Source organism: Bacillus sp. BD48, assembly GCF_046566805.1.
Classification (GTDB): domain Bacteria; phylum Bacillota; class Bacilli; order Bacillales; family Bacillaceae; genus Bacillus; species Bacillus safensis.
Map to the genome: position 1 here is coordinate 230,686 of NZ_JANGFM010000005.1, position 57,671 is coordinate 288,356.

Consider the following 57,671-nt stretch of genomic DNA (forward strand, 5'->3'; position numbering starts at 1 on the left):
TCAGGAATCAAAATAGATTCTGCTCCGCCCGCAAGACCTGACCAAAGAGCAATATCACCAGCATGTCTTCCCATTACTTCCACTACGTATGTACGTTCATGAGATGTGGCTGTATCACGAATTTTATCAATGGCATCAATGACAGTATTCAGTGCTGTATCAAAGCCAATAGTGAAATCAGTACCTGGAATATCGTTGTCAATCGTGCCAGGGACACCTACACATGGAAAGCCGAGCTCAGTTAATTTCTTCGCTCCCATAAATGACCCGTCTCCACCAATGACAACAAGTCCTTCAATACCGAATTTTTTTAAGTTTTCAATTCCTTTTTCACGACCTTCAACTGTCTTGAATTCAGGACATCTTGCCGTGTAAAGTTTTGTTCCTCCACGATGAATGATATCGCCTACTGAACCTATTTCGAGTTTCTCAATTTTACCGTTAATTAGACCTGAGTATCCATTATAAATACCGTAAACTTCAACATTATGGTAAATCGCTTTTCTTACAACTGCGCGCACAGCTGCATTCATTCCTGGGGAATCCCCACCGCTTGTTAAAACTCCTATACGCTTCATCTTTTTCACCTCAGAGACCATATATGATTTAAACATACCATTTCCACTGCATGAAAACAATCGTGAGCAAATTTGGATGTTTTCAATACGAATTTCTAAAACCGTACTCATTATACAATTAAATAAACCGTTTTTAAACAAAAGTTAAGAACGTCATGAAAGCAAATCTCTCTGAAATCGACAGAGACAAGTGCGATAAACCTTATCATATCAAGGTTTTCAGACGTTTCAAATTTTATGAAAACAAAAGAAAATTATTTTCAAATAGCGCTTACATGAGGTCGATTTTCATGAAAAAAGATGAAAAAAAATAAACGCCAGCCAAAAAGGCTGTACGTTTATTTAGTTTACCCCAATATATTGATTTTCAATCGATACTTTCCCGATTGCTTTGTATTTTTGATATCTTTGTTCTACTAGTTCTTCAGGCGTTAGTTTGAGCAAAGATGTAAGTGATTGTTTTAATGTTTTTTCCATGTAAGCTGCTTGTTGTTTCACGTCTCGATGTGCTCCACCTTGCACTTCTTTAATAACATCATCAATAATATCTAATTCTTTTAGGTCAGGAGCGGTAATTTTCATTGATTCTGCAGCTTTTTTCGCTAGTGATGAGTCCTTCCAGAGCAGTGCTGCTGCACCTTCAGGTGAAATCACTGAATACGTTGAGTTTTCTAGCATGAATAGGTGGTTTCCTACGCCTAAGCCTAGTGCACCGCCACTTCCGCCTTCTCCAATGACAATACAGACAACTGGTACACGAAGTCCTGCCATTTCGAATAGGTTTTTCGCAATTGCTTCACTTTGTCCGCGCTCTTCAGCTGCCTTACCAGGATAAGCTCCTTTTGTATCAATAAAGCAAATGATCGGACGGTTAAATTTATCTGCTTGTTTCATCAAGCGCAGCGCTTTACGGTAGCCTTCTGGATGAGGCATTCCGAAATTACGGCGCAAGTTTTCTTTTGTGTCTTTTCCGCGCTGATGGCCAATAACTGTGACAGGAAGCCCTTTAAACGTGGCAATTCCTCCAACGATCGCTTCATCATCACCATAAAAACGGTCACCGTGACATTCGAAAAAGTTGTCAAACAGCTCTTGAATGTAATCGAGAGTTGTTGGGCGCATGGCATGCCGAGCAATCTGCACTCTGTCCCACGGCTTTAAATTTGTATAAATGTCTGCTTCAAGTTTGCTCAGACGTGTTTCAAGGCGCTCAATTTCTGCACTTAAATCCATTTCTGAGTTTTGTGTGAACTTTTTCAGTTCATCAATTTTCGCTCGAAGTTCAATGACAGGTTTTTCAAATTCTAGTTCTCCAGCCACTCTCGTTCACCTCCTGTGCTGTGTAACGCTAAGATTCGGCCTAGTGTTTCTTTCATTTCTGCACGATGGATCACAGCATCAAGCTGTCCATGCTTCATTAAAAACTCAGCCGTTTGGAAGTCCTCTGGCAGGTCTTCACGAATCGTTTGTTCAATGATTCTGCGGCCTGCAAAACCAATTAAAGCACCAGGTTCTGCAAAATTGTAATCACCGAGAGACGCAAAACTAGCTGATACACCGCCAGTTGTTGGGTTCGTCATCACAGAGATAATCAAACCTTGATCCTCGCTGAACAGTTTTAATGCTGAACTTGTTTTTGCCATCTGCATCAGACTAAGAATTCCCTCTTGCATTCTCGCTCCGCCAGATGCAGTAAAGATAATAAAAGGCACCTTGTCCGCTTTTGCTTTCTCGATCGCTAGTGTGATCTTTTCACCAACAACGGATCCCATGCTGCCCATACGGAACGTGGCATCCATGACAGCAATCACAGCACTTTGGCCTTCAATTTCACCTTTACCTGTGACAATGGCTTCATTCAAAGATGTTTTTTCTCTGTCTTTCTCAAGCTTTTCTTCGTAGCCTGGGAAACCGAGCGGATTTGCTGAAATGAGGTGCCCGTTAAATTCTTCAAATGTGCCTTCATCTACAAGGCTTTCAATACGCTGTTTTGCATTCATTTGCAAATGTCTGCCGCAATTCATACAAACACGTAAATTTTTATCTAGTTCTTTGGTGAGCATTATTTTTTTACATTGCGGACATTTGGTCATGATGCCTTCAGGCACATCTTGACTTGCCTGTTCAGAGGGTACAGATGCATATTTTTTCTTTTTACTGAAAATATTCTTGATTGACAAATGACTACCTCCCTTTTTGAAGGGTTTTTTCTTTACACGCACATCCACTATTATAGGACATGTCATAACTGTACCGAAACTATTGTACTTTTTTTGTCAAACGCTGTCATCCTTCATTCAATTTTTTCAGTGGGGAATTGATGAGAAATGAGTATGTGTTTGGGGCGCTGAGCAGTTGATATGTTTGAATTGTGAACGTCTACAAAAAAATCTCATTCCGGATGAAAAAATTTTCGCGTAAGAGAGGAAATGGTGCACGTTTTTCCTCCAATTTCAGAAAGAACGTGCACACTTTTCCAGTTGATTATTCGCCGATAATCGTTAATTTTCTTGTTTTTTCAGCGACAGCTTCTGGGTCGACTTTGATTCTTGCAACGCCAGTTTCCATTGCTGCTTTTGCCACCGCTTTTGCTACCGCTGGTGCAACGCGTGCATCAAATGGTGCAGGGATGACATATTCAGCTGACAATTCTTCCTCTGAAACAAGAGAAGCAATCGCTTCAACAGCTGCGATTTTCATTTCTTCGTTAATGTGAGTTGCACGTACATCTAATGCTCCGCGGAAAATTCCTGGGAATGCCAGTACGTTATTCACTTGGTTCGGGAAGTCAGAACGGCCAGTTCCTACAACACTTGCACCTGCTGCATGTGCATCTTCTGGCATGATCTCTGGATTTGGATTAGCCATAGCAAAGATGACAGGGTCTTTTGCCATTTTTCCAACCATTTCTTTTGTTAAAGCGCCTGCTACTGAAACCCCGATAAAGACGTCTGCGCCTTCAATGACTTCTTCTAATGAACCTTCTTTACGGTCTTGGTTCGTGAATTTAGCCACTTCGTTTTTCACTGCATTCATACCGTTCGGGCGGCCTTCGTAAATTGCGCCTTTCGTATCACACATAATGATATCACGTACACCGAAATGATAAAGAAGCTTGATAATCGCAATTCCTGCTGCCCCGGCGCCGTTTGCCACTACTTTGATTGAAGACATGGATTTTCCAGATAGCTTCAGTGCATTCACAAGTCCTGCTACTGTCACAATCGCTGTTCCGTGCTGATCATCGTGGAAAACTGGAATGTTTGTCTCTTTTTTCAAGCGCTCTTCGATGATAAAGCAGTTAGGAGCTGCAATATCTTCAAGGTTCACACCGCCAAAAGTCGGCTCAAGAAGCTTCACTGTTTCAACGATTTTGTCTACATCGTTCGTTGCAAGCGCGATTGGGAAGGCATCTACGCCTGCAAAGCTTTTGAATAATACAGCTTTCCCTTCCATTACTGGAAGTGATGCTTCTGCACCAATATTTCCAAGCCCTAAAACAGCGCTTCCGTCTGTAACAACAGCGACCATATTGCCTTTCATTGTATAATCATACACTTTGCTTGTGTCGTCATAAATATCTTTACATGGTTCTGCAACACCAGGTGAATAAGCCAAGCTCAAGTCTTTCGCATTTTTCACTTCTACTTTTGATTTTGATTCGAGTTTGCCTTGATTCTCTTTGTGCATATGTAATGCTTCTTCTCTTAATGACATGTGATGAACACTCCTTCAAGTGGAAAATGATTTAATGATTTGCTAAGTTGATAAGCACATACTGGCAGTTTTAAATACACAGAATCTTTAAAATGATAACACAATAGGTGAATTTGTAAAACATATTCAGGCGATTTGTCATCATTTAATCACAACGTTTTGTTCACCGAGCAGCTCTTTTAACTGGAAAATCACAGCATGATCTGCATGAACTTTGTATGCATCTGGAAGTCTCATCGTCTTTTTTTGCTTCTCATAATACAAATAGACATCTGCTTCTCCGCTGTGCATCGAGAGGACTCGTTTTACTTGTTCTAACAGCTCCTGTGTATGATTCTCTTCTTTCACCCGAATGTAGACAGACTCTTTTCTTTTTGCGTCCATCTCTTCCAGCAAAGCAGCTTCTTGCACGATGATTTGACTGCTGTCATTTCTGTCCTCTACTCTGCCTTCAACATAAAGCATGGTGCCCTCCTCAAGTAAGGGGGACAGCTTTCTAAATTGCTCTGGAAAGACGACGCCTTCCATTTCTCCCGTTTCATCCCCAAATGTAACAAATGCCATCGATTGTCCATTTTTTGTCCGAATCGATTTCACTTTTGTCAAAAGACCACCCATTGAGATTTTACGCTTTACATAGGAAGAAAGTCTGATGATTTCCACTGCACCATTCTCTCTTAAGCGGTCTCGGTACGCTTGTACTGGGTGATTTGATAAATATAACCCGAGTGCCTCTTTTTCAAATTGCAGGAGGTCAACAAGCGGCATTTCTTCTATCTCCGCATATTTTGGCTTAATGGAGAAGGTTGTATCCCCAAGAAAGTCCAGCTGATCCTCTGGATTTAAAAATGACACGTGATCTAACGCAATATCTATCGATGCTAATAACGAAGCACGATTGGGATAAAATTCATCCATCGCCCCTGAAAAAATGAGCGCTTCAATCGTTTTTCGGTTGACACTCTTTGGTGATACTCTTGCGCAAAAATCAAATAAATCTTCAAACGGCTTTTCCTGTCTTGCTCTGTATATATCCTTTACAGCTGACACTCCGACATTTTTGATCGCTCTTAAGCTGTAGCGGATCTCCCCTTTTTCAACCGTAAATGGAAATTCACTCTTATTAATAGAAGGCTTCAACACAGATATCCCTTTTTCCTTCGCCTCATAGAAATATTGAGCAATTTTGTCTTCATTTCCAATTACACTCGTTAAAAGACCGCACATAAAATATAACGGATAATGCGCTTTTAAATAAGCAAGCTGAAAGCCAATCATGCTATATGCAACAGCATGGCTTCTATTAAAACCATAGTTTGCAAATTTGACGATTAAGTCATAAACGTCATTTGCAATGTTAACAGGATACTCCTTTTTTAGGCATCCTTCAACAAAATGGCTTCGCTCTTCATCAAGGACTTTTTTATCCTTCTTCGAAACAGCTCTTCTTAATAGATCTGCCTCGCCCAGCTGAAATCCAGCCATCTTCGCTGCAATCAGCATGATTTGCTCCTGGTAGACGATGACCCCATATGTATCCTTTAATATGTCATACAAATCAGGATGAGGATAAGAGACCTTGACTCTGCCATGCTTTCGGTCGATAAAAAGCGGGATATTTTCCATTGGACCTGGACGATAGAGGGCATTGACCGCCACGATATCTTCTAAACTAGACGGCTTCAGGCGTCTCAGCACCTGACGCATCCCCTGTGATTCAAGCTGGAATATTCCAGTTGTATCTCCCGCGGATAACAATTCAAACGTTTTCTGATCCTCATATGAAATGTCACTAAAGTTAATGTGGACGTTTTCCTGTCTTTCAATCTGGTTTTTAATGGATTCAATTAATGTTAAGTTTCTAAGCCCTAAGAAATCCATCTTTAAAAGTCCAAGATCTTCTAAATAATTCATGGCATACTGCGTTAAATACACACCTTCATGGCCGTCTTGAATTGGAACGACCTCTGTCAGCGGCTCCTCGCTCAGCACAACGCCAGCTGCATGTGTCGAGGTGTGTCTTGGCAAGCCTTCTACCTTTAAAGCAGTTTGGAAGACCTTTCGGAGCTCTTCGGATTGCTGAAGCATCGTTTTTAATTCAGAAGATGCAGTCACCGCTTCTTTCAGCGTTGTTCCTGGCTTTGATGGAATCAGCTTGGCAAGACGGTCCGCTGCCTTTGAATCAATTCCCATCACACGTCCAACATCCCTTAAAGCAGCCTTTGCTGCAAGTGTTCCAAACGTGACAATTTGCGCCACATGCATGTCTCCGTATTTGTCTTTTACATAAGAAATGATTTCATCTCTTCTCGTGTCGGGGAAATCAATATCAATATCTGGCATACTGATTCGCTCTGGATTTAAGAAGCGTTCAAATAAAAGACCGTGACGGATCGGATCGACATCCGTAATAAACAGAACATACGCAACAAGTGAACCCGCTGCTGATCCACGTCCAGGGCCAGTGACAATTCCTTTGTCATGCGCATATTTCATAAAATCCCACACAATGAGAAAATAATCACTGAAATTCATTTTTTGGATAATGCTCAGTTCATATTCAAGCCTTTTGACATACATATCATTTGAAGCAATCTTTCTTTGCTTCATCCCTTCTGCGCACACTCTGCGTAAAAACTGATCTGCTGTTGATTGATCAGGAGTTGGATAGGATGGGAGTTTTGTCTGCCCAAGATTTAAATCAACTTCACAGCGGTCTGCAATCTCCACCGTTCTTGTCAGTAGCTCTCGATCCTCTCTATACCATTCCAACATTTCTTCAAAGGATCGGAAATGCTTTTCTCCTCGGTCTTCCTCTATCTCTGAAAGCTGTTCTCCCGCTTTAATGGCCTTTAAACACGTATAAGCCATTTTGTCTTCTCGATTGATGTAGTGAACATCCCCCGTCGCAACAAGAGGAATGTCCGTACTTTGTGAGACGTCCCGCAGTTTGCCGGCAAGCGATTCGTCCTGCTGAAATGGCTGAAGTGCGATATACACATGTCCCTCGCCGAATATATGCTTCAATTGTTTGGCGGCTTCACGTGCTTCTTCTAACTGATCATGCTGCAAAAGCGTTTCAATATACCCAGATGCGCCTGGTGTGATGGCAATGAGCCCGCGGTGATAGCTTTTGAGCCATTTTTCTTTCAGTCCGGCTTTTGATTTTGATTTCAGCACACTGCTGATTTTGATCAGGTTTTGATAGCCTTCATTGTTTTTTGCAAGGAGTACCAAGGGATAAGCCTCTGTCTCTTGTTCATCTATGAAGACAGAAGCTGTTAAACCGATAACCGGCTTGATGCCATGTTTTTTACATTCCTTATAAAATTCAACCGTTCCATACATAACATGGTCATCGGTAAGAGCGAGCGCCTTGCAGCCAAGTTCTTTTGCTTTCAGCACAAGCTCCTTTACTTTAGCTGCACTGCTTAACAAGCTGTATCCACTGTGGACCTGAAGATGAACATAAGACATGCTTAATCCACTCCTTTCGTCTAAAGTCATTCTTTCATTATAAAACGCGATGCGATGAGAAACAAATGTTCTTTCTTTTCTGTCCGTTCATACTTGTCCAGCACACGCCATATATTGAATAGAGTGAGGTGGACAAAATGGATGTGAAGGAAGCTTTTATTCCGAATTTTATCAGCTGTTATTTTATCGCCCTTGGGGTCATTTTGGGTGGTGCTATCATAGGCGGTGTTGGTGCGTATTTATCTGGTCAGCCGCCTTTATCCATTATTACTAGTCTTGCCAATCGTTTAAAAATTTGGGCGCTTGTCGCCGCTATCGGCGGAACATTTGATGCTGTTTATAGCTTTGAACGAGGCATTTTCGAAGGTAACACGCGTGATATTTTCAAGCAGATTTTATTAATTATCTCTGCCATGGGCGGTGCACAAACGGGGTATCTCATTATTACGTGGCTCACCCAGGAGCATGTGTCATCATGAGGGTGCCGGAGCTGTATAAACGCCCAGGCTGGCAGCGTTTTTTTGCGGGAATGATGTTTGGTGCGATTGTAAGCTGGCTTATTTTTCTCTTTACATACGGAACCTTTCAGGAAAAGCAAGTGACACTGCTGAGAAGCCAGCAGCATCATATGGACAGTCTGAAAGAACAAATCACACTCTATCGGGAAGATTTGCATAAGTTAAATGAGGATAATAAGAAGCGGCTGCTGATTCAAAGCGTAGATGTTCATCTCGTGAATCGTGAGCAATATAAAATCCCAGAGCCAGATACGCTAAAGTTTGAAGATCAGGTCAAGGAGGATATCTCAGAAGTCATTACAAAGGATATTGAAAGTGTCTATAAAACAAAAGAATTACTAAAACGGACAGTGGAAAATAAAGAATATACCATTCGGGAAAAGGCATACCGCGCCAAAGTGACAGAGCTGACAATTTATACGAAGCTTTCACTAGAAGTACGTATTTCATTTGCTGAATAAACAGGTTGTGGAATTTTTATGAATTTCTGCCCTCAATGATCGCTTTTCACGCTTCATTTTTATACACTAAAAGTAGAACGAGATCAAAATAGAAAGAGGTGAGGACAATGGAGGTTTACAGCTATCGTCAAATGGCACGAGACAAAGCAAGCCGGATCAAAGACGGCATGTGTGCTTATGCTGAGACAGAAATGATGGCTCATTTAATTAAAAAAGAATTAAAGCATCAAAATCTCCAAGCCTATGAAGATTCAACAGACATCGGCTGCTGGTTTATCCCTGTATGCAAGTAACCCTTTTCTCCATGACAAAAAAGAGAGAAGGGACTTAAGTATCCCTCCTCTCTTATGATGATGATTTACATACTTCCTCTAAATCACGCAAAATCTCATCTGCTACGGCCCAATCATAAATGGACGCACCGGCTGCAAGCGGGTGGCCGCCTCCATGATATTTTTTCGCAATGGTGTTAATGACGACTCCTTTAGAGCGGAATCTGACACGAATCTGATCGTTTTCTTCCACAAAAAAGACCCATGCCTTAATGCCTGCAATATTTCCTAGTGTCCCAACAAGCTGTGAGGCTTGCTGCGCTGTTGTTTGGAACGATTCCAGAATTTCACGCTTAATGAAAACAGATGCAACCCCGTTCTCTGACAAAGAAATATGTTGAAAAATATAGCCATTTAATTTCACGACATTCAAATCTGTCTCATACAATTGATTGAAAAGATCTGAAGATGAAAATGGATATTCGATGAGTTCCCCTGCATATTTAAGTGTCTTTTTCGTTGTGTTTGGGAAAAGGAAGCGGCCTGTGTCTCCTACAATGCCGGCATAGATCAATTCAGCCGCCTTTGTATTCAGCTGATATCCTTCTTCTTTCCCCTCTAAGTACAATTCATAAATCATCTCGCTCACAGAGCTTGCCTCTGTATCCACCCAAAGCAAATCACCATAAGGATCTTCATTCGGGTGATGGTCGATTTTCATCAGCTTATCGCCCATTAAATAACGCTGATCATCGATTCTTGCTTGATTGGCCGTATCACAGACAATGACAAGGGCCCCTTTATACACGTCGTCTGGTACCTCATCGAGTTCATATAAAAATGAAAGGGATGGTTCAGGCGTTCCAGTCGCATAAATATTTTTTTCTGGATAGGTGGCACGCAAGATTTCCGTAAGGCCGCACTGCGATCCATACGCGTCAGGATCTGGTCTTACATGTCTATGGATGATGATGGTGTCATATAATGATATGGTTCTAATCAGTTCTTTTTTCATAAAAACTCCTTCTCATGCGATACTCTTTTTATTATTAAATCATAATCTATCGTCACGGAAAAGTGAGGAATAGACAATTTATTCTAGTAAGCAAGCCTATTTACGTTTAAAATAGGGTTGTAACCACTTACAATGGAGGCTTGGCACATGCTTGTTTTGATTGTGTTTATTATTTGTTCTGCCATGTTTTATTTATACTACAAAGCAAAAAATGTCCGTACGAACCGGCCAGTTGAGAAAAAATTCTGGTCGGCGAAATCCAGTATGGCCCTTGGCTGCTTTGTCCTGCTCTTCGGTGTGAATCAATTATTTTTAAACCGCTCGTCACTCGCATTTGTCATTGGATTTATTTTTGTTGCCGTTGGTATCGGCAGTACGTGGGCTGGGTATAAAGCCTACAAGCATTACCTTCCGCTCTTCTTAAAGGAAGGCGAAAAAGATCACGCGTAATAAGGAAAGGGGCGACATGAGTTCGCCCTTTTTATCATTATCCCCTCTCCATCAGCTGCACCATCAGCATCGCTTTGCCTACGATATTCGATTGGTGATAAACCTCTACTTCCAGCTTTCCAAATTTGCGTCCTACTTCTAAAATATTCGGCTTGATCTGGATTGTGGATTCCATTTGGACCGGTTTTAAGAAGTAGACAGAGAGACTCTCGACGATCAGCTCGCCCTTTTTATGAGATTTTAAGAAGCGGTTGGCTGATTCGATTAAAATTTGTGTGAACACCCCATATGAAATGTTTCCAAGCTGATTCGTCATTTGCGGAGTGACCTCGTATTGATAAACCGCATCTGCTTTTGGTTTTTCTGTATCTGTTTCTTTAAACCCTCTTGAGACAACATCATCCAGCTTTTCTCCGACCTGCGGCTGCTTTTGAATCATTTGGAGCGCCTTGAGCACATCCTGACGGCTGATCATACCAATCAGCTTCGCAAAATCATCCACAACTGGCAGCACCTCAATGCCTTCCCACACCATCATTTGTGCAGCTGAGGCGACAGATGTCTTGCCAATGACCGTCAGCGGATTTTTCGTCATCACTTTTTCAATCGGTGTGGAGCGGTCATGCCCCGCAATATCCTTTGAGGTGAGGATTCCGTGAATCTTCATTTGATCATCTGCGACCGGGAAACGGCCGTGGCCAGTTTCATAATTCTTTTCATACCATTTTTCAAGCTTATCCTCTGGTGATAAATACACGGTGCGTTCTATCGGCGTTAAAATATCTTCTACAAGCACAATCTCTTTTTTAATTAATTGGTCATAAATGGCTCTGTTTATGAGGGCCGCTACGGTAAATGTATCGTAGCTTGTCGATAAAATCGGCAGCTCTAGCTCATCTGCGAGCTGAATGATTTCATCATCTGTTGAGAATCCGCCTGTGACCAGCACAGCCGCCCCTGCCTCTAATGCCTGTCTGTGGGCATTGATTCGGTTTCCGACGATGAGCAGGTTGCCAGCTGCCGTATAGCGCATCATTGCATCCAGCTCCATCGCTCCGATAACAAATTTATTTAACGTTTTATGTAAGCCGGCGCGTCCTCCAAGGACCTGACCATCAATGACATTGACCACTTCTGCATATGTGAGTTTTTCAATATTTTCTTTTTTCTTTTGTTCAATTCGAATGGTGCCGACTCGTTCAATGGTACTGACGAATCCTTTATTTTCAGCATCTTTGATGGCCCGGTAAGCGGTGCCTTCACTCACTTTCATTTCTTTCGCTATGCGCCGGACAGAGATTTTCTCTCCGACATCTAATGAATCAATATACGATAAAATTTGCTCATGCTTTGTCGCCAATCCCGTTCACCCTTTTTGTTTTCAGCGTTTTCATCTATGTTTCATTATAAGGGCAGGAGGCTTTTAATAGCAATTTGTCTTTTCTTTCGGCAGATGAAGGCAAATAAAAAAAGCCGGCATTTGTGTGCCAGCTTTTTTCATATGAGGATTAAATTTCAATTGATTCCCCGCTGTTTAACACATGACCGACGCCGCCATGCAGGCTGTCTGCAAATGCATGCGGATCCTGTTCAATTGGCGGGAATGTGCTGTAGTGAATCGGAACGACCTGTTTTGCCCGCAGCCATTCTGCTGCGATTCTTGCATCCTCCGGTCCCATCGTGAAGTTATCACCAATTGGAAGGAATGCGAGCTCAATATGATTCAGCTCACCAATCAGTTTCATATCTGAAAAGAGTGCAGTGTCTCCTGCATGATAAATGGTTTTGCCCTCTGCGGTAAATAAAATACCTGATGGCATGCCTGTATACGTAATCGTCTGTGCCTCTTCATCAATGACCGCTGAACCGTGGAACGCTTGCGTGAGCTTCACTTTACCAAATTCAAACTCACGTCCGCCTCCAATAGAAAGCGGGTGCGTTTTCACCCCTTGCCAGCCTAAATACGTGGCAAGTTCGAAAGGCGCGACAACAAGTGCATCATTGTTTTTAGCGATTTCAATGGTGTCGCCGATGTGATCTCCATGCCCATGTGTCAGTAAAATGACATCCGCTTTCACATCTTGCGGTTTGATATCTGTGTGCTTATTTCCATTTAAAAATGGATCAATCCAAATATGGTATCCGTTTGTTTCAATGTGTACAACTGAATGTCCATGATATGTAGCTTTCATGTAAGTATATCCACCTTTCAAATTTTGATCTCATATCATTTATTCCCTCTATAAAAAGCTGAAAAACTTAATGCCTGTGAATCACGTTAAGACCACCTGTTGCTTCAATGACGGTCCCTGTAATAAGATCTGAACGGTCATCGCATAGAAATGAGATGATACGTCCTATATCCTCTCCAGTGCCAGACCTGCCTATCGGCGTTTCATCGTCTTTGATTTGACGGGCTTCCTCTATTGTCGATTCTTTCATGTCTCCAACGATTTTGCCTGGACACACCATATTGGCCGTGATGCCGTTTTCGGCTTCTTCAATCGCAATGGTTTTCGTCAATGACGCAAGGCCCACTTTTGCCGCTCCAAAGGCTGATCTGTGCATCCAGCCTGGCGCATGGTCTGCACCTTGGAAGCCATAAGTGATAATGCGGCCAAAGCCTTGTTTTCTCATCATTGGGATGACCATTCGGAACAAATGAAACACTGCTGATAGGTTGCCTTCCATCATTTGATACCATTCATCCTCAGAATAATCCGCCAGTTTTTTTCGTTCAAAAATATAAGGGCCAGCATTGTTAATCAGGGCATCAATCCGCCCAAATCGCTCTGCTGCCAGCTCTACCATGTTTTTTAAATCTTCTTTTTTTGTCACATCACCTTGGACAAATTGAAGCTTATCTTCGTACTGCTGTAATTCTTCTTTCATCTGCCGGACAGCTTCATCATCACTTCGATAATTCACTGTCACAGAATACCCCATATTCAGTAAAGACTCGGTGACTTTCCGGCCAAGTCCTTTAGAACCCGCTGTTATTAATGCGTGTCGCACACAATCTCCTCCTAAAGCAAAGGTTGCAAGTTCACGTGTTTCTTTTGTTATCTTTACTTTACTATAAACCGGCATCTGGCGCACTTATGAACCCTTTATCAATACGGGTAAAACAATATAGGGTGATTCATCCACTTTTTCAGATCCCATGAGCCATGGATATCGAGAAGCAGCGAAACAAAACGATAGCATTCTCTCACCTCATGAAGCTCGCGAGGAAGCGGGCAAATCTCTTCATAGCCTAATTGAACATTGCGGGCAGCTTCTTTCGTCAAAAGGTATTCCAATGCAATAAAATCAAACGCAGCTGGTCCATATACGACATATTCCGTATCAACTAGACTCGTCACTTGATCATCTTTTTCAATATATTGAGACGGATCTAAATCAATTAAAATGAGACTGGCTGAATCAGGAGGCTTTAGCTTTTCAATCTTTTGCAGCACAATTTCTGCATAACAGTGAAATTCAGGCTGATCCGCGTAATAGCAGTCTATGAGTTTGGAAACAGCGTTTTTTAACACAGCATGGAATTCACTCAATTGCTTCTTTTCAGCTCCGTATACTGCACCAAAAAAGTCAGTTTGATATGAATGAAGGTGTGCTAGTTTCTTCCCATAATCCTTATAGAAGTCTGATGAACGTCCCTCAAAAGATGTGAAAGGTGTCCCTTCTATTTTTTCCATTACATAAAAATGTCTCCCTGCCTTCTTCACTTTACGAACAACTTTTGGAATAAGAAAGGAATTCGTCTGAGACAGCTTTTGATTGATTTGATCGATATGACTTTGTACAGTATGGGCATCTATTCCATAGATCATATTGATCCCAGACACAAATTCACTTTCTTCTCTTGTAGTTTTAGGAGATTTGATTACATATTCGGTTTTATCTTGTAAGGAGATCAGCCACACATCATTAGCTCGTCCGTCATATTGTTCTCCTAACGTTTTCACTGATACGATCGGTTGATGAAACAAAGCCTCAAGCGTTTTCTTCATGATCTGCTGTCACTCCCTCTTCTGCTTGACGACGGTATGCTTTCATTTTCTCCAATGATCATCAATCTCCTTTTCCCATGACAAAAAACCATCCGTATAAACGAATGGTTTTTGAAATGTTACGCCAGGCAGGCTTTTGCCTTTTCTAAAGCGAGCTGAATTTGTTTGAATCCAGTTCCGCCTGCACTTGTTCTTTTTTCAACAGCAACATATGGATCAAGAACAGTGTAAATGTCTTGTTCAAAAAGATCGCTTGCTTCTGTAAATGTTTCAAAAGGAAGGTCACTTAGATAGATACCTTTTTGAATACATGTATACACAAGCTTGCCAACGATTTCGTGTGCTTCACGGAATGGCATGCCTTTTTTCGCAAGGTAGTCAGCCACTTCGGTCGCGTTTGAGAAATCTTCTTTTGTTGCCTTTTTCATGACATCTTCGTTCACTGTCATCGTTTGAATCATGCCTGTGAAGATTTGAAGGCTGCCAGCGATGGTTTTTACTGTATCAAACATACCTTCCTTATCTTCTTGCAGGTCTTTGTTATACGTAAGCGGCAAGCCTTTCATAATCGTGAGAAGCCCCATCAAGTTGCCATACACGCGGCCTGTTTTCCCGCGGATTAATTCAGCCATATCCGGGTTTTTCTTCTGCGGCATCATGCTGCTGCCTGTTGCATACGTGTCATCGAGTTCAATGAATTTGAATTCTTGCGAGCACCATAAAATGATTTCCTCACAAAAACGTGAGAGATGCATCATCACAAGGCTGCTATTAGACAAAAACTCTAAAATGAAGTCCCGGTCACTCACACCATCGAGGCTGTTTTCGTAAATGTGGTCAAAGCCTAGTTGCTCTGCTGTATATTCACGATCAATCGGGAATGTCGTTCCTGCTAACGCTCCGCATCCAAGTGGAGACACGTTAATTCGCTTCAATGAATCTTGAAAGCGCGCTTTGTCACGCTCAAGCATCCAGAAATAGGCGAGCATATGATGAGCAAAGGAGATAGGCTGTGCACGCTGTAAGTGCGTATATCCTGGAAAAATCGTTTCAACGTGCTGTTCAGCTTTTTCTACAAGCACTGTTTGAAAAGAAGAGATCAGCTCAATGATATGTTCTACTTGGTTATTCAAATATAAATGCATATCGGTTGCGACCTGATCATTCCGGCTTCTCGCTGTGTGCAATTTGCCGCCAAGCGGACCAATCTCATCAATGAGCATTTTTTCAAGGTTTAAATGAATGTCCTCATAATCTACTGAGAAATCGAGTTCATCCGCCTCTGCCTTTTTCATGAGCGTATTCAGTCCGTCTTTGATTGCAGCGGCCTCCTCATCACCGATGATACCGCATTTATTCAGCATACTTGCATGGGCAAGGGAGCCGGTCAGATCTTCTTTGACTAATTGTTTGTCGAAATGAATGGATGCACCAAACTCATCGACCCATTTTTCTGGTGTTTTTTGAAATCGGCCTCCCCAAAGCTTTTTCATGCTTTAACCTGCTCCTTTTTGTTCACGATGCTGTTTACTTTTGTTGGTAAACCCCAAAGGTTAATAAATCCTACAGCTGCATCATGATCGAATTCATCTGCTTTTGTATAAGTTGCTAGATTTTCATCATAAAGTGAATATGGTGATTTACGTCCTTCTACAATGGCATGGCCTTTAAATAGTTTCACACGTACAACACCTGTTACGTTCTGCTGTGTTTCTTGTAAGAATGCATCTAGTGCTGATTTAAGTGGTGAGAACCATAAGCCGTTGTATATTAATTCAGCCATTTTTTGTTCAACGATTGGTTTAAAGTGTGCGACTTCTTTGACAAGCGTTAAGTCTTCAAGCTCTTTATGTGCTTTTAATAGGGTAACTGCACCTGGGCACTCATACACTTCACGAGATTTGATACCAACAAGACGGTTTTCAACGTGATCGATTCTGCCTACACCATGCTGACCAGCGACTTCATTTAAATGAAGGATGAGATCAGATAATGAATATTGGATACCGTCAATCGCTGTCGGTTTTCCTTTTTCAAACGTGATTTCAATGATTTCTGGCGTGTCAGGTGTTTTTTCAAGTGGATTTGTCAGATCATATGCACCTTCTGGCGGCGCAGCCCAAGGATCTTCTAAAATGCCACATTCGTTACTTCTGCCCCAAAGGTTTTGGTCGATTGAATATGGGCTGTCTAAGTTAATCGGAATTGGAATACCGTGTTTTTGTGCATATTCGATTTCTTCATCACGAGACCATTTCCATTCACGCACTGGTGCAAGAACCTCTAGGTCTGGATTTAATGCTTTAATGGATACTTCAAACCGAACTTGGTCGTTCCCTTTTCCAGTACATCCATGAGCGACGGCTACTGCATTTTCTTTCTCTGCCACTTCCACTAATTTTTTTGCAATAAGCGGACGGGATAGGGCAGATACTAGTGGATATTTTCCTTCATACATTGTGTGTGCTTGTAATGCAGTGAGTGCGAATTCTTCAGCAAATTCTTCTTTTGCGTCAATCATGTATGATTGAACGGCTCCAACTTGAAGTGCTTTTTGTTGAACGAATGCCAGGTCTTTTCCTTCACCTACGTCAAGGCAGCAAGCAACGACTTCGTATCCTTGCTCTTGTAACCATTTAACTGCAACAGAGGTATCAAGACCTCCGGAATATGCTAATACAACTTTTTTATTTTGTGACATGATTGAAAAGCTCCTCTCGCTTGTTTTGATTCTGTGAATGTTTTTTGCATAAAAATAAGTTTTAATTTATAAACATGCATTTAGTATGTATACACTGTAACAAGGAAAAATAGTTTTTTCAACCCCTTTATGAAAAAAACTCTGCCAAATTTTCTTGGCAGAGTCATTTTGGGCTATGTTTGATCCTTTTCAAGCTCTCGTAAGACGTGAGGAAGCTCTGGAATCACAAGTTTTGTCATGGCTAAACGAACGGCTCCGGTAGATCCTGGCGTGGCAAAGATAGCTTTTTGATTAACGACTCCTGCCGTGGCCCGGGACAAAATAGCGGCTGAACCTATGTCTTCTGTATAACTGAGCATGCGAAAGATTTCGCCAAAGCCAGGGAGCTCTTTGGAGAAAAGAGGGGTGATGGCTTCAATGGTCACATCCCTTGCGGCAATTCCTGTCCCGCCATTTAACAAAACGGCATCTATTTTCGCTTCGCTTGTTCCTTCCAGCACAGCATCTTGAATGGCTCCAATATCATCTTTTACGATATCGTATGCAAGAACAAGATGTCCTTGTTCTTTGAGCAAATCAATCATCAGACGGCCGCTTTTGTCTGTTTCTTTCGTTCTTGTATCACTGACCGTAATGACTTTTACATAAAGCCTCTCTTTCGCCTCACGTTTATGTTCTGTCACGCTCATCTTTCGCACCGCTCCCTTTTGCTTCATATTGGACAACATTATAGCATGCTGCTTTTAACAGAAAAAAGCTCTTTTCCAATAAAGAAAAGAGCTCAGCGTGTAGACAAACCCTTGCATTCGGTGTCAGGTCTGCTCATCGGTGCTCACGAATGTTAAATTCGCTCCGCACCGATGCTCGGCCTTCCTAGACTTCAAAGGTTTTCTATCACCTGAAAAAAAGACAAAGGGCTAAAATAAAGATCATTTTAGCCCTTTGTCAACATAATTTTGATTACGCTAAACGCATAACGTCTCTTGCAATCATGACTTCTTCGTTTGTTGGGATGACGATTACTTTTACAGGAGAGTGCGGGTAGCTGATGAATGCTTCTTCGCCTCTCATGTTGTTAAGGGAAGGATCCCAGTAAACGCCCATGAATTCTAGTCCACGAAGTACACGCGCTCTTACTTCTGAACTGTTTTCACCGATTCCAGCTGTAAAGATGATCGCATCTACGCCATTCATTCTTGCTGCATAAGAACCGATGTATTTATGAATACGGCTCGCAAAAATATCAAGAGCGACTTCTGCACGGTCGTTTCCTTCTTCTGTTGCTTCTTCGATATCACGAAGGTCACTTGACAGACCAGACACACCTAAAAGACCACTCTTCTTATTCAAAGTAGAAAGCACTTCTTCAGCAGTATGTCCTGTTTTTTCCATAATGAATGGAATAAGGGCAGGGTCAATGTTACCTGAACGTGTACCCATTGCAACACCAGCAAGTGGTGTGAAGCCCATAGATGTATCGATTGATTTTCCGCCTTCAACCGCTGCGATACTCGCACCATTTCCAAGGTGGCAAGAAATCAAACGAAGCTCTTCTAGAGGACGGCCTAATAGCTCTGCTGCACGCTCTGTTACGAACTTGTGGCTTGTCCCGTGGAATCCGTATTTACGAATACCAAAGTTTTTGTAGTAGTCGTACGGAAGGCTGTATAGGTAAGACTGCTCTGGCATTGTTTGGTGGAATGCTGTATCGAACACAGCAATCGCTGGTACGTCAGGCAGAATTTGTTTGAATGCTTTGATTCCTACAACGTTTGCAGGGTTGTGAAGTGGTGCAAGCTCTGAAAGCTGATCAATGTCATTGATGACTTCATCTGTTAAAACAACAGAATCGCTGAATTTTTCTCCACCGTGAACGACGCGGTGACCTACGCCATCAATTTCATTAAAGTCTTTGATGATGTGAAATTCAGTTAGTTTTTCAAGCAGCATTTTGACTGCTACTGCGTGATCTGGAATATCTGTCACTTCTGTTTTCTTTTCTCCATCTACAGAAATCGTGAAGATACTGTTATCCATTCCGATTCTTTCAACAAGCCCTTTTGTTAAAACGGTTTCTTCTGGCATGTCGAACAATTGGAATTTAAGAGATGAGCTTCCTGCGTTGATTGCAATAATTTTGGACATTACTGTCGCTCCTTTTACTCAGTTGTTATATAAGGTTTCACGTTTTTTCCGGTGCTATATTCAACCTGTTTGACGGGTCTTTTATAGTTTAACGATAAGTCCGAAAAATATCTGACTTTTTCATTTAAACATTGAAAACTTTGCATTTCAAGTGCACCTTCGAACTGTTATCGCTTACATGAATAAGTCGTTATTTTCTGAATAGTAAAATATCCAGATTATTGACAAAGAGCTAAAATGATTTTTATTTTAGCTCTTTGTTTTCTTTTCAGCGTGATAGAAAACCTTTGCAGCTCTAGGAAGGGCGAGCACCGGAGCGCAGACCTGACAACGAATGCGAGGGTTTGTCTACACGCTGAAATAGCCAGAAATAACTCTGGCTATTCTTTCGTTTCTTTTTCTTCTATAAACCACTGGTCTAATTTTCTCATCACACCGACCATTGCTTCCTTCTGTGAGAAAGACGGAAGATTGGCAAACAGCATCCGTTTTGGTGCTTCCAGCCCTTCTTTTTTCTTCTGCATCACAAATAAGCTTTTGGCGTGTTTTTTGTCCTTAAACATGGTCACTGGCAGCTGAATTAAAGCATTCATATACGCATGATCTTTGATGAAATCCTTTAATTGTACGCTTTCTTTCCCTTCAAACAAGTCGTTTGGAATGATGAAGAATAAGAAGCCGCCTTCTTTTGTGTACCTGAGACTTTGTTCAATGAATAAATAATGGGCAAAGGCATGTCCTTCTTTTGCCTTTAATTCAAAGTCCGCTGCACGCTCATCATTTGGATAATAGCCGACTGGCAGGCTGCATACAGTGACATCCACTGGTGAGATCAGAAGCGGCTCAAGACTGTCCTGGTGGAAAAGCTCGACTTCTTTCTCTTCTAAATTCGCCTGTGCCCAAGCAATTTTAATGAGCACATCATCAATTTCAGACGCAAAGCCGCGCTTTGTTTCTGCCGTGAGATTGTTTAAGACAGCAAGCAGTAAGTTTCCTGTTCCCGCTGCTGGATCAAAGACAACAAGCTCTTTTTGACCGTCTAAAAATTTATTCACCAAATAGCTGACAAACAGTCCAATCGTATCTGGCGTCATCTGGCGATTTGGATGAGAAATATCCTTTTGACCTTTCAATACGGCGAGCTGAAACGCTTTACGAATCTGCTCATGATCATAAGAAGCAAAATCTGCTTTCTCTATTAAATCCTTTAATAAACCGTTTCGATCATTTGCTTGGAAAAAGGCTTCTCCTGCTTCTGCCAATGCTTCAATATAGGAAATGCTCTGTTCCTTTTTTAATCGAATAGAAGCTGTATCGAGCAGTTCAAAAATCGTACTTACTTGATCTTTCTGCAATGCTTTTCTCTCCTCGCTTTGTTAAAAGCTATATGTTCTCATTGAAAAGAGCCCCAGGATGAAGCCGGAGCTCTTGTCGATGCTGCTTTTATAACAGTGATTTTGCAGCTTCAATGGCTTTTTCATAATTTGGGTGATTCGTTGCTTCACTTACGTATTCAGTGTAAACCACTTTTCCGTTAGGGTCTAATACGAAGACTGCGCGCGCCAATAAACGCAATTCTTTCATATACACTCCGAATGCTTCACCAAATGACATATCTCTGTGATCTGATAATGTTTCAACATTTTCAATTCCGTTTGCTCCACACCAGCGTGCTTGTGCAAATGGAAGGTCTGCACTAATCGTATAAATATTGACCGGACCTAAACCGGCTGCCTCTTCATTGAAACGTCTTGTTTGTGCGTCACACACACCTGTATCAATAGAAGGAATCACTGAGATGATCGTCACTTTTCCTGCTAAATCAGAAAGTGAAACTTCTCCAAGTGAGTTCGTTAAAACCGTAAAATCAGGAGCCTGCTCGCCTACTTTTACTTCATTTCCTACAAGCGTGACAGAACTTCCTTTAAATGTGATCGATGCCAAAACAATTCCTCCCTTTTCAAATGTATGGTTCTATCATAGTAGAGAAAGCAAAAAACTGCAAAGCCTAATCGTCCATTTTGAAAAAAAAGTTAACTGCAGCGCAGCTAACTTTTTAAAGGTCTATGTCATCTAGTTTTCGTTCTTTGTGACGGTGCTCCCGCTCATCCTTCTTAAACATGTGCTGAAGACGTTCAATTGCTTGAGGAGCAGAATCCAATATTTTATCGAGCAGATGTGTGTGTTCATCCAAATGAAGCATTCGAACTCCGTTTGTTCCTACAATTAAGAAGGCGATTGGTGTAATCGACACGCCGCCGCCGCTTCCGCCGCCAAATGGGAGTCTCGGTTCTTTTCGTTCCTGTTCATCAGAACGTTTTTCTTTCTTTTGGTTCCCGTTAAATTCACTGCCGCCGGCTGCAAATCCAAAACCAACCTTTGACACAGTGAGAATGACACTGCCGTCAGGGGTTTCGACTGGATCGCCGATGATTGTATTCACATCTATCATTTCTTTTAAGTTTTCCATCGCTGTCTTCATGAGACCTTGGATTGGATGATCTGCCATTTTCGGGTTCCTCCTTAAACAGATGATTCATTCTTCGTTGCTTGAAGAGAGGCACTTTTTCTCGCCTTTCTCCCTTTTAACCAATGGACAAGTAAACGAATGGCTGCAAGCATAGCATGTCCAATACGAAAATATGCTATACATGTAAACTGAGTCTGTGACACATTGTGCTGAAAGGCTGGAATGACTTCATATACCGGTTTATGCTTAAAGGTGAGATGCTCCTGCATAAAGGCAAGTAGTGCTCCTTTAACTGACCACACACCGCCGGCTGCTACACCTGTTAAAGCGGCGTCATGAAAGCCGATCCATGTCGACCAGTGAAACGAGACAATCTTCACGTGGATGAAGAATTTGCGCATGATCCGGTTTAAATCGACAACCTCTTTTGTGATGCGTTCCATTTGATGAAGGATCTGCTTCATATCACGTTTTCCTACTTTTTTATGCATCGATTCTTTTTCGTGATCAGGGTTTTTAGCGCTTTCCATTTTCTTTTCACGAATATCAATCGTTTGATCTTCTGGATTGACCCTCACCATCGGAATCTCTTTTTTGAGCCTGACCAATCCATATAAGGTGATGACCTTCAGTGCAATGTGGTCATTGTCGTTTGTATGCGAATAGTCCAGCGAAATGGTTACTTTCATGAAAATCAACAAGATCACAAGAAACAAAAACGCTGCGATCCAAACGTAAAGCACTGTGCTCACTTCCTCCATAACAAATGATGCTTCCCCTACGATTATGGCTCTCATTCTGGATTTTATACCCAATCAACAAAAAAGAGTTTGACCGGTACCCGGCCAAACTCCTCTGATTATACGTTTGCTTCTGTTTTTTCATATAAATGTTCATGGACGACCGCCGTATCGGCAAAGTAATCATGAACTCCTTGCTTTTTCGGTGAGAACCCAACGATAGCATAGAGAACAAAGATCGTATTAATGTAGCGTCCCACAATCTCTCTAAAGAAAATAACATCCCATGCCAGCTTCTTCTCAGGCTGTAGCGAGACCACTTTAATGCCAAACACCATCTTGCTAAGTGTTTGTTGAAAGATTTTCGTCATGATGGCGAAATAAAGGAGAAATACAATCGTCGTTGTGACGGAAAATGGAGAAAACCATCCCCCTCCTTTGGACCAGCCGAATAGACTAAAGATGGGAGAAACCGTCAAATGGTTTACACCCCAGACGACGAGCCAATCAAGAATAAACGCCCAAAATCTAATCCAAAAACCTGCAAACGCCTGTGCTTCAATTGAAGCGCGCTTCACAAAGGCCGGCTTCGATTCTTCCTCTTGGCTGCGGCTTTCGCTTACTTCATCGAATGTAGAATCCATCTATGATCCCTCCTTTATTTTGAATAGAGATACATCGGTTTAGACCCATTTGAGCCAGCCAGTGTTTCTTTTAAATTCAGAAAATCAATTTCGCTTTTAAAGAGCTTGCTTGCACTCATGTTAAAGAGAGAGTTCCAGCCAAAGCTTTGAGAATAGCTGACCACTGTTGCTCCTTTTAAGCCTTTTTCATTTTTCTTCATCGCTTTAAGTGCATCTTCATAATACCCAAGCTCATCGACTAATCCGTTCGATTTTGCCTGTGTTCCGTCATATACTCGGCCGTCAGCAATTTTCTTGACGTCCTGTTTTGACATGCCGCGTCCTTCAGAAATCACTTTGACAAATCCTTCATAAGAGTTATCGACCATGCTTTGCATGATGTTGCGCTCATCTTTTGTCATATCACGATTTGGAGACATGATGTCTTTGAATTTCCCGCTCTTAATCGTTTCATATTTAATGCCCAAATTATCTGCCAGCTTTGAATAATTCAAGCTCTGCATAATGACACCTAACGATCCTGTTAATGTTTCAGGTGAAGCAAAGATTTTCTTCGCTGGAGTTGACACGTAGTAGCCGCCAGAAGCTGCCATTGAGCCCATAGATACGTAAATCGGCTTCTTCGCTTTTTTCACTTCTTCTAATTTTTTATGTATTTCAGCACTTTCATAGACACCGCCGCCAGGAGAGTTTACGCGCAGCAGTACACCTTTTACCGAAGCATCCTCTTTCGCTTTATCTAGTTCCTTGAGGAATGCACGATGATCATAACCTTCTCCGCCTAATAGGCTCGATGCGCCGCCATTATCTTGAATGGTTCCATTAATCTCAAGAACCGCAATTTTGCCTGCACCGCTGCCATTCTCTAGTACCTTCTCTTCTATTTCATCCCCAAATTGATAGCTCATTTTATTGTCATTGAAGCTATCGAACAAGGCCATCGTGACACTAATCACAATTGAAAATCCGAAAACACCAAGTGCAATAATTAACGCTACCCATCTTTTCGCATTCATCTTTTTCTCCTCCTTTTTGTCTCACTTCATTCATACGAATGCCCACATGAAATGTTTCACAGGAATTGTGGTTTTTTTACATTTCATGTAGGCATATGATAGCACCTCTCTTAAATAACGATCAACTTTACATCGTCTACTTAGACAGGCGCATGACGAAAAATTGGCTTTTTTATCCTCTCCCTGCACCTAATAGGCTAGATCTTCACCGCAACGAAACACCTAAACCTTTCTTTCATGAGAAAACGGCTATTCAATTATGCTCAGGATCCAGCCATTTCGAATCACTTACATTGACTCATTTCTCAAAAAGGCAAATTCGATCATGAGGCGGTCTTTCTAATGTTTTTACTTTCATATGAAAAAAGTGTAAAATGTGAGCAAGGGTTTTCATGTAAGCCCTTTATAAATGGAAATTATTTTTGACAGCAAAGGGGAGAACGTCAATGACAGACAATCGTCGCAATGTATTTTTCTTTTACAAAAAAGATCATGAATTGGATGGACACATTTCTTCTCTCGAGAAGCTCGCTACCGACCAAGGCTTTCACGTCGTCAAGCGTGCAGAGGATGCCCACATTATTGCTTCAATTGGCGGGGATGGCACATTTCTTCAAGCAGTCCGCAAAACGAATTTCCGGGATGACTGCTTGTATGTAGGGGTATCAAAATCAGAGAATACGCACCTATACTGCGATTTCTCGTTAGAGCATTTTGATAAAATGATTGATGCTATGAACACTGAACAGCTTGAAGTGAGAAAATATCCGATCATCGATGTAAGCGTTGACAGCACAAACCAGTTCCATTGTTTAAATGAACTGTCGATCCGCTCCAGCATTATTAAAACATTTGTGATCGATGTGTATATAGATGATTTCCACTTTGAAACTTTTAGAGGCGACGGCATGATTATTTCCACTCCGACTGGCTCAACGGCCTACAATAAATCCGTGAGCGGCGCCGTGGTTGATCCAATGCTTCCTTGTATGCAAGTCACAGAGCTTGCATCGCTGAATAACAACTCTTACCGTACATTAGGCGCTCCTTTCATCTTAAGCAGTGACCGCAAGCTGACGCTGAAGGTGGTGCAGGATGGAAACGATCATCCAATTATCGGGCTTGATAACGAAGCGCTCGGCACAAAACACGTCAAACAAATTGACATTGGCCTTTCAGGAAAAGTGATTAAGACGGTAAAATTAAAAGACAACTCTTACTGGGAAAAAGTAAAACGCAGATTCCTTTAATCTTTCAGATTGTTGACAAAGGGCTAAAATGATTTTTATTTTAGCCCTTTGTCTTCTTTTCAGCGTGGTAGAAAACCTTTGCAGTCTAGGAAGGACGGCTACTTTTGCGGAGCGAATTTGACATTCGTGAGCACCAGCGCGCAGGACTGACAACGAATGCGAGGGTTTGTCTACACGCTGAAAGCTCCTTTATGGGGCTTTTTTTTTATGTCTTTTCATTCACGGTCATCGTTATGGTATGATGTCACAAGTATGAATGTACAAAAAGGAGAACACGATGACATTACAACATTTTGATCAATATCCATTAAGTGATGAATTGAAACAAGCGTTAGAAGCGCTTCACTTCCATACACCTACACCCGTTCAGCACAAGACATTATCCGTTGCTTTTTCAAAGCGGGATTTAATCGTCAAATCTCAGACTGGGAGCGGCAAGACCGCAGCCTATGGTCTGCCGATTTGTGAAATGGCTGATTGGGCTGAAAATAAACCTCAAGCCCTCATCCTCGTTCCAACACGAGAGCTCGCCATGCAGGTCAAACAAGACCTCACAAGCCTTGGACGATTCAAACGAATCAAAGCCGCAGCCATTTATGGAAAAGCCCCTTTTCAAGCACAGAAAGTAGAGCTTTCACAGAAAAACCATATTGTGTGCGGGACACCAGGGCGCATTTTGGATCACCTTGAGAAAGGCACCCTTTCTTTAGAAAACCTCAAATTTTTCGTGTTAGATGAAGCGGATGAAATGCTGAACATGGGATTTATCGATCAAGTCTCTTCTATTATTCAGTATCTACCGCCAAAGCGGATGTCGATGCTGTTTTCAGCGACCATGTCTGATGAGATGAAGAAATTAAGTGAACAGTTTTTACATTCACCCAAAGTAATTGAAATTGCACGGGAAGAAACGTCTGTACCACAAATCACTCACACCGTGATTGAAACGGAGGAAGAAGCGAAATTCTCTCTTCTTCAGCGTACGATCGTGATTGAAAATCCAGATAGCTGCATTATTTTCTGTAATACACAGGACCGAGTGAACGAACTCACAATGAAGCTGGACGAATGGGATGTGCCCTGTGACAAAATTCATGGAGGCATGAGACAGGAAGACCGCTTCGCTGTCATGGATGAATTCAAAAACGGTGAGTTCCGTTATTTGATCGCAACAGATATAGCAGCCCGGGGAATTGATGTCAGTGATATGACACATGTGATTCATTATGACCTCCCTTATGAAAAAGAGCGCTATATTCACCGAACTGGTAGAACAGGCAGAGCGGGGAAAAGCGGAAAAACAATTGCGTTTATGACAAAGAATGCAAAGCCTCTTATTGATGAATTAAAGCAGGATGCCGGCATAGATTTTCAAACTCAGCCTTATCCAACGAAAGAAGAAGCAGAGACGCATGTAGAAAGCTTTGAAAAGAAGATTGAAACGCCTATTCAAAAGGAAAATAAACAGGCAGGCGTTGAGAAGGATATTATGAAGCTTTATTTTAACGGCGGGAAGAAAAAGAAGCTGCGGGCTGTTGATTTTGTTGGGACCATTGCCAAAATAGAAGGCGTTGCATTCGATGACATTGGGATTATTACCATTCAAGACACGAAAACATATGTCGATATTTTAAACGGCAAAGGCCCTCTTGTGCTGAATGCCATGCGCCATACAACCATTAAAGGCAAGCAGTTAAAAGTACATGAAGCACGTTCATAAAAAGTGAAGGCCCAGCGCCTTTACTTTTTTATTTAAAATAAAATAAGCTTACAACCCCTGAACCATCAGCCTTTCCTGTGTCCAACATGACAAATGTCATATTGAATACATGATGGGTGCTACTATGAGCATGACATCTTTCCTTCTATACTTTGAAGTAGAAAGAAACGGAAAGGACTTGAACGTTCATGACGACTTCAACAAACACACAGCAGCAAGCCACTTTAAGAAAACAAGTTGGCCAATTCTCTGGTGCTAATTCGAAAAAAAGTATCATTCAACTCTTTAATACATTCATTCCATTTTTGGGGCTTTGGTTTCTTGCCTATTATAGCCTGAACATCTCCTACCTTTTAACCCTCTTCTTTGCGGTTATTGCAGCTGGTTTTTTAGTACGTGTCTTTATTATTTTTCACGACTGCTGCCATCAATCCTTTTTCAAACAGAAGCCGCTGAATCACCTGTTCGGTTTTTTAACGGGCGTACTCACCCTTTTCCCTTATCTTCAATGGCAAAGAGATCATTCAATTCACCATGCCACAAGTAGTAATTTAGACAAACGAGGTACTGGCGACATTTGGCTCCTGACAGTCAAAGAATATCAAGAAGCATCAGCATGGACGAAATTTCGCTACAGATTTTATCGTAACCCTTTTGTGATGTTTATTTTAGGTCCGATCTTTGTCTTTCTCTTAAAAAACCGTTTCAACGTCAAAAATGCTCGTAAAAAAGAGCGCTGGAACACGTATTTCACAAACGTGAGCATCATTGCGCTAGCAGCTGCAACGTGTCTTCTTTTTGGCTGGCAGGAGTTCCTGCTTGTCCAAGGTCCAATCTTCCTGATCTCAGGATCAATCGGTGTATGGCTGTTTTATGTACAGCATACGTTTGAGGATTCTTACTTTGAAGCAGATGAGCATTGGAATTATGTGCAGGCAGCGGTAGAAGGCAGTTCTTTTTACAAATTGCCAAAGCTTCTTCAGTGGTTAACAGGCAATATCGGTTATCACCATGTCCATCATTTAAGTCCGAGGGTACCGAATTATCACTTGGAGCATGCACATGATCATAGTGAGCCGCTTCAAAATGTTCCAACCATCACTTTAAAAACAAGTATTGAATCAATGAAATTTAGACTTTGGGATGAAGATACGAAAGCCTTCGTTACCTTTAAAGAAGCACGGCAATCTAAGAAGATGCCCGCACCTGTCATTAAAGGAGACATTCTAAAGAAAAATGCATAATTGGTGCAAGCTCTTTCTTACACTAGAAGGAGCTTGTTGCCATTTACAGGATGCAACTATAGGTTGAATTTGATAAAGTAAGGAAAAGAACGAAAACGGAAAAGGTGGCACACGGATGAAAAAACAGTTTAAAATTCAAAAGTTGCATGGGATTTCCCCCTATATATGGGCCATTTTTTTCATCCTGCCCTTCTATTTTATCTTTAAGACACCTTCGACTTTAGGTATTGTGATCGGCATTATTTTGAACGTTGTCTTTTTCGCTGTGTATCGTTTTGCCTTTGTCGCAAAAGGCTGGTCTTTATATGTCTTCGGCCTTTTATTGATCGGTATTTCAACTGGTTATGTGATGCTCTACAGCTATATTTATTTCGCTTTTTGCATCGCCTATTTTAACGGACATATTAAAAGAAAAGTCCCCTTTTATATCTTGTACTATATCCATATAGGAAGCGCTGCTATTGCAGTGAACTTTAGTTTGATCTTAAAAAAGGGTTGGTTTCTCACACAAATTCCTCTTGTCGTGATCACCCTGATTAGTGCCATTCTTCTTCCTCTCAGCATTCGGAGCAGGAAGGAACGTGAACGGCTTGAGGAGAAATTAGAATATGCTAATGAACGGATTGCTGATCTTGTGAAGCTTGAAGAAAGGCAGCGCATTGCACGCGACCTGCATGACACCCTTGGACAAAAGCTTTCTTTGATCGGTTTAAAAAGTGATCTTGCCCGTAAACTCGTGTATAAAGACCCTGAACAGGCCCGTGCCGAACTCAAAAGCGTCCAGCTGACCGCCAGAACGTCTCTCAATGAAGTGCGGAAGATTGTTTCCTCCATGAAGGGCATCCGAATCAAAGAGGAAATGTCGAACATCGAACAAATTCTCGATGCAGCCGGAATTGAGTTGATCTATGATGAAAAGGAAGCACCGAAACACATCTCACTTCTGAACGAAAACATTGTGAGCATGTGCATCAAAGAGGCGGTGACAAATGTCGTCAAACATAGTGATGCGACTGTTTGTAAAATCACCATTCACCAAAAATCAAAGGAAGCCATCATCACCGTTGAAGATGACGGAACATTTAAAGGCGACAATCCGCCCTCTCAAATGAAGGGTCACGGCCTTTTAGGCATAAGAGAAAGATTGGAATTTGCAAATGGCCGCCTGCGTATTGAAACAAAAGACGGGACAAAGCTCATTATGAGCATTCCAAATGATTCAGCAGCAAAAGAAAAGGAGGGGATGAAATGATCAACATCTTTATCGCAGAAGATCAGCAAATGCTGCTTGGTGCACTCGGTTCACTTCTCGATTTAGAAGACGATATGACGGTTGTTGGGAAAGGTACGAACGGCCAAGATGCCATCGATTTTGCCAAAACACACCCTGTCGATATTTGCTTAATGGATATTGAAATGCCGGGAAAATCCGGACTTGATGCAGCAGAAGAGCTTAAAGGATCAGATGTGAAAATCATCATTTTAACGACCTTTGCCCGCTCCGGTTATTTCCAAAGGGCGCTAAAAGCTGGCGTCAGCGGCTACATGCTGAAAGACAGCCCAAGCGAGGAGCTGGCAAGTGCCATTCGCAGTGTGATGAAAGGGAAAAAGGTGTACGCACCTGAATTAATGGAAGACTTATATAGTGACGAAAACCCTTTAACGGAGCGAGAGAAATCGGTTCTTGAACTCGTCGCAGACGGTAAAAACACAAAAGAAATTGCAAAAGAACTCAGCATTAAAAGCGGCACTGTCCGGAACTACATTTCCATTATTTTAGATAAGCTAGAAGTGAAAAACCGCATCGAAGCCATTACACGATCAAAAGAAAAAGGCTGGTTTAAATAAGAAAAAAGATCAGGACACATGCTGCCTTGATCTTTTTTTTATCGAAAATCCCCCCTTTATTTTTTATCACCAGCTATCAAAATGTCATTGACAACAGCCTACAGTCTTATGATATGATATCCGAGTGATAATAATTATCATTATCACTAATACACCCAATATCCGGCTTATGTGCCGATTTAAAAGGAGTCTACATTCATGAAGAAAATATTGTTCCCTCTGATGCTCATCTTTGTACTTGCATTGAGCGCATGTGGCAATAGCAGCAGCTCTTCCTCAAATAAAGGAAATCAATCAACATCATCAGACAAAATTACATATCAATCTGAAAATGGGCCTGTAAAGCTGCCAGCACATCCAAAGCGTGTTGTTGTTCTTGGTTCTTTCGCAGGTAATGTATTGTCACTTGGTGTGAATGTCGTCGGCGCTGACTCTTGGTCAAAAAAGAATCCGCGTTTCCAAAAGGAATTGAAAGATGCGGAAGAAATATCGGATGCCAATGTAGAGCAAATCATGAAGTTAAAGCCTGACGTCATTATTGGCTTAAACGGTGCTAAAAATGTAGAAAAACTCAAAAAAATCGCCCCAACCGTTTTATTTACGTATAACAAAGTCGATTTCCTTCAGCAGCATATTGAAATCGGTAAAGTATTAAACAAAGAAAAAGAAGCAACAGCTTGGGTAAAAGATTTCAAAAAACGCGCAGCTGAAGCTGGAAAAGAAATCAAAGCAAAAATCGGTAAAGATGCAACAGTTTCTGTCTTTGAAAGCGGCACAAAAGAGCTTTACGTCTTTGGAGATGCATGGGGCCGCGGAACAGAAATTCTCTACCAAGAAATGAAACTAAAAATGCCTGAGAAAGTAAAAGAAAAAGCATTAAAAGCTGGCTACTATGCAGTTTCACAGGAGGTCATTCCTGAATTTGCTGGAGATTACATGATCATTAGTAAAAATAGCGAAATGGACAACTCCTATCAAAACAGTGAAATTTACAAGTCCATCCCGGCTGTCAAAAAACATCGTGTGTATGAGGCCAATGCACAAGAATTCTATTTTAATGACCCAATCACACTTGAATTCCAACTATCATTCTTCAAAAAGCACTTTTTAGGTAAATAAGCAGAAGCAAGGGATCTCTTCCCTTGCTTTTTTCTTGTCTACTTCTAGCGGCAACGCTTTTTTTCCGCTACAATGACATACAAGCGAATACAAAAAGTGTGGTGCTGATTTTGTTTAAGATTCTACTGATTGAAGATGATACAACCCTCTTCCAAGAAATCAAAGAACGTCTAGTCAACTGGTCCTATGACGTCTATGGGATTCAAGATTTCCATCAGGTTTTGCAGGAATTCACGTCTGTCCAGCCTGATCTCGTCATAATTGATATACAGCTGCCAAAATACGATGGCTTTCATTGGTGCCGGATGATTCGGCATCATTCAAATGTTCCAATCATCTTCCTCTCCTCAAGAGACCACCCTGCTGATATGGTCATGTCGATGCAGCTCGGTGCCGATGATTTTGTGCAAAAGCCCTTCCACTTTGACGTGCTCATTGCAAAAATTAGTGCTGTTCTTCGCCGCGTGCATGATTATAATGCAGAACCGGCCAGCCTAAAGGTGTGGTGCGGTGCTGCCATTGACCTAGAAAAAAACACCGTAACAAATGATCACGGTGAGGTTGAATTAACGAAAAATGAGTTATTTATTCTCAAGGAATTGATTCAGCATAAAAATCATATCGTCAGCCGGGAATCACTCATTCAAGCATTGTGGGAGGATGAACGGTTTGTCAGTGACAATACACTGACAGTAAACGTCAACCGCCTCAGAAAAAAACTAGACGAGATCTCCCTTGGCTCCTTCATTGAAACAAAAGTGGGTCAAGGCTATCTTGCAAAGGAAAAGGATGATCAATGATGCTGCAAGCATTTTTAAAAGAACGAAGAAGCTGGATTCTTTTCTTTCTTAGTTTGCAGCTCCTCATTCTGTTTGTTGCTTATTTGGATACGACCATTCCAATCGCTTCTCTTTTTTATATTGTGTTATTGTCTACGTTTCTCCTGATCGTCTTTCTCTTTTTCCGGTACCGAAAAGAAACGGCTTATTATGAGAGGCTGAAAGAATGGGATGATGATATTGAACATCAAATGCGGCTAACCCCCTCTTCCCCATTTGAGCACCTCATCCATGATGCGACGTCAGAGCAAATTGCACGCTACCGGCGGATGGCAGCAGAGCAGAAAATCGCCCTTGAAGAAGAAAAAGATGAATTGCTCTCATGGATACATGAGGTCAAAACACCGCTTACAGCGATGCGCTTAATGATTGACCGCTTAACAGATCAGCCGCTGAAATCAAATATGACGTACGAGTGGCTCAGAATACATTTATTACTTGATGCTCAGCTACACCAAAGCAGAGTGCGTCATATCGAAAATGATTTATTCATTGAAAAGCTGAACCTGCAAAGCATCATTGCAAAGGAAATCAAAGCGCTCCAATCATGGTGCATGCAAAAAGGAATCGGCTTTGAGCTGGCGCTGGAGGAACGTACCGTATTAAGTGATGCAAAATGGTTATCCTTTATGATCAGACAGGTGCTCACAAATGCAGTCAAATACAGTCATTCGTCTGATATTGCCATTGAAAGCAAGCAAATCAATGACCAAGTCATGCTGACAATCACAGATCAAGGCAGAGGAATTGATCCAAGAGACATCTCTCGTATTTTTGAAAAGGGCTTTACCTCAACAAGACATCACAATGACACCGCCTCAACAGGAATGGGGCTCTATTTAACGAAAAAAGGAGCAGACGCTCTTCATATCACGATCGAGGTCAACTCCACGATAGATGAAGGTACAACCTTCACCTTCATCTTTCCGAAAAAGAATGATTTTGTTCATATTGCGAGCATGTAAAAAGCAATCGCAATCTCTTCGCGACGTCAAAACTTGCGCGAAGAGATTGAGGTGGCTTACTTAGGAAATACTCCCCGCTTCTTCGCGAAAAACATCTCCCATCTGTCTCCGTCTATAAATACTTAAGATCAGCCCAACAGCCATCATTTCTAGAAGAATATGTGAACCTCCATAACTCATGAAAGGCATAGACACTCCAGGTAATGGCAGCAAGCCAAAGTTTGTGAAAATGCTTAAAAGACATTTTGCTGCAAAAACAGCGGCTAAACCTGTCATGACCATTTTGCCATAAGCCATTTTCACTCGTTTTGCTGTATGAAATACTCTGTAAATAAAGATGACAAACAACATGAGCGCAATGAGCCCTGCCAACCAGCCAAATGAATAAATGATATATGTAAACATCCAATCCGTGTGAACTTCTGACATGGCATAAGGGGTGATCTGAAGCCCCTTTGAGCTGAATTCATGAATTCTATAAAAGAAAGGGTGCCCATCTGCTTGAAAAAGAGAAAATAATTCAAACATCAGATATAAAATGCCTGCTGCTGTCAGCATAATGATTTGCCATAAACTTGCACTAGATACATACATCACGGTTAAGCACATGACCAGACAGATAACAGTCGCAGGAAGAAAACCAATCGTACTGATTAAAATAATCGGTAAAGCCATAATCCCTAACCCAATCCAAGCTTTGAACCCATTTTCCCAACTCCAATTGTGGAAGATACCTGCTAAAGAAATAGCTAGAAAAAAAGGCATAATCTCAGTCAAATTTATAGATACATCACTTATTCTTAAAAAAAGAATACCGTTCACTCTTGACCCGAACATCATCGAAAAAATCAGCGTTCCGAGTGTCCCAATGTATAAATGCCAAGAGTATTTCAATAAGCGCCGATAATCGAATGAAAACAAACCAAACATAAGCACTAGACCCACTAAATAAAAGGCAAGGCTTTTATAAAAAATGTTCATGTTTTGAAGATTTGTAAAATCTGAATGAAACTGCAAAAAGTACATCACAAACAGCCCGCAAAAACAAGTGGCTAACACTAAAAGAATCATTTTAAAATCAATTTGGGACTTATGTGTTTCATGAAGCTGCATTCCGAGAATTTCCGCATCACCAATTTGGTTCAACGCATGATCTACCGCCTCTTCTTCAGACACCCCAGCATTCATTGCTTCCTCTTTTAGCGTGTATAGATGATCCAGCAGCTCAAGCTTTACACTCGAATGAACATCTTTATTTTTGATTTTTTTACATACATTTTTGACATACTTCTCAAACTTTTTATCTAATCCCATGCGATTTTCTCTCCGTTCAATACGCCATCGACTGCATGTTTGAAAACGTTCCATTCTTCTTTCTTTTCCTGTATCAATGCTTTCCCTTGTTCATTGATTTTGTAATACTTTCTTTTCCGGTTGCCATTCCCTTCGCCCCAGTAAGAAATAATAAATTCTTTCCCCTCTAAATTGTGCAAAATAGGATAGATTGTTCCTTCTTTAAAGCTGAAAACCCCTTCCGATTTCGCCTCCAATTCTTTAATCATTTCATATCCATACATCGGTCTTTCATTTAATAAGCTTAAAATAAGGGTAGCTGTACTTCCCTTTAGAAGCTCTTTACTTACTCTCATTCTTAGTTACCTCCAATACATAGATTTACTATGCATATATTTAATATGCATATCATACATGAATAAAATAATCCTGTAAAGCTTCAAAACGCCACCATGACATGAAAAATCATAGAAGATTTATACATAAGAGTGAAAAACAGATAAAATAAATGGGTAAATAAAACTCACCCTGCATAAGAAACGGGTTTACATAAAATTTGTTTAAAAAACAAGCATGTGACAACAATGTCACATGCTCGTCTGTTTTGTTCGCCAAATCGAAGGAAGTCTGGCAGGCTTCTTTTTATACTAGAGATATCAATTAAAAGAAAAAGGGGTTCAGCAAATGAACATTTTAGAAGCTCGCAAAATCTATAAAAGCTACGGAAATAAATTCAACAAACAAGAGGTGCTGAGCGGTATTGATTTGACCATTGAAGCCGGGGAATTTGTCAGTATCATGGGGCCATCAGGCTCAGGGAAAACAACCCTTCTGAACGTATTGTCCTCTATCGATCATGTGTCCAGCGGATCCATTCGTATTGCAGATGCTGAGATGACGCAAATGAAGGATCAGCAGCTTGCTGAATTTAGAAAAAAACAGCTGGGCTTTGTTTTTCAGGATTATAACTTACTTGATACACTCACAGTCAAAGAAAACATCCTTTTGCCTTTATCCATCTCCAAAACGCCAAAAAAAGAAGCTTTTGAACGTTTTCAACAGCTCGCAGAAGACATGGGAATTTATGAACTAAAAGACAAATACCCGAATGAACTCTCTGGCGGACAAAAGCAGCGGACATCAGCGGTTCGTGCCTTCATTCATGAACCGAGTCTTATTTTCGCTGATGAACCTACGGGGGCACTTGATTCCAAATCTGCATCTGACTTGCTGAACAAGCTGCAAGATTTCAATCGTAAACGAAAAGCGACCATTGTGATGGTGACACATGATCCTGTCGCAGCCAGCTATTCAAACCGCGTCATTTTTATTAAGGACGGACAGATTTATACACAGTTGAATAAAGGCGCTTTAGAAAGAAAAATGTTTTTCGAGGATATTATGAAAACGCAAGGTGTCTTAGGCGGTGTGAAGCATGAACATTAATCAGCTCATCTTCCGTAATCTGAAGAAAAATTTGAAGAATTACTATTTATATGTATTTGCTCTCGTGTTTAGTGTGGCGCTCTATTTTTCCTTTGTCACCTTGCAGTACTCACCAGCACTTGATGATGTAAAAGGCTCCATTAAAGGCGGCGCTTCAATTAAAGCCGCTTCGGTTCTGCTCATTGCCATCGTCGGTATTTTCCTGCTATATGCGAATAGCATTTTTATTAAGCGCAGAGGAAAAGAAATAGGTCTCTTACAGCTCATTGGCATGACGAAACAAAAAATTTCCAGACTGCTCAATGCAGAAAACTTTATCCTATACGTGACAGCCATGGCGATCGGCATCATTGCCGGCTTTATCGGTTCAAAGCTGATGCTGATGGTGCTATTTAAAGTGACTGGTGTTAACGCTATCGCCAATCTGCATTTTTCAGGCATGGCCCTTCTGCAAACACTCATTGTCTTTTTCATTATCTATGGATTGATTTTGCTGAGAAATAGACGTTTTATTAATAAACAGACGATTTTATCTTTGTTTAGAACAACATCTTCGACAGAACAGCGTGTGAAAAAGATCTCTGTGTTTGAAATCATCATTGGGGTTTTCGGTATTGTCTTGATCAGCTCAGGCTATTATATTTCTTCTAAGCTTTTTACCGGCTCATATACGTCCATGTTTGAGTTACTTTTAGCCATGATTTATATTCTAGCCTCTGTCATCATCGGTACTTTTCTTTTTTACAAAGGCTCTGTTTCTTTCATTGCCAATATCGTACGTAAAAGAAAAAATGGCTATCTCGCCATTCATGAAGTGTTATCTTTGTCATCCATTATGTTCCGGCTAAAATCAAATGCACTGCTTTTAACGATTATTACAACCGTATCTGCACTTGCCATCGGTTTGCTGGCTCTTAGCTACATTTCCTATTACTCAGCAGAAAAAACCGCTGAGCAGCAAATTCCAGCTCATTTTGCCATGGGCTCAGAAAAAGAAGCAGCAACCTTCACTCGTGCACTTTCTGACAAACATATTGCTTATGATCAAAAGCAGTTCAAAGTGATTCAAGCAAAATTTGATGCGAAAAAAATCATGGATTCAGAGTTGAAAAATATGAATAATGATCCAGGCGTATTGACACTGCCTGTGATCAGTGAGAAAAACGCACCAAATATTCATGTGGAGAACAACGAAGTGATGTTAAGCGGCTACAGTGATCTATTAAAGAAATTCATGCCGATTCAAAGCACAGGCAATGTGAAGCTTCTCATCAAGAAGCCTGTTGATTTGAAAGTCATGGATATGAAGAAAGATTATCTCGTTTCTTACAAATTCACTTTTGGCGGTCTGCCTGTTGCCGTCGTGAGTCAAGATGTTTTTGAGCAGCTTGACAAGCAGAAAGATCCTAAGCTGCAGCTTGAAAATAGCCAATATATCGCTGTCAATATAAAAGATGATCAACATCTTGAACAAGCAAATAGCGTGTTTACATCTTTAAAACTAAGTGACAACAGCATGTCTCAATTAGCTTCAGCTCAGCAGCAAAAACAAACAATAGGACTAATGATGTTTGTGGTCGGGTTTTTAGGTCTCAGCTTCCTTGTCACATCAGGCTGTATTTTATACTTTAAACAAATGAATGAAAGTGAAGAGGAACAAAGCTCCTACACGATCTTGCGTAAGCTTGGTTTTACTGAGAAGGATCTATTAAAAGGCATCCGGCTTAAACAGCTGTTTAACTTTGGGATTCCCCTCGTCATCGGATTGCTGCACAGCTACTTTGCTGTACAATCAGGCTGGTTTTTATTCGGCGGTGAATTGTGGACTCCAATGCTCATCGTCATGTCGATTTACACTGCCCTCTATTCTGTCTTCGGATTTCTGTCTGTCCAATATTATAAAAAGGTCATTAAAGAATCCTTGTAATCAATTCCCCATAGGCATCACCTATGGGGTTATTTTATTTACGAAGGTGTCGATTCAAATTTGTGTGATAAAATATGGTCTCTTGCTGCATAGGCTTTTCGTTTGACCTCTTCTAGGTTCACACCGACAAGCTTTCCGTTTTGTTTCACTGCTTTTCCAGCAACGTAAACAGAATCAACATTTGAAGGATGTGCCGTTTGGACAACCGCTCCAGCTGGATCTGACATCGGAAGAAGATTCATGCTTGTCCGATCGATCAGAATGAAATCAGCTTCTTTCCCAGGTATAAGTGAGCCAATTTTATGATCGAGCTGTAATGCACGAGCACCATTGATCGTCGCAGCCTCAAGCATTTGATAAGCAGACAGCCCAAGTTCAGGACCCGGCATGATCCCATCCATTAACAACGATTGATTTTGGATCGCGCGCTCTGCCTGAAGCCCGAATTTCATTTGAGCAAACAAATCTCCTCCTGTCGCTGTCACTACATCTACACCGAGCGTTGGAAGAACACCTTGTTCAATCGCAAGTCCTGTGACAGGATAACCGTGACCCATCATCATTTCAATTTCAGGGGTAATGGATATGGAGCTTCCGCTGTCTGCCAGCATCTTCATTTGATCCGCATCAATCGCATTAATATGCACCATGTTCAAATCCGGCCCGAGTAACCCTGCTTTGTGAAGCCGCTCAATCGATCGATCCTCTGCTCCCCAATTCCCAAAGCCGATGTGCATACTGCATAGAGCATCTAAAGACCGGGCTGTCTCAATTTCAAATACCGATGTCTCCCATGAAGAAAACTCTGGACCACGAATCGCAAGTCCCATTGTTAAAAGCTGATCTGATGATTGAAAATGCGCTTTTTTCACACGTGCTGCGTCCTCCATATTGGTGAGCGTACTCTCCCTATCCCAATATTCAGCATCTCCAGAGGAACCAAAAGCAAAAACAGCCCGTATGCCCGCATCTTTTAATCCTCCAATAAGCTCTTCTGTATGATCCAATGAATTGATCATCGTCCAGTCTAAAAACGTGGTCACACCTGCATCTAAAGCCTCTAATGCCCCTAAATAATTGGCGATTCGATCGTCGGATGGGCGTCTCATCGCTCCATAGTTGCCATAATAGATTTTGCTCAAATATGTCTGCAAAGACCAATCTGTCCCTATGCCCCGGATAACAGACTGCCACACATGCCGATGTGTATCTACAAGACCTGGCATGATGACCATATCAGATGCATCAACGATGTCAGCATCACTTACTTCAATTGAAGGCCCAACTTCTAAAATGAATTTCCCTTCAATTAACAAATCTCCCTTTTCAAGAAAACCTAAAGATGGATCCAGTGTTAAGAGAGCTGCATCTTTAAACAATGTTTTCTTCATCCATATCCCCCTTTTCAAATGACGAGGATGAGTGACCCCGCCTCAATGTCATTTTAAAACAGAACAGGATCAAATTAGAAGAAAAGTGACTTATCTCAATATGTTAAGAGGTGATGTTTCTGAAATAGTTGTATGTGCGTTTTAATTTGATGTCATGTTTCCCTTTTGGACTTTCCATCATCCCAAACTCAAAGAACTTCACGGGTTTGATTCCGACATATTGTAAGAGAGCTCGTTTCATTAACATCTTGTGCGCATTTTGTAAAAAGAACAAAGGGTAGTTGGTTGGTCCTTGCATTGTCGATACACAAACGGCGCTTTTCCCTTTTAATAATCCTTCTGGCAGCAGACCGCCAGTTTGGCGATAGGCGAAATTCGCAGCAAACATGCGGTCTATAAAGCCGAGGAGCATAGCTGGCGGCCGCCCCCACCAAATGGGATAAACGAAGACGATTTTGTCCGCCCACTTGATCTTATCCTGATACACCTGAATATCAGGGTCCTTATGCATATCACGTCTTTTTTTCTCTTCATTGAAAACAAGCACAGGATCAAATTTTTCTTGATATAAATCGATGATTTTCACTTCTTGAACGATTGGATTTTCTTCACTGCCTCTAACAATTTCTTTTAAAAAAGCACCATTTAAACTATTGTGATGAGGGTGAGTATAGATAATAAGTACATTCATATTTTTCTCCTTTAGTTATCATTTGATAATAAAACAATACACCCCACTCCACTAGTTGTCAAATGATAATTGTTTTTTGATAATAAATTTGGTATGTTACGGAGGAGGTGATCATCATGCAACATCCATATTTCTTCAAGGAATTCGTCGCATTTGCTTCTACTTTTTCGGAGTTAAAACATGACTTGATGAGCAAAGTCAAACCACCAGAATTAACACCCTTACAATATTTGATTTTAGAGCAGCTAGCGGTCAGCGAACCGCTTACTCCTAGTGAAATTGCAGACTGCCAGCATATGTCTCTTCCGAATGTCAGCAGAGAACTGAAAAAGCTGCACGAAAAACAATTCATTGATAGAGAAGAAGACCGTAATGACAAACGAAAGCATGTCATTATACTTTCTGACAAAGGCCGTGCCTGTATGAACGAAGCCTTCCAGCATATCGAAAAGATGCTAATAGACAGCCTATCTCCCTCAGATATAGAACAAATGGATGATATCGTACAAGCTCTCCGTCTATTAAATCAAACGATATTCAAAAAATGACCCAATGAAAAAGCATGAGCGCTATGCTCATGCAGGATTGGGCTGCTGCACTTCCAACTTGACAAAAAAAGCGCTGGATCATTACGTCCAAACGCTTCTTTGTTTGATTCTTTATGTACCTTTACACAATCAATTGACTCGCAATATATAACGCAACCAGCCAGATCATGACCGCTGAAGCTTTATTGATACGGTTCATCCACTTGCCGTTTGTATCTAACTTCCCTAACATCTTCCCTAAAAGGGCGAGCCCAATAAACCATAACCAGGACACGATGATACAAGCAAGTGTGAACGCCAGCTTTTCTGCTCCGCTATATTGCAGCGAATTCGTACCAATGACACCAATCGTATCGAGAATCGCGTGGGGATTTAAAAGAGAAACTGAACAAGCAAATAAAATTTGTTTTCTTGCAGGCATTAATTTCTGCTTCTCTTGATCCCCTGATGATGAGCTTGTGTTCCATACAGACCATCCCATATAAACTAAAAAACAGAAACCAATGATATAAAGACCGATTTGCAGCACTGGAATGTTAAACACCACAACAGAAACACCTATGACAGCTAAAGCAATTAAAAGTGTGTCACAAAGAGCAGCCGTGATGACGACAGGCAATGCTCGATATAAACGAGGCTGCAGCGCTCCTTGTTGAAATACAAATACATTTTGTGCGCCCAAAGGTAAAATGAGACCAAAGGCAAGTACAATTCCATGAATGATCGCAATGGACATCTACTAGCATTCTCCTTTTTCAGAAATTCCTACATATTTTAACATAAAGCACCCTGCCTGCTTTCAACAAATTTCATTTTCCGTACAAAAAAAGCGCTGGATGCTTCCATCCAAACGCTTCTCATTTATTCATTATTTACTTTTTCGTGCAAGCTCTCTTTCTCTCAGCTCTACACGGCGAATTTTCGCTGACGGAGTTTTTGGCAGTTCGTCAATGAATTCGATTTCTCTTGGGTATTTGTACGGTGCTGTTGTGTTTTTCACATGTGTTTGCAGCTCTTTGATCAATTCATCACTTTGCACAGTTCCATCACGAAGGACGACGTATGCTTTGACGATTGATCCTCTGATTTCATCTGGGCTCGCCACAACTGCACATTCCTTCACTGCTGGATGCTTGATCAGTGCATCTTCTACTTCAAACGGTCCAATTGTATAGCCCGAGCTGACAATAATGTCATCTCTGCGGCTTTCAAACCAGAAATACCCATCTTCGTCTTTTTTCGCGCGGTCACCCGTAATAAAGTAATTGCCGCGGCGCTGCGCCTTTGTACGCTCTTCGTCTTTATAGTATTCCTTAAATAAAGCCGGCGTTTCAAGATGCACCGCAATGTCACCAATTTCTCCAGGTGCGCAGACGTTTCCGTCCTCATCGATGATGTCTACTTCATTGCCAGGGGTTGGTTTCCCCATACTGCCTGGCTTGATGTCCATTCCTTTTAGCACCCCTACGAGCAATGTGCTTTCAGTTTGGCCATAGCCGTCTCGTACTTCTATATCGAAATGTTTTTTGAATGTATCAATGACTTCACGGTTCAGCGGCTCTCCCGCAGAAACAGCACTATGCAGCTTTGGCAGCTCGTACTGACTCAAATCATCTACTTTTGCCATAAAGCGATATTCTGTCGGTGTACAGCATAGGACATTGATTTCATTTTTTTGAAGCAGCTCTAAGTATGTATTTGGATTGAATTTTCCTCCATACACAAAGCCTTCTGCTCCACTTCCTAACACAGATAAGAGGGGGCTCCACACCCATTTTTGCCAGCCTGGTCCTGCTGTTGCCCATACTTTATCTCTTTCATTAATGGAGAGCCATGCTTTTGCAGCTGTGCGTAAATGTGCATACGCCCATCCGTGTGTATGAACAACCCCTTTTGGGTTCCCTGTTGTACCTGATGTATAGGATAAAAATGCCATGTCTGTGCGCTTTGTATCAGCCAATTCAAGTTTGTTTGATTGCTCTTCCTTTTGCGCTAGAATGTTTGTCCAGCCATGATCGTTTTCACCGATTGAAAATGTTTTAAAATCGTTTGGCTGTTTGGTTCCGTCGAACGATTGAATGAATGAAGAGTAAACGATCGCTCCCTTTGCTTCTGCATGTTCAATTCGGTAATCTATATCTTTCGCACGCAGCATTTCTGAACAAGGAATCACGACCATTCCTGTTTTCAAAATCGCTAAATAAATGCTGTATGCCTCGAGCATGCGCGGCACCATCACAATGATTTTATCGCCTTTTTTGAAGCCTGCATTTAATAAAACATGTCCAATTTTATTTGCCTCTTCCACTAATGCTGCATATGTCACATGCGCTTCGTGGCCATTGCCATCCTGCCAGTGCAGGGCCATTTTCTCCTTGTCATGACTGAACGCTTCAATCTCACTGACTAAGTTATATTGTTCTGGTGCAATTAAGTCTTCTCTTTTCATGGTACAGCTCCTTTTAGCCTCTTTCTTATGAAACGAAACATGTTTCAATTTACCTATTCTAACACTCATAACTGAAAAATGCTTGAATTAGGACCTACTCCTAGTATTATGCCATAATTTTTTTCATTCGTCTTCTTTTTTAAAAATATTCTAACTATTTATATGTACAAAAAGAAAAGAGCGGGAATGATCCCGCTCATAAGCCATAGCTTTTTAATTGTGTGTCTTAGAAAGATCCGCCACCCATATGTTGTTGAGCGTAAGATACAAGACGCTTAGTGATTTCTCCACCAACTGATCCGTTAGCGCGAGATGTTGTTTCTGCACCAAGGTTTACACCAAATTCAGAAGCGATTTCGTACTTCATTTGGTCGATAGCTTGTGCAGCGCCTGGTACTAGTAATTGGTTAGAACTGCTTTGTCTGTTTTGTTGAGCCATGTGTTCTCACCTCCTTGTGAATATAGAATGTGTAGAAACACATGACTTCATGCGATTGATTTTATGGTAATTATTATGAAATTTTCGATTTAGAATAAATCAGCGAATTCGTCTGCCGCTTTCTTTTCATTTGTCACAATAATCGTTTCAATTTGCTCTACTGCCTCATCCAGCATTGGCTCGAAATCAGCAAAGCTTTCGTAGCGTTCTACCTTTTCAAGCTTTGGTTTTGTTTTAGGGGACGGCGGCGTAAAGATCGTACAGCAATCCTCAAAAGGCTGAATGCTTGTATCGTAGGTGCCAATTCGTCTCGCTTCATCAATAATGTCATTTTTATCGACAGCAATGAGCGGGCGGATGATTGGTGTATTGGTCACATGGTTTATGGCATACATGCTTTCAAGTGTCTGACTAGCCACTTGACCAAGGCTTTCACCGGTAATAATCGCAAGAGCATCACGCTTTTCTCTTATTTTGTCAGCTATTTTCAGCATCATTCTTCTTGTTGATGTCATCGTATAGTTTTCAGGTACTTGTTTGTGGATCAGTTCTTGAATTTTTGTAAATGGTACAATGTGAAGCTTTACTTCGCCTCCATATGCTGCCAGGCATTCTGCAAGGTCAATGACCTTTTGCTTGGCACGTTCACTTGTATACGGCGGACTAAAGAAATGCACAGCTTCAATTTGAATTCCGCGTTTCATCGCTTGATAGCCGGCAACAGGGCTGTCAAAGCCGCCTGAAAGCATGAGCATCGCTCTTCCGCTAGAACCAACCGGCAGGCCGCCCGCACCTTTGACATCTTTAAATGTAATGTATGTTGCTTGCTCTCTTATTTCAATACGTAAATGTACATCCGGCTGTTTCACATTGACCGTTAAGTTTTCCGTATTCCTTAGAACATGTCCGCCAATTTCACGGTTCATTTCATTTGAATCAAGTTCAAATTGTTTATAAGAGCGTTTCGTTGAGACTTTAAATGTATTTCCTTGTTCATACACTTCCTGTACAGCTGTTAGTGCCGCTTCTTTAATCGCACCTAGATTTGTCTCACATTTAACCGCAAGACTAAAGCTTTGAATGCCAAATACACTTTTGAGCTGTTCTGAAATCAGTTCAGGGTCTTCTCCGTTCAGCATAATCGTGATGCGGTCTCTATCAGATGCAACCTTTAATGCTTCAAAATCCTTTAAGACGAATCGAATGTTCTGTCTTAGTTTTTCAATGAATTTCTTTCTATTCTTCCCTTTTGTTGAGATCTCACCAAAACGGACTAAAATATGATCATATTTCATGCTGTTATCTCATTCCTTTTAATTTTTTCACACTTTGTGCGATCGATGCGATGATTTGCGGGGCAAGCTCTGGTCCTTGTCCGTACGTCAAGCTGATTCTCATACTGCTTTTGGCTACTTCTTCTGGTTTTCCCATTGCCAAAAGTACACGGCTTGGCTCTTTTTTCTTGGCTGAACAGGCAGAGGTTGTAGAAACATAAATGCCTTCTTTTTCAAGCATATGGAGGAGAACTTCGATTTGAATACCCGGCACTGAAAAATTCACAATGTGCGGCGCACTTAGCGTCTGCGGTGTGTTCATCACAATGCCATCTATTTCTCCAAGCTGTTTTTGCAGCTGCGTTTTTAAGTTCAGCATCTCATCATGATGCTTGTCAAGCTGTTCAAACGATTGTTTCATGGCTTTTGCTAAACTGACAGCTCCAGCAGGGTTTTCAGTGCCCGATCGAAGACCTAATTCCTGCTCTCCTCCAGTAATGAAAGGAGCAAGAACAACATCTTTCTTTAAAAAAAGCGCTCCTGTGCCTTTTAAGCCATGAATTTTGTGGCCTGACATCGTCAAAAGGTCTACATCCAGCTGTTTATTTAGTGCTACTTTGCACATCCCCTGCACTCCATCGACATGAAAAAGTGCGTTTTCGGCATGCTCACGAATGATGCCAGCAGCTTCTTCAATCGGCTGGATGGCACCCGTTTCGTTATTGACGTGCATCATGCTGACAAGCACTGTATCAGGGCGAAGCACTTCTTTTAAATGCGTCATATCTGCATGACCATGCTCATTTACTTGAATATAGGAGATGTCAAAACCAAATAAAGCCTTCAGCTGTTCAAACGATTCAATGACAGAAGGATGCTCAATTGCTGTCGTCACAATATGCTTGCCACGGTTCATTTTGGCAAGAGCTGCTCCCTTAATGGCGATGTTATTCGCTTCTGTTGCACCAGAAGTAAAAATAATCTCATATTGTTTCAAGCCTGTATAGTGAAGCATTTGTTTTCTCGTTTCATTTAACAGCCGGCTTGCATCTATTCCGAGCTGATGAAGCGAAGATGGATTTCCATAATAACGCTCACTCACTTGCTGATATACTTGTAAAACCTCAGGGTACGGTTTTGTGGTTGCACTATTATCAAGATACATCATGGCGAAACTCCTTATCCTCTTGCGTTTAACTGATATGATTCCAATTCCTTTTATTTCATTATAAAGCGGTATATTGACAAGCTAATCAATTCACTATATCATGCATAGTGCCATTGTCATATTTTTTCCTAAATTGACAGAATATTTAAACATGGTGAAAAAATAAAAATAATAGGGGGTCTCCTTATGAAAAATAAGTTAAGTCAAACAGACACATTAGCCATCGGCTTAATGTTGTTTGCACTCTTTTTCGGCGCAGGCAATATGATATTCCCTCCTGTACTTGGACAGTACGCAGGTGAAAACGTGTGGCTTGCGATCGGTGGATTTTTACTGACAGGCGTGGGGCTTCCGCTTTTAGGCATCATTGCCGTTGCCCTGACAGGAACAGGTGCTAAAGGGCTTGCTGATAAAGCTCACCCTACATTCGGTACCATTTTCACCGTCATTTTATATTTATCTATTGGACCTTTCTTTGCAATCCCTCGTACTGGAACAGTTTCTTATGAGATTGGGCTGGCTCCGTTTTTGTCTGAAGCGCAGTCTGAATCATGGATTCCATTACTCTTATTTTCAATTGCTTTTTTCGGGATTACCTATGCTCTTGCTTTAAATCCATCGAAGCTTGTTGACCGAATCGGTAAAATTTTAACACCAATTTTACTTGCTGTCATTGCTTTAATTGTGATAAAAGCCATCGCGACACCAATGGGTGGAATTGGCAGTCCACATCCAACTTATCAAGGAAGCCCGCTCTTTACCGGATTTTTAGAAGGCTACAAAACGATGGATGCTCTTGCTTCAATCGTTTTCGGAATTGTCGTTGTCACGGCTGTGAAGGAGCGCGGAATTACAGAACGCAAATCGATTGCAGCAGCCTGTATTAAAGCCGGACTTGTCGCAGCTGCTGGACTAGCTCTTGTGTACATATCACTTGCATATGTCGGGGCATCAAGTCCTGAAGCTATAGGTATGGTCGGGGCAAATGACGGCGGGAAACTCCTTTCGCTTTCGGCAAACTTTTTATTTGGTTCTGCTGGAAATATTGTGTTAGGATCTGCGATTTTATTTGCATGTTTGACCACAAGTATTGGACTTGTTTCATCCTGCGGGGAATATTTTTCTTCACTATTTCCACGCTTTTCTTATCGTACAGTTGTTTTAGTTGTATCTTTATTCAGTACATTTGTAGCAAACCTTGGACTGGCACAAATTATTTCGCTCTCTGTTCCGGTTCTTGTCTCGATTTATCCGCTAGCCATCGTAATCATTCTCTTATCTTTTCTCGATCGCTGGATCAACGGAAGACGAATCATTTATATCGCTTCACTCCTTTTCACAGGTGTCTTTGCTGTGATTGATGGGTTAGTTGCAGCGAAAATCCCTCTTGGCGGATTACCTGAATTTTTAGAAGCTGTTGTTCCTTTATACAAACTTGGGATCGGCTGGGCCATTCCTGCCGTTCTTGGAGCTATTATTGGTCTTCTTATTTCTTTGTTTACGAGTCCACCTAAACAGCCTGCTTAATCAAACATCAAAACAAAAAACATCCCTTTCCATAAGAGAAGGGGATGTTTTTTTATTGTACTTCATATACTAAAATAGAAAAATTCATGACTTTTGTACGAAAACACATGTTGACATCAGGCGTACATCCTTTATAATTAGTGATTGTTAATGATGAACGGTTACCTAGCAACTAATTAACAGAATATTTCAACATAATATTGGAGGCTTTATATTCAATGAAAGCAACATTGTCGACGAAAGATACGATTATTATAGGTTTTATGTTATTTGCTTTATTCTTCGGCGCCGGAAATATGATTTATCCACCAGAGCTTGGACAATATGCTGGAACAAATGTATGGAGAGCAATGGGCGGATTTTTATTAACAGGTGTCGGTTTACCTCTACTAGGTATTATTGCGATCGCTATAACAGGACGTGATGCAAAAGGACTTGCGGATAAGGCTCACCCAGTGTTTGGAACAGCATTTACCGTCATTTTATATTTATCCATTGGGCCGCTTTTCGCTATTCCGCGTACAGGAACGGTGTCGTATGAGATTGGTGCATTACCATTTTTATCAAGCGTACCAGCTTGGCTGTCCCTTCTTTTATTTACACTCGTCTTTTTTGGTATTACGTATTACCTTGCTTTAAATCCAACGAAAATCGTGGATCGTGTAGGTAAAATTTTAACACCGATTAAATTTACGATTATTTTAATTATCATTGTAAAAGCCATTTTGACGCCGATGGGCGTGATTGGTACACCAGATGTATCTTATAGCAACGGATCGTTTTTCAAAGGATTTTTAGAGGGCTATAAAACGATGGATGCCCTTGCTTCGATTGTATTTGGAATTGTTGTCATCAACGCGATTAAAGGACGCGGTGTGACAAGTAAAAAAGCACTGGCTTCTGCTTGTATCAAAGCTGGTTTGATTGCAGCTGCTGGATTAACCTTCGTTTACCTATCACTTGCGTATCTAGGCGCTTCTAGTACACATGCCATTGGATTCGTTGGAGATGGAAGCAAAATCTTAGCTCAGTCTTCTCAGTTCCTTTTTGGAAGCCTAGGAAATATTGTGTTAGGTGCTGCCATCACAGTCGCTTGTTTAACAACAAGTATCGGTCTTGTCACATCATGCGGAGAGTATTTTTCAAAGTTACTTCCTAAACTTTCTTATAAAATGGTCGTGACACTTGTTACATTATTTAGTTTCATCATTTCTAACTTTGGACTTGCTCATATTGTTGCTTTCTCTGTTCCAGTCTTAACAGCGATTTATCCGCTGGCCATTGTGATCATCGTTCTATCACTTGCTGATAAATGGCTTGGACATAGAAGACCAGTATATGTCCTCTCGTTAATTTTAACTGGGTGCGTCAGCTTATTTGACGGCCTAGCAGCAGCAAAACTTCCAATCGGTCCAGTAAAAGACATCTTCCAAACAGTGCTGCCTTTTTATGACCTTGGCATCGGCTGGCTTGTCCCTGCGATACTTGGAGTCGCCATTGGATTCCTGATCTCACTTTTCACTTCTTCTGCTTCAGAAGAACGCCAAAAACAGGCGTCATAATACAAAAAAGCTGAAGTCCTATCATTGGACTTCAGCTTTTTTTATTGATGCTGATATTCTTTTTCTTGCTGAGCTAATAGCTTCTGAACGGCTCCAGGTGATGCTTTTTCAACAGCCGCTGCTGCTACATCAAATGAACCGTTATAATCGTACGCATAAAATCTTCGCTCTGCCTCTTTTAATTGTTCTGAAAGAATATGATTTTGGCTTCTAAAACGATTGCCGTATTGAATGATTCGTTCAATTCGATCCACTTTAGTGAGCATTTCTTCCGTCTCATCCACAACATGTCTCACTGTGTCAGAGGCTTCTTTTAATTGCCCATTCACGGCTGGCATGTTGAGCGGCAGGTTCTCAAGCTGCTGCTGCACTTGCTGAATCATCTCCTGCGCTTTTTCAGCCTGCGCTTTCATGTCAGCAGGTACACCTGGAATATTGCTTTTTTGAAGCTGACGCACTGTATCTGTCAGCATCGTTTTAAGTTCAGCCAGTGTTTCTCTCGCTTGTAACTCTTCTTTTCTTAATGATTGAAGATGATCTTTAAACGCATCGTGCAATGCTTTTGCATCATTGATAAAGGTCTCAAGCTGTTTGATTTCATCCATTAATAATGAATATGCTACATGGTCACGATCAAGCTTCTCGCGAATTTGTTTCATGAGCTTTTCGATTTCTTCTAAGCGTTTTTCGAACGCCTTCTGTTGATCAAGCTCTCCGGCTGTCAGTTTGTAGCTTTCTTTTACAAGAGCTGTTTCTGCCTTTGTTTGGGTGTGATCCTGCTCGAGTTTTTCAAATGCTTCCGTCAGCTCAGGCATTTTGCTTTTGATTTCCTGACCTGCTTCTACTTCCGCTTCCAGCTGGTCATACAGCGTCTGAATCGCATCATCAATCATTTGCAGAATGCTTGAAGCCTCATCCAGATTGAGTTCATCAATAAGCAGTTTTTCCGCACGGATCAGCTGTTTGTTTAAGTTCTCAAGCTCCTTAGTGATCTGGATGTGCTCTAGCTTGTAGCCTTTGTCTGTCATTTCTTTATATCCGTCTTTCAGCTTCGTCAGCTGGCCTGGTACGGTTTGTTTGCAGTCTGCAATGAGCTTCGGTACATCATTGATATACAGCTGAAGCTGATCGAGTCTGCGGTCTTGCTCAAGCAAAATCTTTCTTGCTTTCATATAGTTGCCGTTTTCTGTCTCTTCCTCGTACTGCTTGATCCCTTCCCAGGCCTCATCTAAGTCCTGCTCCATTTTGTCATAAAGGGTGCCATATAAATGACTGTACGCAAGCAGATTTTTTCGAACTGTTTGATATTGTTCTTTGACCTTTTCAATGTCCTTGCGATTTTGCTCCTCGCTTGTGACAAGGTCTGCAATTTCTTTTAAAATGTCTTCAATGTTCGAATCAGCAGCACTCAGCAAGTCCTCAATGTGCGTAAGAACCTGCTTGGCTTTGGAGAATCGATATTTATCAGAATACTCTTCTGCATCATATAATAGCTCCTCTACCTTTGGAAGATGGGCTGTGACGATATCGTCCCACTCTGCACGCCATCTTTCAAAAAATTGCTCTGTTTCTCCGGTCATTTTTAAATGTTTGATTTTTGAAATTTCTTCTACAATTGATCTGTTTAAAATTTCAATTTTCCATGCTTCCAATCGGTCAATCTCTTTATATATATTTTTTCGCAGGAAATAACCGACTGAAAACAAAGCAAGCAAAATGACAATTAAACCGATGATTAACTCCATAATGAGCCCCCTTGTTGTGATCTAAGTGATGTCAGGGTAAAAGTGTCCCGAGTAGACCTGAGAACCCTTTCGTGTCCGCTTTGCATTTGTTTTTATAAGCAGGATCGTATGTTTTCCAATACCATCCATTCACGGTTTTATGTATGTTTTTTCAAGAAAGTATTTGTGCGCTTTCTATCATTTGATCACACGTATCCATGTGACCTGCTTTTATGTATGCGGAAGCTGTCGTTTTCATTGTTATTATGATACCATGTAACCAGCATTTTTGGTCATGATTTTTCATTATTTTCGCTGATAAACATCACGTTTTTCAAAATATCGACAAGAGGTGACGACATGCTGAAACAAGATGCACATCTACATACACCGTTTTGCCCGCACGGCTCGCTTGATCCTTTTCATTCTTATATTGAAAAAGCCATCAAAAAGGGATTTGATTCCATAACCTTTACCGAGCATGCACCGCTGCCCCCATCGTTTCAAGATCCAACACCTGAGCAGGATAGTGCCATGAAGCTCCAAGACCTTGAAGCGTATATAACGAAACTGGCTCAGCTGAAACAAGAATACAAAGGGCAATTAATAGTAAAAACTGGGCTTGAGGTTGACTATATCAAAGCGTATGAAGAGGAAACAAGAACCTTTTTAGACTGCTACGGTCCAGAACTAGACGACGCCATTTTATCTGTACACTTTCTTCCTGCTGGCGATGATTATATTTGCCTTGATTTTGACGAGCATGCCTTCCAGCAGCTAATAAGCATCTATGGCAGCATCGAACAGGTCTACCAAAGCTACTATGACCAAATTCATTCTTCTATTCTATCATCTTTAGGTCAATATAAGCCAAAGAGAATCGGTCATATCACCCTTGTCCAGAAATTCAAACAGCTTTTTCCATATGAAATGTCACCTGAACTTTGTCAAAAGGTCACCCTTTGCCTTGAAGAAACGGCAAAAAAAGGCATGTCCTTAGATTTTAATACATCAGGTCTTCGTAAAACATATGCCAGAAGTATCTATTTAGATCAATGGATGATTGACCTTGCAAAAAAGAAAAAAATTCCGCTCATATTCGGCTCTGATGCCCATCAAGCGGAAGATCTCGGATATGCTTATGATCAATTCGAGGACATCATGAGGTTCAGATGAGAATCTAATGCCGGCTCTTTTGGTTCTAACAGATGATGAAGCGAGCGGCTCAGCTCCTTAAAGTACATTTGATAGAAATAAGGCTCGCTTGGGTTCAAATAAAGCACCTCTGTTAAATATTGCGGCTGTAAATATGGCATCATGAGAAGTGATTTAAGCTGAATCATAAAAGATGCGAGTGAAAGTTGCTCACAAATAACATGGGTGCTTTTTCCTTTTTCAATGATGAGCTGAAACAAATACTTCTCTTTTGTTAAATATGTCGACATGATTTCTCTGATGAGTGTCGAATCAATCGTCACCTCCCGATAAACGAAACGGGTTAATTGACGGTGCTTGTGCTGATAAGATAAAATATCAAAAACCACATGTAGTAAACATTCTTTTGCATGACGGGTTTCCATGTGATGGAGATGTGATTCAATCATGTGAATGTAACCTTCATAAAAATCGGATACGAGCTGCTCAAGCAGCCCCCCTTTTCCTTGAAAGTAATAAGAAATGTGGGCAACGTTGACGTTTGCTTCCTTCGCAATCTCACGGACAGAGGTTCCAGAAAATCCTTTTTGGTTAAAAAGTCTGATGGCAGCATCCATAATACGGTCTTTTGTTTGCATGGTTGTTGATGTTTTCATCCGCTCACCCCTCTTCATGTTTACATACTTCAAGATGAAGGCAGAAGTTCCTTTTACAATTGCTCGACAAATCCCACACGCGAGACGCAAGTTATGTATTTTTAAGATAGAAAGTAGGAGATTTTCATGTTTCATGTCGAAAAACAGTCTGGCGATCCTTCAAAAGACTATCAATTGCTTGTCAAACAGGTAGAAGCCATTACAGATGGTGAACCTGATCTGATTGCCAATTTGGCAAATGCAGCTGCGCTGCTCTATCACACACTTCCTGAAGTCAATTGGGCAGGGTTTTATTTAGCAAAGGACGGCGAACTTGTGCTTGGACCGTTTAACGGACTGCCTGCATGTGTGCGCATCCCTTCTGGAAAAGGTGTTTGCGGTACAGCATTTGCGACAGGTGAAGTACAGCGTATCGCTGATGTCCATGCATTCCCTGGACATATTGCCTGTGATGCCGCATCGCAATCTGAAATTGTCATTCCGCTCAAGGTCAATGGACAGATCATTGGGGTGCTCGACATTGACAGCCCTGTGAAAGACCGCTTCAGTGAAGTAGATGAGACCTACCTTATTCAATTTACAGACATTCTCCAACAGGCGTTATCCGTCTCTAAGGATGCGTAATCATGCAGAAAAAGCAGGCACATTGTCTGCTTTTTTATGTTTCTTTATATAATGGGGAACGTCACCTTTGCCTCTAAATAGGTTGACTTCTCCTATCCAGCGTCATATAATAGAGTTTGTGTGAAATATGGCAGCCTTTTTGTTCGGCTTTTTTGTATCATTTTGTTCCTTCTATATGAAGGTGCATCTTGTAACTCCCTGCTGCTGGAGCGAGGATGCATGAAAACATAATGACGAAAAAGAGGAAGAACAGACGGTTTTTATTTTTCACAAATAAAAACAATAAGGAGGAGTCACATTATGGCTCGCTATACAGGTCCAAGTTGGAAGATTTCCCGCCGTTTAGGCATTTCATTAAGCGGAACAGGTAAGGAACTTGAAAAACGCCCTTACGCTCCAGGCCCACATGGTCCAGGACAACGCAAAAAACTATCTGAATACGGTTTACAATTACAAGAGAAGCAAAAGCTTCGTCACATGTACGGTGTCAACGAACGTCAATTCCGTACACTATATGACAGAGCTGCTAAACTTCCTGGTAAACAAGGTGAAAACTTCATGATCCTTCTTGAAACTCGCCTTGACAACCTAGTATACCGTCTTGGCCTTGCTCGTACTCGCCGCCAAGCTCGTCAGCTAGTAAACCATGGTCACATCCTTGTTGATGGAAGCCGTGTAGACATCCCATCTTTCTCTGTGAAACCAGGTCAAACGATTGCTCTTCGTGAGAAATCTCAAAACCTTACAGTAGTGAAAGAATCAGTTGAAGTTAACAACTTCGTTCCTGAATACCTTTCTTTCGATGCTGAAAAGCTTGAAGGAACTTTCACTCGTCTTCCAGAGCGTTCTGAATTAGCGCCTGAAATCAGCGAACAACTAATCGTTGAGTTCTACTCTCGTTAATTTCATTACTTCTCTAAGAGAGAGCAAACAAACCCTAGATCCCTTGATTGTTCAAGGATTCCTAGGGTTTTTTGTTTCGGGTCAAACATATAAAGTAAAAGCAAGTGTATGACAGTGTTTAACAGCATCCTTTTTATGTTATAATACAAATAGAATTAGCGTAAAATAAAAGAAGCCAGGATGCTGTCACATCCCGGCAATGCACAAATGCTTGGCTCAAAGTGAGCTGGCTAGAAGGTACGCAATAAATGGACCTACCCTACAAGTTCTCTAGGCTCAAAGGGTGGTCTATTTCTTTTTGTCTATATACGTCAACAAAGCAAGTATAAACATCCCAAATAAAAACATAAGGGACAATGCTTGAAAAATTCACATAATCTCTTTTCCCCTCCATTCTTACTTCAATCAAACCTGTCTCTATTTTTATATACAAATATAGGTAATATTTCATTGAATTACCTTTTTTCTATTGGTACAATATTGATAGATGACATATCAGTCGTTTGGTCTTCTATAGTACGCAGATGGAGGAGTTCCATGTATAGTATTACAATCATTCTATTCTTACTTTTAATCTTAGCAATGATTGCCTATTCTCTTTTAAGAAAAAAACAGATGATAGGTGATCCACCCAATAGACTTGCTGCATGTCTATTTATCTTTCTGCTCTTTTTTTCTCTCTGCTTCGCGATCGCGGTTCAATGTGTATTACTATATATCGTCGTTTTAGGTGTGAATTTTCTTTTTGAGGATTACATCACGTATGAGTCGTTTTTTTCTTTGATCTCATTCTCTTTATTCGCAAGTGTCATCGCCGTTTTTTGGTCACCTTTTCTGTTATTTATAGGAAAAGGCCTGGCTTATTTACTTAAACTTCCTTCATGGCTCACTTATGCTTTGGAATGGGTGAGTTCTTGGATCGTTTTATATTTCTCTATCAACTATATCCTTCACATCAATCTAGTGAATGTATCAATAGGAGATTACGGCATATTGATCTTATCATTCTTTGTCAGTTTTATATTTATTGAGATTGATCTCGTTTACTCACGTATGAAACAACGCAAACAATCACTTAATACGTAAAAAAGCTCCTAGATCTCTTTCTAGGAGCTTTCAAACTTTTATTCTTGACTTGTCCATTTTGCGATGAGCTGCTCTGTTGTCATGACAGTCGCAAATTCATCATGCAGGGTTGCAAGTGAGAGCCGGTGGATCGTTTCTGGGTCAAAATATGTACCATTTTGATCTGTTAGCCCAAAGGCGGCTGTTGCATCTGAGATCAAGTACGTATCAAAGCCAAGATTTCCACTCATTCTTGTGGTCGTTGATACGCAGTGAGGTGTTGTTAATCCTGCGATTACGACCGTGTCAATCTGGTTTGATCTTAGATGTTCCTCTAAGTTAGTACCAATAAAGCTGCTGTTGACTTTCTTTTGTATCACTGTTTCTTCCTCTAGCGGGTTAGCAATATCTTTGAAAAGGTGCCCTTCATTTGCTGGATGAAATACAGAATCCGAATTGTCGGATGTATGCTGAATATGAATCACTTTCCAGCCTTTCTCTCTCCAAAACATCAATAGCCGGCTGATATTTTCCTCTGCCTCTAGGTTATTGCGTTCTCCCCATTTTTCATGCTCGAACGCTTTTTGTACATCTACAATGATGAAAGCCTTTTGATTCTTTTTCACAAACGCCCACCTCCGAAGATTCTTATTCACTACATGTAGTGTAAGGAATGGGGATCGTTTTGTACATGTTTTTATTTGGCTATGTACGATGTTTTGTCTGTTTTCGCAACAAAAAGACAAAACACATACTGGCCATGATGTAATAAATACCAATGATCGATGTACAGTTAGACAGCACCTCACCTATTTGAACTGATTTGATCATCTTCATCCAGATGAAATAGATGATGAGAAATAAGCACGGAAAGTAGAGACAGTATCCTAAAAAATATTGCTTGAATTTTTGCATCATCGTTTTGCCTCCTTTATCAATATCTCTTTCATCTAGCAGCTGCCATATGCCAGTTGACATCAAAAAAGACAGCATATGCGCTGTCTTTTTTCGTTTTTTAATTCGTATTCTGTCCTCCGCCGTTCAGTCCTTCTTTAATATACCCTTTCACTTGGCTTGAGGTTAATAGACCGATATGGCCAACGCCATGGATCAGGATGTTTCTTGCGCCAATTAAACGAGAGAGGCTGTTGACGACAATAAGATCTGCTGAGCTGTAGACGGATGTGTAAAGAATTTTTTGATTTGGATCTGTTCCTGGTAATGCTCTGCTTGAAACGAGTCCGTTTGCTCCACCAATTGTGACAACGTTTTCAATTTTATCTCCGCCATCTAGATTCTTAATATAGTATAACGTGTTCGCCCCGCCCATACTATGAGCCACAATATCTACTTTTTTGGCACCCGTTTTGTCTAACACATCTTGGACGAATTTGGATAGACGCGGACCATTGTTGCGGTTATTTCCTGTTTTGTCTATGAAATCGATAGCATATAATTGGTTTCGATCCCAGCCTTGTGTGATCAAGTAATTTTTAATAGAAAAAAAGTTATAAGAGGCACCACCAATGCCGTGCACCATCACAACCGGATTATGCTCAGCCGCCTTCACGTCTTTCGGCTGGATAAAAGCCATTGAACCTATCACCAATGCAAGCGCAACGAGAATTTGCAAACTCCTTTTCTTAAAAAGAAACACTTTCATTCCCCCTTATTCATCTTATACGAATCTATTTTATACAAGAAAAATATGACAGAAAAGTGAACAAGGTAATGTTTATGAGATGATTTTACAGCCCTATAAATAATCAAAAAGCACCTTGAACTTTTTAAATTAAAACAAAAAGACTACAAGACCTTTTTTCTTTCATATATAATATCAATAGACAAAAGGAGGTTCTACTAGATGCTGTTTACTCAAACACCTGCACCACCCTATTATGCCGTGATTTTCACATCAAAACGAACAAATGTCGAGCAGAAAGAATACGATGCAGCTGCTCAAAAAATGGAAGAATTAGCGAAAGACCTAGACGGGTTTCTTGGAATAGAAAGCGTACGAGATGAACATGGTGTTGGAATCACTGTCTCTTACTGGGATTCATTAGCAGCCATCAAAGAATGGAAAGCACATACAGCACATCAGCGTGTTCAAAAAAAAGGGGAAAAAGATTGGTATGAATCCTATACAACCCGAATTTGTAAGGTAGAACATGCTTATACAAACGAAGATTCACTCCTTGAACAAGAAGCAGACGAATGAGCTACTTCTACATAAAAAAGAAAAGCACCTCAATGTACACGAACATTTGAGGTGCTTTTCCATGATGTTTACTGTTTCATATAGATTTATTTATACGTCACGAGGAAGTATTTCTTCTTCCCTCTTCTTAAAACAGTAAATTGGTTTTCAATTCGGTCATCAGCTGAGAGAACATAGTCTTTATCTGTTTGTCTTTCTCCGTTGATGGAAACAGCACCATTTGTGATATCTTCACGTGCTTGACGCTTTGATGGAGACAGCTTTGATTCCACAAGGATATCGACAAGTGTTAATTCTTCTGTGCTGCTTTTTTCCATAGATGGAACATCCTTAAAGCCTACTTTCACTTCTTCAGCTGTAAGAGATTTGATCTCGCCTTTGAATAGCGCATTTGAGATGTTGA

General features: G+C 41.0%; 58 protein-coding genes (2 of these 58 only partly in view). 22 read left to right on the forward strand and 36 right to left on the reverse strand.

All coding sequences use genetic code 11. The annotated features are described in order from the left end of the window. The 5 genes from pfkA to dnaE all read right to left on the reverse strand — a co-directional run. A protein-coding gene (gene pfkA / locus ACLGGR_RS15575; RefSeq protein ID WP_041086887.1) for a 6-phosphofructokinase crosses the window boundary here: on the reverse strand, positions 1 to 578 show its 5' portion. Its footprint begins 382 nt before the window's first position; 578 of the gene's 960 nt are visible here — the first part of the coding sequence; its start codon is at positions 576 to 578; the stop codon falls past the left edge of the window. A gap of 342 nt (positions 579 to 920) precedes the next feature. After that, positions 921 to 1,898: an acetyl-CoA carboxylase carboxyl transferase subunit alpha gene (accA, locus tag ACLGGR_RS15580; protein WP_048239069.1), complete on the reverse strand. Its 978-nt coding sequence runs from the start codon at positions 1,896 to 1,898 to the stop codon at positions 921 to 923. After that, the gene (accD, locus tag ACLGGR_RS15585) at positions 1,883 to 2,758 is read right to left on the reverse strand and encodes an acetyl-CoA carboxylase, carboxyltransferase subunit beta (protein WP_034279640.1); all 876 of its coding nucleotides are present in this window, start codon (positions 2,756 to 2,758) and stop codon (positions 1,883 to 1,885) included. The genes accA and accD overlap by 16 nt, the downstream gene beginning before the upstream one ends. 304 nt (positions 2,759 to 3,062) lie before the next feature. After that, complete coding sequence (gene ystJ / locus ACLGGR_RS15590; protein WP_142945607.1) at positions 3,063 to 4,295, reverse strand: NADP-dependent malic enzyme; 1,233 nt, start codon at positions 4,293 to 4,295, stop codon at positions 3,063 to 3,065. Positions 4,296 to 4,436: 141 nt separating this feature from the next. Beyond that, the gene (dnaE, locus tag ACLGGR_RS15595) at positions 4,437 to 7,772 is read right to left on the reverse strand and encodes a DNA polymerase III subunit alpha (protein ID WP_410973415.1); all 3,336 of its coding nucleotides are present in this window, start codon (positions 7,770 to 7,772) and stop codon (positions 4,437 to 4,439) included. Between the two features lie 137 nt (positions 7,773 to 7,909). Here dnaE and ytrH point away from each other — a divergent pair, with 137 nt between their 5' ends. The 3 genes from ytrH to ACLGGR_RS15610 all read left to right on the forward strand — a co-directional run bounded on the left by ytrH (position 7,910) and on the right by ACLGGR_RS15610 (position 9,044). Next, positions 7,910 to 8,251 carry a sporulation membrane protein YtrH gene (gene ytrH, locus ACLGGR_RS15600; protein ID WP_024424798.1) on the forward strand — a complete coding sequence of 114 codons (342 nt, stop codon included), beginning with the start codon at positions 7,910 to 7,912 and terminating at the stop codon, positions 8,249 to 8,251. Beyond that, complete coding sequence (gene ytrI, locus ACLGGR_RS15605; protein WP_003216226.1) at positions 8,248 to 8,751, forward strand: sporulation membrane protein YtrI; 504 nt, start codon at positions 8,248 to 8,250, stop codon at positions 8,749 to 8,751. Before ytrH ends, ytrI begins: the two co-directional genes overlap by 4 nt. A 107-nt stretch (positions 8,752 to 8,858) precedes the next feature. Further along, positions 8,859 to 9,044 carry a YtzJ family protein gene (locus tag ACLGGR_RS15610; protein WP_003216400.1) on the forward strand — a complete coding sequence of 62 codons (186 nt, stop codon included), beginning with the start codon at positions 8,859 to 8,861 and terminating at the stop codon, positions 9,042 to 9,044. A 52-nt stretch (positions 9,045 to 9,096) separates the two neighbouring features. Here the strand turns inward: ACLGGR_RS15610 and ACLGGR_RS15615 are convergent, their stop codons facing one another. Beyond that, positions 9,097 to 10,038 (reverse strand): DHH family phosphoesterase, encoded by a 942-nt coding sequence (locus ACLGGR_RS15615; protein WP_024424800.1) that lies wholly within the window; start codon positions 10,036 to 10,038, stop codon positions 9,097 to 9,099. A gap of 147 nt (positions 10,039 to 10,185) precedes the next feature. On the opposite strand from ACLGGR_RS15615, the gene ACLGGR_RS15620 reads away from it, so the two are divergent. Beyond that, entirely contained in the window at positions 10,186 to 10,488 is a 303-nt protein-coding gene (locus ACLGGR_RS15620; protein ID WP_003216665.1) for a YtpI family protein, read from the forward strand. A gap of 37 nt (positions 10,489 to 10,525) precedes the next feature. On the opposite strand, the gene ACLGGR_RS15625 is transcribed toward ACLGGR_RS15620, so the two are convergent. From ACLGGR_RS15625 to sppA, 14 genes are all read right to left on the reverse strand, one after another. Next, entirely contained in the window at positions 10,526 to 11,848 is a 1,323-nt protein-coding gene (locus tag ACLGGR_RS15625) for a CBS domain-containing protein (RefSeq protein WP_142945609.1), read from the reverse strand. A 148-nt stretch (positions 11,849 to 11,996) separates the two neighbouring features. Continuing rightward, positions 11,997 to 12,680 (reverse strand): metal-dependent hydrolase, encoded by a 684-nt coding sequence (locus ACLGGR_RS15630; RefSeq protein WP_048239072.1) that lies wholly within the window; start codon positions 12,678 to 12,680, stop codon positions 11,997 to 11,999. Positions 12,681 to 12,747: 67 nt separating this feature from the next. Further along, positions 12,748 to 13,503, reverse strand: coding sequence for an SDR family oxidoreductase (locus ACLGGR_RS15635; protein ID WP_034279624.1), 756 nt, complete (start codon positions 13,501 to 13,503; stop codon positions 12,748 to 12,750). A 98-nt stretch (positions 13,504 to 13,601) separates the two neighbouring features. Beyond that, the gene (locus ACLGGR_RS15640; protein ID WP_410973416.1) at positions 13,602 to 14,504 is read right to left on the reverse strand and encodes an aminoglycoside phosphotransferase family protein; all 903 of its coding nucleotides are present in this window, start codon (positions 14,502 to 14,504) and stop codon (positions 13,602 to 13,604) included. Positions 14,505 to 14,623: 119 nt separating this feature from the next. After that, complete coding sequence (gene argH, locus ACLGGR_RS15645; protein WP_251216383.1) at positions 14,624 to 15,997, reverse strand: argininosuccinate lyase; 1,374 nt, start codon at positions 15,995 to 15,997, stop codon at positions 14,624 to 14,626. Further along, positions 15,994 to 17,205 (reverse strand): argininosuccinate synthase, encoded by a 1,212-nt coding sequence (locus tag ACLGGR_RS15650; RefSeq protein ID WP_251216382.1) that lies wholly within the window; start codon positions 17,203 to 17,205, stop codon positions 15,994 to 15,996. The genes argH and ACLGGR_RS15650 overlap by 4 nt, the downstream gene beginning before the upstream one ends. Positions 17,206 to 17,378: 173 nt before the next feature. After that, positions 17,379 to 17,894, reverse strand: coding sequence for a MogA/MoaB family molybdenum cofactor biosynthesis protein (locus ACLGGR_RS15655; RefSeq protein WP_410973417.1), 516 nt, complete (start codon positions 17,892 to 17,894; stop codon positions 17,379 to 17,381). A 271-nt stretch (positions 17,895 to 18,165) separates the two neighbouring features. After that, positions 18,166 to 19,350, reverse strand: coding sequence for an acetate kinase (locus ACLGGR_RS15660; RefSeq protein WP_267587135.1), 1,185 nt, complete (start codon positions 19,348 to 19,350; stop codon positions 18,166 to 18,168). 380 nt (positions 19,351 to 19,730) lie between these two features. Beyond that, positions 19,731 to 20,705 (reverse strand): class I SAM-dependent methyltransferase, encoded by a 975-nt coding sequence (locus ACLGGR_RS15665; RefSeq protein ID WP_142945615.1) that lies wholly within the window; start codon positions 20,703 to 20,705, stop codon positions 19,731 to 19,733. An 88-nt stretch (positions 20,706 to 20,793) separates the two neighbouring features. After that, positions 20,794 to 21,294, reverse strand: coding sequence for a thiol peroxidase (tpx, locus tag ACLGGR_RS15670; RefSeq protein ID WP_048239080.1), 501 nt, complete (start codon positions 21,292 to 21,294; stop codon positions 20,794 to 20,796). A 112-nt stretch (positions 21,295 to 21,406) separates the two neighbouring features. After that, positions 21,407 to 21,859, reverse strand: a complete 453-nt coding sequence (gene ytfJ / locus ACLGGR_RS15675) for a GerW family sporulation protein (RefSeq protein ID WP_007501733.1) — start codon at positions 21,857 to 21,859, stop codon at positions 21,407 to 21,409. Positions 21,860 to 21,873: 14 nt separating this feature from the next. Next, positions 21,874 to 22,581 carry a DUF2953 domain-containing protein gene (locus ACLGGR_RS15680; protein WP_323648383.1) on the reverse strand — a complete coding sequence of 236 codons (708 nt, stop codon included), beginning with the start codon at positions 22,579 to 22,581 and terminating at the stop codon, positions 21,874 to 21,876. A gap of 98 nt (positions 22,582 to 22,679) precedes the next feature. After that, entirely contained in the window at positions 22,680 to 23,204 is a 525-nt protein-coding gene (locus ACLGGR_RS15685; protein WP_410973418.1) for an RDD family protein, read from the reverse strand. Positions 23,205 to 23,218: 14 nt separating this feature from the next. Then, on the reverse strand, positions 23,219 to 24,220 hold the full coding sequence (sppA, locus tag ACLGGR_RS15690) for a signal peptide peptidase SppA (protein WP_251216378.1): 1,002 nt from the start codon (positions 24,218 to 24,220) through the stop codon (positions 23,219 to 23,221). A 446-nt stretch (positions 24,221 to 24,666) separates the two neighbouring features. Between sppA and ACLGGR_RS15695 the strand changes: the two genes are divergently transcribed. The 8 genes from ACLGGR_RS15695 (at position 24,667) to ACLGGR_RS15730 (ending at position 33,205) form a co-directional block, all read left to right on the forward strand. Further along, positions 24,667 to 25,470: an NAD kinase gene (locus ACLGGR_RS15695; RefSeq protein WP_024424814.1), complete on the forward strand. Its 804-nt coding sequence runs from the start codon at positions 24,667 to 24,669 to the stop codon at positions 25,468 to 25,470. Between the two features lie 277 nt (positions 25,471 to 25,747). Beyond that, positions 25,748 to 27,190: a DEAD/DEAH box helicase gene (locus tag ACLGGR_RS15700; protein WP_410973419.1), complete on the forward strand. Its 1,443-nt coding sequence runs from the start codon at positions 25,748 to 25,750 to the stop codon at positions 27,188 to 27,190. 188 nt (positions 27,191 to 27,378) lie between these two features. Then, complete coding sequence (desA, locus tag ACLGGR_RS15705) at positions 27,379 to 28,434, forward strand: Delta(5) desaturase DesA (protein ID WP_142945620.1); 1,056 nt, start codon at positions 27,379 to 27,381, stop codon at positions 28,432 to 28,434. A gap of 115 nt (positions 28,435 to 28,549) precedes the next feature. Next, the gene (locus ACLGGR_RS15710; protein ID WP_142945621.1) at positions 28,550 to 29,686 is read left to right on the forward strand and encodes a sensor histidine kinase; all 1,137 of its coding nucleotides are present in this window, start codon (positions 28,550 to 28,552) and stop codon (positions 29,684 to 29,686) included. Further along, positions 29,683 to 30,282 carry a response regulator transcription factor gene (locus ACLGGR_RS15715; protein WP_024424818.1) on the forward strand — a complete coding sequence of 200 codons (600 nt, stop codon included), beginning with the start codon at positions 29,683 to 29,685 and terminating at the stop codon, positions 30,280 to 30,282. The genes ACLGGR_RS15710 and ACLGGR_RS15715 overlap by 4 nt, the downstream gene beginning before the upstream one ends. Before the next feature lie 198 nt (positions 30,283 to 30,480). Next, complete coding sequence (locus ACLGGR_RS15720; protein ID WP_410973420.1) at positions 30,481 to 31,401, forward strand: iron-hydroxamate ABC transporter substrate-binding protein; 921 nt, start codon at positions 30,481 to 30,483, stop codon at positions 31,399 to 31,401. 110 nt (positions 31,402 to 31,511) lie between these two features. Beyond that, complete coding sequence (locus tag ACLGGR_RS15725; protein WP_410973421.1) at positions 31,512 to 32,201, forward strand: response regulator transcription factor; 690 nt, start codon at positions 31,512 to 31,514, stop codon at positions 32,199 to 32,201. Next, on the forward strand, positions 32,201 to 33,205 hold the full coding sequence (locus tag ACLGGR_RS15730; protein ID WP_251216375.1) for a sensor histidine kinase: 1,005 nt from the start codon (positions 32,201 to 32,203) through the stop codon (positions 33,203 to 33,205). The genes ACLGGR_RS15725 and ACLGGR_RS15730 overlap by 1 nt, the downstream gene beginning before the upstream one ends. A gap of 60 nt (positions 33,206 to 33,265) precedes the next feature. Here the strand turns inward: ACLGGR_RS15730 and ACLGGR_RS15735 are convergent, their stop codons facing one another. Together ACLGGR_RS15735 and ACLGGR_RS15740 are read right to left on the reverse strand one after the other, a co-directional pair. Then, positions 33,266 to 34,519, reverse strand: a complete 1,254-nt coding sequence (locus ACLGGR_RS15735) for an FtsW/RodA/SpoVE family cell cycle protein (protein ID WP_410973422.1) — start codon at positions 34,517 to 34,519, stop codon at positions 33,266 to 33,268. Beyond that, entirely contained in the window at positions 34,510 to 34,854 is a 345-nt protein-coding gene (locus ACLGGR_RS15740) for a PadR family transcriptional regulator (protein ID WP_410973423.1), read from the reverse strand. The genes ACLGGR_RS15735 and ACLGGR_RS15740 overlap by 10 nt, the downstream gene beginning before the upstream one ends. Positions 34,855 to 35,182: 328 nt before the next feature. Between ACLGGR_RS15740 and ACLGGR_RS15745 the strand changes: the two genes are divergently transcribed. Together ACLGGR_RS15745 and ACLGGR_RS15750 are read left to right on the forward strand one after the other, a co-directional pair. Beyond that, positions 35,183 to 35,944, forward strand: coding sequence for an ABC transporter ATP-binding protein (locus ACLGGR_RS15745; protein WP_251216374.1), 762 nt, complete (start codon positions 35,183 to 35,185; stop codon positions 35,942 to 35,944). Then, positions 35,934 to 37,871, forward strand: a complete 1,938-nt coding sequence (locus tag ACLGGR_RS15750; RefSeq protein WP_410973424.1) for an FtsX-like permease family protein — start codon at positions 35,934 to 35,936, stop codon at positions 37,869 to 37,871. Before ACLGGR_RS15745 ends, ACLGGR_RS15750 begins: the two co-directional genes overlap by 11 nt. 38 nt (positions 37,872 to 37,909) lie before the next feature. On the opposite strand, the gene ACLGGR_RS15755 is transcribed toward ACLGGR_RS15750, so the two are convergent. Both ACLGGR_RS15755 and ACLGGR_RS15760 read right to left on the reverse strand, forming a co-directional pair. Next, positions 37,910 to 39,262 carry an amidohydrolase family protein gene (locus tag ACLGGR_RS15755; RefSeq protein ID WP_410973425.1) on the reverse strand — a complete coding sequence of 451 codons (1,353 nt, stop codon included), beginning with the start codon at positions 39,260 to 39,262 and terminating at the stop codon, positions 37,910 to 37,912. Between the two features lie 103 nt (positions 39,263 to 39,365). Continuing rightward, positions 39,366 to 39,953, reverse strand: a complete 588-nt coding sequence (locus tag ACLGGR_RS15760; protein ID WP_142945630.1) for an NAD(P)H-dependent oxidoreductase — start codon at positions 39,951 to 39,953, stop codon at positions 39,366 to 39,368. A 116-nt stretch (positions 39,954 to 40,069) separates the two neighbouring features. On the opposite strand from ACLGGR_RS15760, the gene ACLGGR_RS15765 reads away from it, so the two are divergent. Then, the gene (locus ACLGGR_RS15765) at positions 40,070 to 40,501 is read left to right on the forward strand and encodes a MarR family winged helix-turn-helix transcriptional regulator (RefSeq protein ID WP_410973426.1); all 432 of its coding nucleotides are present in this window, start codon (positions 40,070 to 40,072) and stop codon (positions 40,499 to 40,501) included. 121 nt (positions 40,502 to 40,622) lie between these two features. Here ACLGGR_RS15765 and ACLGGR_RS15770 read toward each other — a convergent pair whose 3' ends face one another. The 5 genes from ACLGGR_RS15770 to ACLGGR_RS15790 form a co-directional block, all read right to left on the reverse strand. Further along, on the reverse strand, positions 40,623 to 41,237 hold the full coding sequence (locus ACLGGR_RS15770; RefSeq protein WP_410973427.1) for a LysE/ArgO family amino acid transporter: 615 nt from the start codon (positions 41,235 to 41,237) through the stop codon (positions 40,623 to 40,625). Between the two features lie 132 nt (positions 41,238 to 41,369). Next, positions 41,370 to 42,950: an acyl-CoA synthetase MbcS gene (gene mbcS, locus ACLGGR_RS15775; protein WP_410973428.1), complete on the reverse strand. Its 1,581-nt coding sequence runs from the start codon at positions 42,948 to 42,950 to the stop codon at positions 41,370 to 41,372. A gap of 226 nt (positions 42,951 to 43,176) precedes the next feature. Continuing rightward, the gene (locus ACLGGR_RS15780; RefSeq protein ID WP_024424829.1) at positions 43,177 to 43,389 is read right to left on the reverse strand and encodes an alpha/beta-type small acid-soluble spore protein; all 213 of its coding nucleotides are present in this window, start codon (positions 43,387 to 43,389) and stop codon (positions 43,177 to 43,179) included. Positions 43,390 to 43,478: 89 nt separating this feature from the next. Beyond that, a complete protein-coding gene (gene thiI / locus ACLGGR_RS15785; RefSeq protein WP_410973429.1) occupies positions 43,479 to 44,684 on the reverse strand; it encodes a tRNA uracil 4-sulfurtransferase ThiI in 1,206 nt (401 codons plus the stop codon). A gap of 4 nt (positions 44,685 to 44,688) precedes the next feature. After that, positions 44,689 to 45,831 carry a cysteine desulfurase family protein gene (locus ACLGGR_RS15790; protein WP_410973430.1) on the reverse strand — a complete coding sequence of 381 codons (1,143 nt, stop codon included), beginning with the start codon at positions 45,829 to 45,831 and terminating at the stop codon, positions 44,689 to 44,691. A 186-nt stretch (positions 45,832 to 46,017) separates the two neighbouring features. Between ACLGGR_RS15790 and brnQ (ACLGGR_RS15795) the strand changes: the two genes are divergently transcribed. Both brnQ (ACLGGR_RS15795) and brnQ (ACLGGR_RS15800) read left to right on the forward strand, forming a co-directional pair. Further along, entirely contained in the window at positions 46,018 to 47,358 is a 1,341-nt protein-coding gene (gene brnQ / locus ACLGGR_RS15795) for a branched-chain amino acid transport system II carrier protein (protein ID WP_251216367.1), read from the forward strand. A gap of 218 nt (positions 47,359 to 47,576) precedes the next feature. Beyond that, entirely contained in the window at positions 47,577 to 48,920 is a 1,344-nt protein-coding gene (gene brnQ, locus ACLGGR_RS15800; protein WP_251216366.1) for a branched-chain amino acid transport system II carrier protein, read from the forward strand. A gap of 41 nt (positions 48,921 to 48,961) precedes the next feature. Here brnQ (ACLGGR_RS15800) and ezrA read toward each other — a convergent pair whose 3' ends face one another. Continuing rightward, on the reverse strand, positions 48,962 to 50,665 hold the full coding sequence (ezrA, locus tag ACLGGR_RS15805; protein ID WP_410973431.1) for a septation ring formation regulator EzrA: 1,704 nt from the start codon (positions 50,663 to 50,665) through the stop codon (positions 48,962 to 48,964). 339 nt (positions 50,666 to 51,004) lie between these two features. On the opposite strand from ezrA, the gene hisJ reads away from it, so the two are divergent. Continuing rightward, complete coding sequence (gene hisJ / locus ACLGGR_RS15810) at positions 51,005 to 51,820, forward strand: histidinol-phosphatase HisJ (protein ID WP_133744308.1); 816 nt, start codon at positions 51,005 to 51,007, stop codon at positions 51,818 to 51,820. On the opposite strand, the gene refZ is transcribed toward hisJ, so the two are convergent. Beyond that, positions 51,790 to 52,455, reverse strand: coding sequence for a forespore capture DNA-binding protein RefZ (refZ, locus tag ACLGGR_RS15815; protein ID WP_268423695.1), 666 nt, complete (start codon positions 52,453 to 52,455; stop codon positions 51,790 to 51,792). The two genes, hisJ and refZ, sit on opposite strands and share 31 nt — an antisense overlap. A 126-nt stretch (positions 52,456 to 52,581) precedes the next feature. Between refZ and ACLGGR_RS15820 the strand changes: the two genes are divergently transcribed. Together ACLGGR_RS15820 and rpsD are read left to right on the forward strand one after the other, a co-directional pair. Next, the gene (locus tag ACLGGR_RS15820; protein WP_142945639.1) at positions 52,582 to 53,079 is read left to right on the forward strand and encodes a GAF domain-containing protein; all 498 of its coding nucleotides are present in this window, start codon (positions 52,582 to 52,584) and stop codon (positions 53,077 to 53,079) included. Positions 53,080 to 53,379: 300 nt separating this feature from the next. Further along, a complete protein-coding gene (gene rpsD, locus ACLGGR_RS15825; RefSeq protein WP_142945640.1) occupies positions 53,380 to 53,982 on the forward strand; it encodes a 30S ribosomal protein S4 in 603 nt (200 codons plus the stop codon). A gap of 288 nt (positions 53,983 to 54,270) precedes the next feature. Here the strand turns inward: rpsD and ACLGGR_RS15830 are convergent, their stop codons facing one another. Beyond that, on the reverse strand, positions 54,271 to 54,339 hold the full coding sequence (locus ACLGGR_RS15830) for a putative holin-like toxin (RefSeq protein WP_285846223.1): 69 nt from the start codon (positions 54,337 to 54,339) through the stop codon (positions 54,271 to 54,273). Positions 54,340 to 54,519: 180 nt separating this feature from the next. Here ACLGGR_RS15830 and ACLGGR_RS15835 point away from each other — a divergent pair, with 180 nt between their 5' ends. Next, the gene (locus ACLGGR_RS15835) at positions 54,520 to 55,068 is read left to right on the forward strand and encodes a hypothetical protein (protein WP_410973432.1); all 549 of its coding nucleotides are present in this window, start codon (positions 54,520 to 54,522) and stop codon (positions 55,066 to 55,068) included. 38 nt (positions 55,069 to 55,106) lie between these two features. Here ACLGGR_RS15835 and ACLGGR_RS15840 read toward each other — a convergent pair whose 3' ends face one another. The 3 genes from ACLGGR_RS15840 to ACLGGR_RS15850 all read right to left on the reverse strand — a co-directional run bounded on the left by ACLGGR_RS15840 (position 55,107) and on the right by ACLGGR_RS15850 (position 56,641). Next, on the reverse strand, positions 55,107 to 55,673 hold the full coding sequence (locus ACLGGR_RS15840; RefSeq protein WP_410973433.1) for a cysteine hydrolase family protein: 567 nt from the start codon (positions 55,671 to 55,673) through the stop codon (positions 55,107 to 55,109). Between the two features lie 79 nt (positions 55,674 to 55,752). Next, positions 55,753 to 55,965 carry a hypothetical protein gene (locus ACLGGR_RS15845; protein ID WP_410973434.1) on the reverse strand — a complete coding sequence of 71 codons (213 nt, stop codon included), beginning with the start codon at positions 55,963 to 55,965 and terminating at the stop codon, positions 55,753 to 55,755. 97 nt (positions 55,966 to 56,062) lie between these two features. Continuing rightward, positions 56,063 to 56,641 (reverse strand): esterase/lipase family protein, encoded by a 579-nt coding sequence (locus tag ACLGGR_RS15850; protein WP_410973468.1) that lies wholly within the window; start codon positions 56,639 to 56,641, stop codon positions 56,063 to 56,065. Between the two features lie 270 nt (positions 56,642 to 56,911). Between ACLGGR_RS15850 and ACLGGR_RS15855 the strand changes: the two genes are divergently transcribed. After that, entirely contained in the window at positions 56,912 to 57,268 is a 357-nt protein-coding gene (locus ACLGGR_RS15855; protein WP_410973435.1) for an antibiotic biosynthesis monooxygenase family protein, read from the forward strand. A gap of 86 nt (positions 57,269 to 57,354) precedes the next feature. On the opposite strand, the gene tyrS is transcribed toward ACLGGR_RS15855, so the two are convergent. After that, positions 57,355 to 57,671, reverse strand: the end of a protein-coding gene (gene tyrS / locus ACLGGR_RS15860) for a tyrosine--tRNA ligase (RefSeq protein ID WP_142945644.1). The gene runs 952 nt beyond the window's last position; the window shows 317 of its 1,269 coding nt (coding positions 953–1,269); its start codon lies beyond the right edge, outside the window — the gene reads right to left on this strand; the stop codon is at positions 57,355 to 57,357.

Coding starts and splice junctions, on each gene's coding strand:
- ystJ (WP_142945607.1), bottom strand. CDS start 4,295: ATGTCATTAAGAGAAGAAGCATTACATATGCACAAAGAGAATCAAGGC.
- dnaE (WP_410973415.1), bottom strand. CDS start 7,772: ATGTCTTATGTTCATCTTCAGGTCCACAGTGGATACAGCTTGTTAAGC.
- ytrH (WP_024424798.1), top strand. CDS start 7,910: ATGGATGTGAAGGAAGCTTTTATTCCGAATTTTATCAGCTGTTATTTT.
- ytrI (WP_003216226.1), top strand. CDS start 8,248: ATGAGGGTGCCGGAGCTGTATAAACGCCCAGGCTGGCAGCGTTTTTTT.
- ACLGGR_RS15610 (WP_003216400.1), top strand. CDS start 8,859: ATGGAGGTTTACAGCTATCGTCAAATGGCACGAGACAAAGCAAGCCGG.
- ACLGGR_RS15615 (WP_024424800.1), bottom strand. CDS start 10,038: ATGAAAAAAGAACTGATTAGAACCATATCATTATATGACACCATCATC.
- ACLGGR_RS15620 (WP_003216665.1), top strand. CDS start 10,186: ATGCTTGTTTTGATTGTGTTTATTATTTGTTCTGCCATGTTTTATTTA.
- ACLGGR_RS15630 (WP_048239072.1), bottom strand. CDS start 12,680: ATGAAAGCTACATATCATGGACATTCAGTTGTACACATTGAAACAAAC.
- ACLGGR_RS15640 (WP_410973416.1), bottom strand. CDS start 14,504: ATGAAGAAAACGCTTGAGGCTTTGTTTCATCAACCGATCGTATCAGTG.
- argH (WP_251216383.1), bottom strand. CDS start 15,997: ATGAAAAAGCTTTGGGGAGGCCGATTTCAAAAAACACCAGAAAAATGG.
- ACLGGR_RS15650 (WP_251216382.1), bottom strand. CDS start 17,205: ATGTCACAAAATAAAAAAGTTGTATTAGCATATTCCGGAGGTCTTGAT.
- ACLGGR_RS15655 (WP_410973417.1), bottom strand. CDS start 17,894: ATGAGCGTGACAGAACATAAACGTGAGGCGAAAGAGAGGCTTTATGTA.
- ACLGGR_RS15660 (WP_267587135.1), bottom strand. CDS start 19,350: ATGTCCAAAATTATTGCAATCAACGCAGGAAGCTCATCTCTTAAATTC.
- ytfJ (WP_007501733.1), bottom strand. CDS start 21,859: ATGGCAGATCATCCAATCCAAGGTCTCATGAAGACAGCGATGGAAAAC.
- ACLGGR_RS15680 (WP_323648383.1), bottom strand. CDS start 22,581: ATGGAGGAAGTGAGCACAGTGCTTTACGTTTGGATCGCAGCGTTTTTG.
- ACLGGR_RS15685 (WP_410973418.1), bottom strand. CDS start 23,204: ATGGATTCTACATTCGATGAAGTAAGCGAAAGCCGCAGCCAAGAGGAA.
- sppA (WP_251216378.1), bottom strand. CDS start 24,220: ATGAATGCGAAAAGATGGGTAGCGTTAATTATTGCACTTGGTGTTTTC.
- ACLGGR_RS15695 (WP_024424814.1), top strand. CDS start 24,667: ATGACAGACAATCGTCGCAATGTATTTTTCTTTTACAAAAAAGATCAT.
- ACLGGR_RS15700 (WP_410973419.1), top strand. CDS start 25,748: ATGACATTACAACATTTTGATCAATATCCATTAAGTGATGAATTGAAA.
- desA (WP_142945620.1), top strand. CDS start 27,379: ATGACGACTTCAACAAACACACAGCAGCAAGCCACTTTAAGAAAACAA.
- ACLGGR_RS15710 (WP_142945621.1), top strand. CDS start 28,550: ATGAAAAAACAGTTTAAAATTCAAAAGTTGCATGGGATTTCCCCCTAT.
- ACLGGR_RS15715 (WP_024424818.1), top strand. CDS start 29,683: ATGATCAACATCTTTATCGCAGAAGATCAGCAAATGCTGCTTGGTGCA.
- ACLGGR_RS15720 (WP_410973420.1), top strand. CDS start 30,481: ATGAAGAAAATATTGTTCCCTCTGATGCTCATCTTTGTACTTGCATTG.
- ACLGGR_RS15730 (WP_251216375.1), top strand. CDS start 32,201: ATGCTGCAAGCATTTTTAAAAGAACGAAGAAGCTGGATTCTTTTCTTT.
- ACLGGR_RS15735 (WP_410973422.1), bottom strand. CDS start 34,519: ATGGGATTAGATAAAAAGTTTGAGAAGTATGTCAAAAATGTATGTAAA.
- ACLGGR_RS15740 (WP_410973423.1), bottom strand. CDS start 34,854: ATGAGAGTAAGTAAAGAGCTTCTAAAGGGAAGTACAGCTACCCTTATT.
- ACLGGR_RS15745 (WP_251216374.1), top strand. CDS start 35,183: ATGAACATTTTAGAAGCTCGCAAAATCTATAAAAGCTACGGAAATAAA.
- ACLGGR_RS15750 (WP_410973424.1), top strand. CDS start 35,934: ATGAACATTAATCAGCTCATCTTCCGTAATCTGAAGAAAAATTTGAAG.
- ACLGGR_RS15755 (WP_410973425.1), bottom strand. CDS start 39,262: ATGAAGAAAACATTGTTTAAAGATGCAGCTCTCTTAACACTGGATCCA.
- ACLGGR_RS15760 (WP_142945630.1), bottom strand. CDS start 39,953: ATGAATGTACTTATTATCTATACTCACCCTCATCACAATAGTTTAAAT.
- ACLGGR_RS15765 (WP_410973426.1), top strand. CDS start 40,070: ATGCAACATCCATATTTCTTCAAGGAATTCGTCGCATTTGCTTCTACT.
- ACLGGR_RS15770 (WP_410973427.1), bottom strand. CDS start 41,237: ATGTCCATTGCGATCATTCATGGAATTGTACTTGCCTTTGGTCTCATT.
- mbcS (WP_410973428.1), bottom strand. CDS start 42,950: ATGAAAAGAGAAGACTTAATTGCACCAGAACAATATAACTTAGTCAGT.
- ACLGGR_RS15780 (WP_024424829.1), bottom strand. CDS start 43,389: ATGGCTCAACAAAACAGACAAAGCAGTTCTAACCAATTACTAGTACCA.
- thiI (WP_410973429.1), bottom strand. CDS start 44,684: ATGAAATATGATCATATTTTAGTCCGTTTTGGTGAGATCTCAACAAAA.
- ACLGGR_RS15790 (WP_410973430.1), bottom strand. CDS start 45,831: ATGATGTATCTTGATAATAGTGCAACCACAAAACCGTACCCTGAGGTT.
- brnQ (WP_251216367.1), top strand. CDS start 46,018: ATGAAAAATAAGTTAAGTCAAACAGACACATTAGCCATCGGCTTAATG.
- brnQ (WP_251216366.1), top strand. CDS start 47,577: ATGAAAGCAACATTGTCGACGAAAGATACGATTATTATAGGTTTTATG.
- ezrA (WP_410973431.1), bottom strand. CDS start 50,665: ATGGAGTTAATCATCGGTTTAATTGTCATTTTGCTTGCTTTGTTTTCA.
- hisJ (WP_133744308.1), top strand. CDS start 51,005: ATGCTGAAACAAGATGCACATCTACATACACCGTTTTGCCCGCACGGC.
- refZ (WP_268423695.1), bottom strand. CDS start 52,455: ATGAAAACATCAACAACCATGCAAACAAAAGACCGTATTATGGATGCT.
- ACLGGR_RS15820 (WP_142945639.1), top strand. CDS start 52,582: ATGTTTCATGTCGAAAAACAGTCTGGCGATCCTTCAAAAGACTATCAA.
- rpsD (WP_142945640.1), top strand. CDS start 53,380: ATGGCTCGCTATACAGGTCCAAGTTGGAAGATTTCCCGCCGTTTAGGC.
- ACLGGR_RS15835 (WP_410973432.1), top strand. CDS start 54,520: ATGTATAGTATTACAATCATTCTATTCTTACTTTTAATCTTAGCAATG.
- ACLGGR_RS15845 (WP_410973434.1), bottom strand. CDS start 55,965: ATGATGCAAAAATTCAAGCAATATTTTTTAGGATACTGTCTCTACTTT.
- ACLGGR_RS15850 (WP_410973468.1), bottom strand. CDS start 56,641: ATGGCTTTTATCCAGCCGAAAGACGTGAAGGCGGCTGAGCATAATCCG.
- ACLGGR_RS15855 (WP_410973435.1), top strand. CDS start 56,912: ATGCTGTTTACTCAAACACCTGCACCACCCTATTATGCCGTGATTTTC.